The sequence below is a fragment of the Gemmatimonas sp. genome (assembly GCF_046594945.1).
In the GTDB taxonomy this organism is placed as follows: Bacteria; Gemmatimonadota; Gemmatimonadetes; order Gemmatimonadales; family Gemmatimonadaceae; genus Gemmatimonas.
Map to the genome: position 1 here is coordinate 1 of NZ_JBKJRB010000015.1, position 57,671 is coordinate 57,671.

A 57,671-nucleotide genomic window follows, 5' to 3' on the forward strand; every position below is an offset into this window, starting at 1 on the left:
CGTCGTTGCCGTCGTTGCCGTCGTTGCCGTCGTTGCCGTCGTTGCCGTCGTTGCCGTCGTTGCCGTCGTTGCCGTCGTTGCCGTCGTTGCCGTTGCAGCAGCCCGCTCTAGTTCGCGCCGTCGGTCGCGAGGGTGTCGTACTGTCGTCCGCGCCAACGGGTTGGCGTGCGGGCGGTGCTCAGCGTGAGACGCCACGCGGCGGCGATGTCCGAAAGCCACGACAGCCAGTACGGCCAGCCACGCTCGGCATAGCTGTTCCGGAGCGCAATGAGCATCATCAATCGAACTAAGAGGGCGGAGGCGTTCACAAGCAACAATGCCTCCAGCAGCATCGACTGCGCATCCTCGGCGGCAAGCGTGCCCCTTGAGCCAATAATCGCCGCGAGCACGATCAGCATGGGCAGCGGCAAGGCCTGCGCGCTCCACACCAGTGCCACGTCGATCCATCGACGCCATATAGGGGTCGCGTCTTTCAAATCGAAGCTGCGTCCCCACTCGCGCCACATTTCGGCGAGCGACACGTAGGCGCTGACTTGAATGATGTGCGAACCATCGAGGAAACCGACGCGCGCGCCGTGCGAGGCGAGATGGCGCGCCAACGTAACGTCATCGCAGAACGACGCACGGGCCGGCGCATAGCCACCGAGTTGTTCCAGCAAAGCGCGACGAGCCACGAAACACTGCCCGTTCGCGAGCACTCGATCAGGCGGCGGCTGCGTGGCACCGGCCGCGCCGCAGCGATACACCAGCGTGACTAGCATGGCTGGCTGTACGAAGCGCTCGGCCGACGTCTGATCGCGAAACTGCGGCGAGAACGATGCCACGTCATAGTCGTCCTGCTCGATCGCATCGACCACGGCACCGACCAGACCCGGCGCCGGCACGGTGTCGGCGTCGATGCCAAGTACCCAGTCGCCCTTGGCCTGTCGAAGACCCGTTTCCAGTGCCCACACCTTGCCCACCCATCCGGCGGGGAGGGGCTCGTCGGTGACCAGTCGGATGCGTGGATCACGGGCCGCGGCCGCCTGGACCATCTCACGCGTGCCGTCGGTCGAGCGGCTGTCCACGATGAGCACTTCAAGCATCGGTGCGGTCTGCGCCATGAGGCCGTCGAGGCAGGGTCCGATCCGCTTCGCTTCGTTGAGCGTGGCCACGATCACCGTCACCGTGGTATCGGTGCGCGGCGTGAGCCGGGGCGCGATCGGCGGACGTCGTGTCCGTCCCGGCATGAGGCGCACGAGCAGCAACAGCAGCATCGGTACTTGGACAGCGAGCAGCGTTAGTCCGAGGCCACGCGCCACGTCAACGAGCAGGCTTGCGCTGTTCATAACGACGGTTCAGCCGACACACGGGTCCGAACGGCCGGCGCGATCACCGGCTCGGAGAGGGCGAGCTGCGCGACTGCCTTCGCCATGTCACCGAAAATGAAGAGATGAGCCGGATACATCGCGTACCAGTAGAGAAGACCGAAAAGACCACGCGGCGCGAACAGCGCCGTCTGAATGAGCCGTGTGCCCTCACCTTCCGGGATGGCCGAAAATTGCAGCCAGGCCTGGCCCGGAACCCGCATTTCCGCACGCAACCGTAACAGACGCGGGCGCTCAACCCTCTCGACCCGCCAGAAGTCGACCGCCTCTCCAAGATACAACGACACCGGGTCGCGCCGCCCCCGTCGGAGTCCGGGCCCACCCACGAATCGATCGAGAAATCCCCGAATCTTCCAGAGCCAGTTCCAGGCGAGCCACCCCTGGTCGCCCCCTAGCCGGCAAAAGGCGCGGAATACCTGATCGGGGGTGGCGTCCACATAAATCGTGCGCGTCTCCTCCAGCACGCCCTCACGGTCACGCAGTTCGTACGACGCGCCACCGCCCAAGGCATCGCTCCAGCGCGACTCCACGGCATGCGCGGAGAGTCGTGACAGCGCTCGCTGGACCGCGGTGCGATAGGCCATCGGGCGCACGTCGGGAAAGAGCGCGCGAGCCTTGGTCGTGTCGGCCAGCACCGGGTAGACAATGCCTTCCAGCAGCGGCGTCGCCAGTCGCGCGGGGATCGGCGTGACCTTGTCGATCCAGAGAGAGGCCAGCCGCGGCGACAGCACCGGCACCGCGATAATCGTGCGTCGCAGACCGCGCACCGCGGCGTACCCATGCAGCATGTCCCGAAACGAGAGCACGTCGGCGCCGCCGATCTCCACGATACCGGCCGGACCGTGCTCGCGCGCGCGGACGAGATAGGTGAGCACGTCGCGCACGGCGATCGGCTGCACCTGATTCGCAATCCACTTGGGCGCGATCATGAAGGGCAGCCGCTCGGCCAGGTAGCGCACCATCTCGAACGAGGCCGACCCGGAACCTACGATCGGGCCGGCGCGGAACTCGGTGGTGGGCAATCCCCCCCGAAGGATTGCCCCCGTCTCGCCACGACTCTGGAGATGCTCGCTGGCGTCGTGTGCATCGGGAACGAGTCCACCAAGATAGATGCAATGCTTCAGCGCTCGCCCGGCTTGCACAAAGTGACGAGCAGCGACGCGGTCGCGTTCGGCGAAGTCAGTGGCGTGCGTCATACTGTGCACCAGATAGTACGCCTGCTCGACGCCATCGAGGGCCCGCTCCAGCGACGCCGCGTCGAACAGATCGCCGGTCACCACCTCCACTTCGTGTTCCCACCATCGCCCGTGAATGCGGCGCGGATCCCGGACCAGTAGACGCACCGGAATGCCCCGCTCCACCAATCGCGAGGTGAGACGGCCGCCGATGTAGCCTGTGGCACCGGTGACGAGCACGGTCATACGGGGTACGGAGGTCGGCCGAACCGCCGCCCCACCACGGTGGCGGGTTCGGTGATCAGCACGTACGCTACCTAACGCTACGCCACTTCCCTCTCCGCCGTTCCCTTTCGCATGCCTCGCGCCAATCCGTCCCCGGGACGCCTTCTCTTGCGTAACTGGGAACGACTCTCGGGTCTCCCCTTCGGCAAGCGCCTCTTTAGCTGGGCCGTGGGGCGTACGGCGCCGTACACCGGCTCGGTGGGGGGCGTGTATACCGCCATTCGCCCTGGCTACGCACGCGTGGAGTTGCGCGACCGCAAAGCCGTGCGGAATCACTTGGCCTCGGTGCACGCGGTGGCATTGGTGAACTTGGCCGAGATGACAAGTGGCGTGGCCCTCCTGACGGCCCTTCCCACAGGCGTGCGCGGCATCGTGACCGGCCTTTCCATCGAGTATCTCAAAAAGGCACGTGGCACCTTGGTTTGTACCACCACCACGCAGGCCCCCACCGCCGTGCTCGATCCGATCACCCACGACGTGCAGGCCGACATCGTGAACGCCGATGGCGAGGTGGTGGCGCGCTGTGTGGTGCATTGGCGACTGTCGCCGCCCGATCCCTCACGCGAGAAAGCTCGATGACCGACGTGGCACCACCGCCGATCCGTGCCCCGGCGTTCGACACGCCGCTTACGCGGCATGCCCACATCCGGGTGCCGCTCATCTGCGGTCCCATGTATCCATGTAGTAATCCGGAACTGGTAGCCGCCGTGAGTGCTGCCGGTGCGCTCGGCATCGTGCAACCGATCTCGCTCACGTACGTGCACGGCTACGACTTTCGCGAAGGGCTGCGCACGATCAATCATTTGAGTGGCGGCGCCCCGATCGGCTTCAATGCGCTCATCGAAGCGTCGTCGAAGACGTACCACAACCGCATGAGCAAATGGGTCGACATCGCGCTCGACGAGGGCGTGCGATTCTTTCTCACGTCACTGGGCAATCCCCGATGGGTGTGCGATCGCGTCCACGCCGCAGGCGGCGTCGTGTATCACGACATCACCGAGTTGAAATGGGCCGAGAAAGGACGCGACGGTGGGGTCGATGGCCTCGTGGCTGTAAACAGAGAAGCGGGTGGCCACACCGGTTCACGTGATCCACGCGCCTTGCTCGACGAAGTCCGCTCGCTCGGTCTGCCGGTGGTTGCGGCGGGCGGTGTAGGCGACTCGGCACAGTTCAAGGCGCTGCTGGACATGGGCTACGCCGGCGTGCAACTCGGCACGCGGTTCATCGCGACGCCGGAGTGCAACTCCGACGACGCGTACAAGTACGCCATCGTGGAAGCGAGCTCTCGCGATATCGTACTCACCGAACGTTTGACCGGCGTGCCGGTCTCCGTGATTCGCACACCATACGTCGAGAGGCTCGGCACCACGGTGGGACCGATTTCGCGCTGGATGTTCAAGGGACGGAAAACCAAACACTGGATCCGCACGTTGTATGCGCTGCGGTCGCTCTATCAGCTCAAGCGCTCGAGTGTGGACGGTGCCACGCAGGACTACTGGCAAGCCGGGCGTAGTGTCGATGCCATTCATGAGATCAAACCAGCCGGAGACATTGTGCGTGAGTTCGCGAGTGTGTTGACGAGTGCTACGGTGAACACGGTGTTGCTGCTGGCACTGCTTTCCGCCGTCCCGCGCGAGGTGCTGGCGCAAACGCAAGCACCGGCACGACAGATCACCACCAAGGGGTTGCGCGCGCCCGTCACGCTCGCGCGCGACAGCGCGGGCATCGTGCATATCGACGCCGCGAACGAACACGACCTCTTCTTTGCACAGGGATACAGTGCGGCGCGCGATCGGCTTTTTCAGCTCGAGCTATGGCGACGCCAGGCCACTGGAACGATGGCCGAGGTCTTGGGCCCGCGCTGGGTATCGCGCGATCGCGCGTCGCGGCTGCTACGCTATCGTGGCTCGATGTCGACCGAGCTGGCGCACTATCATCCGCGCGGTGCGACGATCATCGGCGCGTTTGTGGACGGCGTGAACGCCTATGTGGATCAGGTCCGCGCCAATCCCGCCCTGATGCCGCAGGAACTCACTTGGCTGGGCATCACACCGCAGCACTGGACGCCGGCGGTGGTGATCTCCCGGCACAACGCGTTGGCCTCGAATGCGGCCGACGAACCGACCACCGCGCGCGCCGTGCGCGAGATCGGCGAAGCAGCCGTAGCTCGCCGGAAGCGTTACGAACTGTCGCCCGTACGGCTGGGGCTCGACTCGCTCGTGGCGCGCGCGCTCGACGCCGCGCCCGGTGCGAGCCTGCTTGCGGCGTACAATGACTTCAAGAACGTGCCGAATTTTCGCACGTCGGAGCTGCCCGAAGCGCTACGTCGTGTCGCACCGCCAGTTGATACGGCGACGCCAAGCGTTGATCGCTGGGAAAGCAACAACTGGGTGATTGCCGGATCACGCACGGCCAGCGGCAAGCCGATCGTGGCGAACGATCCGCACCGGACGATTGCGGCTCCCTCGCTGCGCTACATGGTGCACCTGAAGGCGCCCGGCTGGGATGTGATCGGCGGCGGCGAGCCGGCGATTCCCGGTGTCGCCATCGGGCATAACGCGCATGGGGCGTGGGGACTCACGATCTTCGGCATTGACGCCGAGGACTTGTACACGTACGAACTCGACGCGAAGGACGCGCGGGCGTATCGCTATCGCGGTGCGAGTGAGCGCATGCGCGAAGTACGAGACACAATTCGCGTGAAGGACGCGGCACCGGTGGTCGTCACGCTGCAGTACACGCGACATGGTCCGGTGCTCGTGACCGACCGCGCGAAGCGCGTGGCCGTAGCACTGCGTGCGGCCTGGCTCGAACCCGGTGGGGCGCCGTACCTCGCCAGCTTGCGACTCGATCAGGCGCGCACGTGGCGTGAAGCCCGTATGGCGCTCTCCTTTGCGCACATGCCGGCGCTGAATTGGGTTTGGGCCGACACCAGCGGAGCAATCGGCTGGCAAAGCGCGGGCATCGCGCCGATCCGCCAAAATTGGGATGGCCTCGTACCGGTACCCGGCGACGGTCGTTACGAATGGAGCGGCTTTCTGCCCATCCCGGAGTTGCCTCATGAGACGTCGCCGTCGCGCGGGTACGTGGGCACGGCCAACGCGCTCAATGTTCAGGCGTCGTACCCCCACGCCAATGCGCTGGCGCGTTCATGGGCGGAGCCGTTCCGTCGCGACCGACTCGCAGAAGTGCTCGACACGACGCGCAAGGCCACGCTGACCCAGATGATGGCCCTGCAGCACGACGAAACACCGCTGGCGGCGCGAGCGCTGGTTCCGCTCAGCAAGCAGATGGCGCTGACCAGTGCCGCATCGCTGGCGGCGCGTGACACGCTATCGCGCTGGGACGGCGTCCTGTCGGCCAACTCGCGTGGCGCGGCGATCTATGCGGCGTGGGAACGCAAGTTACTCACGCATACCGCCGACATGGTGCTGCCGCTGGAGGCGCGCGCTCTACTACGCACGGTGTCGTTGTCACAGACGATTGAGTGGCTCACGCATCCCGACTCGCTCCTGGGCGAGAACCCGACCGTGGCGCGTGATTTCATTTTGTTCCGGTCGTTCAACGAAGCGGTAGCAGATCTGTCGCGGCGTTTCGGCAAGGATATCGCAGACTGGCGCTACGGCGATGCCAGGATGCACCACGTGCGCATCGCGCATCCGCTCGATGTGGTGATCGCCGATTCGATACGCTCGCGCTTGTCACCCGGACCGCTCGCCCGCGGCGGCTACGGCAACACGCTCAACGCTACCGGGAACACCGACAACCAGACCGCCGGCGCCAGTTTTCGCGTGGTGATGGATCTCGCGAATTGGGACGACGCCATGGTGACGAACTCGCCGGGGCAAAGCGGCGATCCGCGCAGCCCGTACTACAGCAATCTCTTTGGCCCATGGGCCCGCGGAGAGTATGCACCGTTACCGTACTCGCCAGGCGCCGTGAAGGCGCGGACGGCGGAGATTGTGGTGCTGCGACCGTGAGTGAGGTAACGGCGCGACGGGTGAGCGTGGAGTCGTGAGTTGAAGTTCGGAGTCATGCGTCGTTCAGCTCATGACTCGAGACTCGAACTCGAAACTCCAAGCTCACCAGCAGTCTTCTAGATCCCGCAGGTCCCATCCCCCTCGACACGGAGCTTCCCGATGCTCGCCTTTCGACTACCGCTCACGCTCGCCACGGCCTTCCTCACCACCACGGCGCCGACAGCATCCGCGCCCCAACAAGACCTGTCGTTCTTCCTCACCAGTGCCGGCGCCGGCAACGGTGCCGCCCTCGGCGGTCTCGAGGGCGCCGACAAGCACTGCGCCACGCTGGCCGAAGCGGCCGGGGTACGTGGCAAGACATGGCATGCCTACCTGAGCCAGCAGGCGCTCGACGGCAAGTCGGCGGTGCATGCGCGCGACCGCATCGGGATGGGCCCGTGGAAGAACGCCAAGGGTGTTGTCGTCGCCACGAGCGTTGATGATCTGCACAGCGACAACAACAAACTGTCGAAGGAGAACAGTCTCACCGAGAAGGGCCTCCCGGTAAACGGTCGCGGTGATACGCCGAATACGCACGACATTCTGACCGGCTCCACGCTCGACGGCCGCGTGTCAGTCGATCCCGTCGACAGCACGTGCAAAAACTGGACGAGCAGTGGCGACGGCTCCGCACTCGTGGGTCATCACGATCGTCAGGGCGGCGGTGTCAATCCAACGTCGTGGAACTTCGCGCATCCATCGCGCGGCTGCAGTCAGGAGAATCTCAAGGCGTCGGGCGGCGCGGGGCTGTACTACTGTTTCGCGGTGTGACGGCGTTGCGGTCTTGAACGGCCGACAGCGTTGGGAGCAGGGAGGAGGGTTTCAGAGAGGAGGGAGCAGGTGAACGGCCAGTTCGTCCCTGCCTCCGCCGCCTTGAGACCCTCCCTCCCGCTCCCTAAGCTTTTGGCAGTTCACCAAGCGTTTGGCCGTTTACCCACTCGCCTTCACGCCCTGCAGCCAGAACGCAAACCACTGCCGGATCCGCCCCAGCCGGTCCACCAGCAACCACGGCTCGCCGGTACGCGACAAGTCGTGATTCGAGCGCGGGTAGCGCACCATTTCCACCGGCACGCCCTGCTTCTTGAGCGACATGAACCAGATCTCCGCACTGCCCATCGGCGTGCGGTGATCCTCTTCGCTCTGCACCAGCAGCATCGGCGTCGTCACCTTCTGCACGTAGCGGATTGGCGACAGCGTGTCGTACAGCGCCTGATTGTCCCACGGCTTGCCGTAGAACTCGAACTCCGTGAGTCCCTGCGCGTCGCTGCTGCCGTACCAGTATGTCCAGTCGGTAATCGTGCGGTCGGTCTCGATCGCTTTGAACCGATCGGTCTTGGTGGCCATCCACGTTGTCATGAAGCCGCCGTACGAGCCGCCGGTCGCGCCCATCTTCGTGCTATCGACATCAGGGCGCGCGGCCACGATGTCCACCGACTTCATGAGATCTTCGTAGTCCTCCATGCCCCAACGGCCGCGCGTGCTGTACGTGAAGTCGGCGCCGTAGCCGCTCGAGCCCCGCGGGTTCGTGAACAGCACGAACATGCCCTGCGCCGCGAGATTCTGGAACTCGTCAAACCAGCCTTCGCCGTACGACGAGTGCGGACCACCGTGGATGTAGATCACCATCGGATACTTCTTGCCTTGGCTGTAGCCGTACGGCTTCATCAGCCAGCCTTCGATCTCCCTGTTGCCGACGCTCGTGTACGTGAAGCGCTCGGCGTCGCTCCACACGACGTCCGTGTTCACCTCGTCGTTGAAGTGCGTGAGCTGACGCTCGCCCACGCCATCGGCCGTGGCCACGAACAATTCAGTCGGCTTCGTCATCGACGTGGACGTATACGCCAACACCTTGCCGGCCGCGTCGTAGCTCGCCCCGCGCAACTGACGGCGGCCACCCACCAATTCCTTGGGCGCCGTCTTACCCGAAAGATCGGCGCGCAGAATCGCGGAGCGTCCACCGATATCGGCCGCGAACTGCAGGTTGCCCGTGGTCAACCACGAGAGTGAGCCCGGCTCGAACTGCCAATCGCCGAGGAGATTGCGCGGCGTGCCGCCGGTGGCATCGACCACGTAAATGCGCGCCGACGTGGTGCGCGACGGACGCCCCACGAACGCCAACTGCTTGCTGTCAGGCGACCACGTGATGTCCGACTCGGCGCCCATCCACTCACTCACCTTGCGCGGCGTGCCGCCGGTGCTGGCCATGATGTAGAGATCCGTGTCGTTGCGATCGGCTTCGTCGCGAGCCTTGTTGTACGACAGCTTGGCCAGCGAGTCGCGCTCGAGATCGACCACGGAATCGGCGCGCAGTCGCGCGTCGGCGATGAACGCGACCCACTTGCCATTTGGTGAGACCTCGGGCGAACGGTGCGAGTACAGCGTGGTCGTGAGCTGCTGCTTCGCGGTATCGCCCAGCGTCTGCCGCCACAACTGCGCGGAACGCCAGCTGCGTGCTTCGGCGCGGCCGGGCACGAAGCCGACGCCGTTCACCTTGTACGACATGTCGGTGACATGACGGCCATCAAAGCGCGACGGCTCGGCCGGACGCGTGATCGCGTCGAACGTCGGCTTGGCCATCGGCTGCATGCGAGCAAACGGATTCGCACCGTTCCGCGGCGTCGTATCGCGACGGGCCGGGTCGGTGAATACCGCGAAAGCGCCGTCAAGCGGCATTGAACCGTTCGGATACGTACTGATCTGGGTCGCTTCGCCACTGGGCTGGTCGAGGCGAATGGCCCACGTGCTGCCCTGCCCGCCCGCACGCGGCGAGGTGAAGAACAGATACTTGCCATCGGGCGACCAACGCGGGTTGCTGCTTTCCGTACTCGGCGACGTCCACCGCTGCGGTTCACCACCGGCCGTGTTCACCACCCAGATCTCGTTGTGCCGCTTGTTCTCGGCTTCGACGGCCTTCGTGACGGTCATCGCCACCCGCTTCCCGTCGGGCGAGACCGCCGGACTGCTCACGTTCACCACGCGGTACCAGTCGGCCAGCATCATCGCGCGCGGGCCCTTGGGAAGCTTGGTCGCCGCCTGTGCGGCGGGCGCCTGTTGCGCCACGATCGCGGTTGGCGCGACCACGAGGAGGGCCGCCAATGCAGCAAACCGGCGGGACCGGTGGCGGGAGAAGGTCAGTCTGACCATAGCAGTGCTCGAGGTGGGAAACCTAGGGGAATCCAGAGCGGGACTCTGTTTCTGAAAAGTACCGGACTGTGATAGACGGCGCATTTTTCGCTTGCTCCGGAGCGCGATGTGCCATAGCATGGTGGCTGTGCGGAGGAGCGACCGCGCAACAACCGCGCTTTCCCAGTCTCCAAGCGGCCAGGGAAGCATCTGTAGGATCTCGGTATCAGTACGCCCGAAGTCCCCCCTATTTCGAGGAGGTGATCATTTGACTAGTCATTGTTCCTTTGCCGGTTCGTTCTGGGCAACCGATCTCCTGATCGACGCCCGGTAACGGGTTTTACCGGTTCGGGATCGTCACGAACCGGCAAGGAGTCTGAAGGGCCGCCACGGATTACTCCGGAGCGGCCCTTCTTCCGTTATCGCGCCTTTCGTGTCACGGTGCTCAGCTTGGCGTCCGCCGCCCGCACCAGTGCGTACGCAAATTCAATCGCGCCACGATAGAACGCCGGGTCCACCTTATCGGCATCGTCACCCGACTGGTGGTAGTCGTCGTGATCCTCGACGCCCAGATACAGGAACGGGATTCCCTTGCTGTGAAACGCCGAATGGTCCGATGACCCGGTCCAGTCGTCACCAGGCTTCAGGTTTTTTGTGTCATGCCCGAAGCGAATGGTCACCAGCGAATTCTTTGCGGCCAACTCAGCGATAGGCTTGAGCGACGGCGAGTGCGACGTACCCGATACCCAGAGCGCCTTGCCGTCGTGACGCGCCACCATGTCGAGGTTGATGTTCATCGCGATGCGCTCAAGCGGGACCGGCGGCGCGTTCACGAATGCCTTCGACCCCACCATTCCCGACTCCTCGGCGTCGAAAAACGCCAGAATCACGTCGTGCTGGGGCGGCTCACGCAGCAGCCGTTCGGCGATGGTGAGCAGTGCCACGCAGCCACTGGCGTCGTCGTCGGCACCATTGAACACCACGCCGTTGCGCACACCGAGGTGATCGTAATGCGCACTGAGCACCAACACGGGACCGCTGGGATTCTGGCCGGGAATGCGCGCCACGATGTTGGCGCCCGATGTATCGCTGCCTGCCCGCGCACGCAGCGAAATCGGCACGGCGTAGTTCGAACCGACTGGCTTCGCACCCATGGCCGAAAGCTCCGCCACGATCCACGCCCGCGCGCGCGCCGATCCGGCGGTGCCGGCACGACGCCCTTCCATGCTGTCCGCGGCCAGCGCATCCAGTCGTTGCATGATGCGCGCCGTCGTGGCGTCAGAGGCGGCAGCGCTCTGCGCCTGCATTGACGTCACACCAATCGCCGACGCGACAGCCACCGCGGCTGCCGCTACGCCTCGTCGAACCCACCCGTTGGAGAACTCGCTCATTGAAACCACACCCCTGACTGTCCGGTTAGTCGCGCTCTCACCACGAAGGCGGTTGCCGTCGCGGTCACGTCGATAATTTGCAGCTCGCGCACACTGCTGCCCATTACTACACCGGGCGCCATCGGGCCGTTCAGCTTGCGCATCAGTTCCGCGCGCACCGAGTCGAGCTGCGCGCCGAGGGCCACCCGTCCACCGTTGGTGGCGCGTCGCACCGCGCGTCCCACCAACGGCGCGCCCAGCGTGGCTTTTACCCGCGAGAGCTTCCCGCGGCTCTCCAGCGACCAATCGAGATCGTCGAGGCGGATTTCGCGCGTCGGGGCGTCCCATCGCATCCGTGACGTCAGCGACAGGCGTCCGCGCAGCGATCCCGACACAGTGAGGTCAATGCGTACGCTATCGCGCATGCCTCGCACATGCACGCTGTCCACGCGCACACTGCCGGCAGACGTTTCCTGCGCCAGCAGCAGCGCGGCACGACGTTCGAGTTCCGCGAACGGCAGCTCCACACTCAAAGGCACCGTGTACTCCGAAGGCGCGGTACCCAGCGACAGCACGGGCAGCGGTTTCATGCGCACCGCCGGCTTCGCACCGGCGATCACGCGCGGTCGCGCGTACAGCACCATGGTCGTGATGATGCTTGGTCCGTTGCCGGCGAAGGGCGTGACGCGCACGGCTTGCGGATCAAGCACGAGCCAGAGCGAGTTCGTGGAGTCGAGCGCCGTGGGCTCGAGAAAACTCTTCCAGAGCGAATCGGCGAGCGGCTTGAAATCGCCGACGGTGGGGATGGTGGTATCCGCTTCAGCGGCGAAGAGCGCCAGTTGCTTATCGATCACACCTTGTAGCGTCGTGGTGGCATCGACGCCGAGGGCCGTGACCGTGCACGGGCCCACGAGGGCGGCAGCGAGCCTGGTGTTGCGCGCACCGATCTTCCAGTCACGCCGCCAGTACAGCGACGTCTGCATGGACGTCGTGGCGCGTCGCATGGCTTCAGGCGCGTAGCCGCAGCTGGCCACGCGGGCACTGCCGCCGATCGTGCCGAGTCGCGCACGATACGCGAGTTTGGTATCGATGAAGAGCTGCGGCCCCTCCGCGCGCACGCGCAACGGCTCGCGACGATACACATACTGGTGGCACACCAAGCCGATCGCCGCGCAGCGGGCGGCACTGAGCGAGTCGTTCACGGGAAAGAGCGAATCGAGTGACGGCGCAAGTGCGCTCAACACAAACGTCACGCGCACCGGCACCACCGCCATCTCGGCCGCGCCGACTGGCGACGTCGATAACACCGGCGACGCCGACCTCGGCGCCACCGGAATCGGCGCACTCGGAGTCGGCGTATTCGCGACTCCATTCGAGCGCCCTGCGCAGCCGGCCAGCACCACGCACGACACCACCACCACCCACAACCCTGCCATCCGGCGCCCTCGCGTTACGACCGCCCGTCCGCACCGTTAGTGGTGCGATTCAGGCGCTGGCGAAGGTTAGCGACGCGGGCGGCGAACAACCGAGCCGAGGCGTAGGGTGGGGTGCGCTGCAGAGCCGGTGTTACACTACGAGACTCTCATACGTGACCTGAACATGACCACTCCCCGCGCTCGCTTCGGCCTTCAACTCGCTCTCGCCTCGGCCCTCACTGTATCACTGGCCGCGCGCACGCCGACGCCGCTCTCCGCGCAGATGGGCGGTATGGGCGGCGGCATGGGGGGGCGGTATGAAGTCACCGGCCGCGATGGCGCGCGAGCGGTTGGAGAAGGCCGACCCCATTGAGTTCCTGCTCGATCGCAAGAAGCCGTTGGAGTTGTGCAAGCAGCAGTAGGACACGTTCAAGACCCTGCGAAAGGAGCTGCAACAGGCGCAGGAACCGCTGTTCAAGGATCTCGAGAGACTGTTCGACGACATGCCGCAACGCGGCGGCCGCGGCCGCGGCGACGCGCCGGGTGGTGGTGGGGCGGTCGGGGTGGCGGTGCGAGGGGCCCTGAGCGCGGCGGTGGACGCCCCGGTGACGGTCAGTCGGGTGTGGTGCCCCAGGTGGCGGTCTGCCCGACACCGTGCGCGTGGTGATCGGCAAGATCTCCGATATACAGGACAGCGTCCGCGACCGCGCGCGCCGCTCAATCCGGTGCAACAAGCGCGCACCGACTCGCTACAGCAGCTGATGCTGGCCGAGGAGCGCACGAAGTTCAACAAGCAGCGGGAGCGGCGCGAGCAGCGGCGGTAGGCGGCATACGCCGCTGTCGCCGGCGTCGTCCAACGGGAATCGCGAGCGGCAATACGCCCCGTCAGTTCCGGCGGCGGTTAGCTGGCACGTCGCCCATCGCGGAGCTTGTTTACGGAGCCCGATCCCTCCCCTCCAACGCACCCTCCATGAAAGAAGGCACCCGCGTCCTCGTCGCGCTCGGTCTGGCGATCCTGCTTGGCGCGGTGATCGCGTCATCAGGAAATGCCCGGGCGCTGCAGGTGGCCGATGCGCTCGCCCCGGTTGGCATTTTGTGGGTGACGGCCATTCGCATGACGGTCGTTCCACTCCTCGTCGCGCTGATCGTGACCGGAGTAGCGTCGGCCTCCGATGTCCGCGACATCGGGCGCCTCGGCGCCAGCGCGCTGGCGGTGTTTCTGGCGCTCCTCATTGGTGCCGCGGTGATCGTGATTCCCACCGCGCCACTGCTCTTCTCTCTCATGCCGAGTGGCGCGCGCCCTGCTCTGCCGGCCGGCGCGGTCGAGGCCGCGAGCGATGTAGTGGGTAGCGGACAGACGCCCACGTTCGCGTCGTGGTTCACGTCACTGCTGCCGGATAACCCGATCAGCGCAGCGGCGAACGGCGCGATGGTGCCGCTCATTCTGTTCGTGCTGCTGTTCGCCATTGCCGTGGCCCGCAGCTCCGCCGAAACGCGTACCACATTGGTCGCCTTCTTTCGTGCCCTGGGCGACGCGATGATGACGTTGGTGCGCGGCGTGATCTGGCTGGCGCCGATCGGCGTGTTTGCCATGGTGTTGCCGCTGACCGCCCACGCCGGCGCGTCGATGGCTGGCGCCATAGGGTTCTACATCGCGGCGTACGCGCTGCTCACGTTGCTTGTGATCGCGCTGCTGTATCCCGCCGTCGCCATCTTCGGCGGAATCGCAATGCGGCGTTTTGCCAAGGCGGCGCTTCCGGCGCAGCTGATCGCCTTCAGCTCAAGCTCCTCGCTGGCCGCGCTCCCCGCCCTCGTGGAAGCCGCCGAGGACTCACTCGCGCTGCCCACCAACGTGACCCGATTCATGCTGCCGCTTGGCGCGGCGATGTTCAAGTTGGCGGCACCGGCGACCTGGACCGCCGGCGCACTGTTCATCGCGTGGTTCTACAACGTGCCGATGCACGCGCCTGAGTTGCTCACCATTGCCCTCGCCTCGGTGTTTCTCGGCTTCGCCTCCCCGGGGATTCCGCGCGGTGGATTCATCATGCTCACTCCACTGCTGCTGGCCGTGGGGCTGCCGGTGGAAGGCGTGGGTATCCTGATCGCGGTGGATGCAATTCCCGACACGATCGCCACCGTGCTGAACGTGACGGGCAATCTCGCGGCCACCGTGGTGGTGGCGCATCGCACGCGGAAGTGGAGCGGCGTGGGGCCGTGACCGACGGAGCAGCCCCGGCCGCGAGTCGGGATAGGGTCGAGACGATTCCACCAACAGCCGGCTGCTGGTGGAACAGCGCGCGGGAGAGCAATCTTTCAGTCTCCTGCCACGTCCCACCATCGCACCGCCCGCCAGCCATGACCCGTCGCCTGCTGTCATTTGCCGCGCTCGTGATGTTCTCGAGCTCCGTCGCCCTCGCGCAGTCCACACCGCCAAACACGCTGACCAAAGCCGAGAAGAAGGCCGGCTGGACGCTGCTGTTCGACGGGACGTCGCTGGCGGCGTGGCGCGGCTATCAGCAGAAGGTCCTGCCCCCTGAGTGGATGGCCGTCGATGGCGTAATGACGAAGGTCAAGACCACCAACGACATCGTCACACGCAAAGAATACGGCGACTTCGAACTCATGCTCGATTGGAAGCTCCCACTACGCGGTAACTCCGGGATCTTCTATCGCGCCACCGAGAACGAAACGAAAGTGTACTGGAGCGCGCCGGAGTATCAACTCGCCGAAGACTCGCTCACGCCCGACAGCCGCAACATCATGACGTCGGTGGCGGCGGTCTACGGGTTCTATCCCTCCAAACGCGGCGTCGTGCATCGCGCTGGTGAGTGGAATACGACCCGCCTGATCGCCAAGGGGCCGCACGTAGAGCATTGGCTGAACGGCGAGCTCATTGCGCAGTACGAAATGTGGTCGCCTGAGTGGCTTCTCAAGCTGCGTGGCGATCCGAACGACCCCACCAAGAAGCCGCTCAAGTTCGCGCCGTACGCGGAATTCGGCATGGCGAAGAAGGGATTCATCGCCATCCAGGGCGATCACAACGGCGAACTGTCCATGCGGAACATCAAGATCCGCGAGCTGAAGTAGGAGGAGTCTGGTGCCGCAGAGCCGCGACATTGCGATCACCCGGTTCGACGGGTCGACGTCGAGCGATACGCGCGATTACGTGGCGCTCGAGGAACCGCTCGAGATCCGCGTCGACGCGACGGATGGCACCGCGCGTGTCACGCGCAGTCTGTCGATCACCATGCGCACGCCGGGGCATGACCATGAACTTGCCGCCGGATTCCTGCTGACCGAAGGCCTGCTCCATCACGCGCACGAGATCGCCTCGATCACGCAGGAGAGCGACAACGTGGTCACCGTGCATCTGGCCGAGCACGCGCGCGTGGCATGGCCCACCATGGAGCGGCATTTCTACGCCACGTCCAGCTGCGGCGTGTGCGGAAAGTCGTCGCTCGACGCGCTGGAAGTGCCTGGCCTGCAGCGCATTTCGCGGGATGCGTTCTCGTTCAACGTGCAGATACTCTCGCCGCTGTCCGATCGGCTGCGCGCCCAGCAGTCGGTTTTCGACCAGACCGGCGGCCTGCACGCGGCCGCGCTGTTCGACGACAGTGGAGCGCTGGTCGACATCCGCGAAGACGTGGGGCGCCACAACGCCGTCGACAAGCTGCTCGGCGCGCAGTTTCTGCAGGGAGTCACGCCGCTTGCCACTCGTCTGCTGTTTCTGAGCGGACGCGCCAGCTTCGAACTCGTGCAGAAAGCACTCGCCGCAGGCATTCCTATGATCGCCGCCGTTGGTGCGCCGTCGAGTTTGGCCGTCGAGCTCGCGCAGCGATTCGACCTCACGCTGGTGGGGTTTGTGCGCGGCGAACGATTCAACGCCTACAGTGGCGCCTGGCGCCTGCATGGAGGCACGACATGAGCGTTCACGAGGACGATCACGGTAACCCATCTTTCTTGAGCCCCGAAGTGCTCGACGAGGCGATTCGCGTAGGCACGCCCTCGGCGTCCTCTGGTGGACTACCCGCCGTGACGGTGGCGCTCACCATGGCCATCAAACAGATGGGAGTGTCACGCACGATGTCATCCCTGCGCGACCTCAATCAGGAAGCGGGCTTCGACTGCCCCGGCTGCGCGTGGCCCGATCCCGACGGCGAGCGCTCCCGTTTCGAATTCTGCGAGAACGGCGCCAAAGCGGTAGCCGAAGAGGCCACGCGCGATCGCATCACGGCGGCGTTCTTTGCCGAACACTCGGTAGCGGCGCTGGCCGCGCACAGTGACTTCTGGCTTGGCAAACGCGGTCGGCTCACCGAGCCGATGTATCTGCCGAAGGGCGGCACCCACTATCAGCCTATCACGTGGGACGCCGCGTTCGACCTCGTCGGCCGCGAACTCAACGCGCTCGCGTCGCCGCATGAGGCCGTGTTCTATACGTCAGGACGCACCAGCAACGAAGCCGCGTTTCTCTATCAGCTGTTCGTGCGGCAGTTCGGCACCAATAATCTCCCCGACTGCTCGAACATGTGCCACGAGTCGAGCGGCGTCGGCATGCTCGAAACGCTCGGCACCGGCAAAGGCTCCGTCTCGCTGGCCGATTTCGATCTGGCCGACTGCATCCTGGTGATCGGCCAGAATCCCGGCACGAATCATCCGCGGATGCTCTCGACGCTGCAGCGGGCCGCGCGGCGCGGTTGCCGCATCGTGAGCCTCAATCCGCTCGAGGAATCCGGCCTCAAGCGCTTCAAGCATCCGCAGGAAGTATCGGGTGTGCTGGGCTTCAGTACGCCGCTCGCCACCGACTATCTGCCGGTGCGCATCAACGGCGACGTTGCGCTGCTGAAGGGCATTCAGAAGGCGATCGTGGAGTCACACGCCGAGTGCATCGACCGGGCCTTCATCGGCGAGTATACCGATGGCTTCGCGCGCTACTGCGATGACCTGGCCGCCGAGTCGTGGGATGCGATCACCGTCAGCTCAGGCATTGCCGAGTCACGCATTCGCGAACTCGCGGCGGTGATCGCGTCATCGAACGCGATGATCTGTTGCTGGGCGATGGGCATCACACAGCACGAGAATGCGGTGGCGAACGTAAAGGAGATCGTGAACCTGCTGCTGCTGGGCGGACACGTTGGAAAGCCGGGCGCTGGTGCGTGCCCCGTGCGCGGCCACAGCAATGTGCAGGGCGACCGTACCATGGGCATCTGGGAGCGTCCCACGCCGAGTTTTCTGGACCGCCTTGGCGCCGAGTTCGACTTTGCGCCGCCGTCCGAGCACGGCTTCGACGTCGTGCATGCCATCGAAGCCATGCACCAGCGGCGCGCGCACGTGTTCATCGCACTCGGCGGCAACTTCCTGTCGGCCACGCCCGACACCGCTTACACGGCGCAGGCGCTGCGACACTGCCGACTCACCGTGCAGGTGTCCACCAAACTGAATCGATCCCATCTGATCACCGGCGAACACGCACTGATCCTTCCCTGCCTCGGTCGCACCGAACGCGATATTCAGGCCGGAGGCGCGCAAGTCGTCACCGTGGAAAACTCAATGGGAATCGTGCACGGATCGCATGGACATCTCGCACCGGCATCGGAACAGCTGCGCAGTGAACCGGCCATCGTAGCCGGCATGGCGCACGCCACCCTTGGCGTTGACTGGAGCGGTTTCATTGCCGACTACGACACGATTCGCGACCGCATTGCGCGCGTGATTCCGGGCTTCGACAACATGAATGCGCGCGTGCGCGAACGGGGAGGGTTCGCGCTGCCGCACGGCGTGCGCGATCGTCGTGAGTTTGCCACCACGAACGGCCGGGCGCAGTTCACGGTGCATCCCATTCCCCAGTTGGAGCTGGAGCCAGATCAGCTGGTGATGATGACGATCCGTTCCCACGATCAGTTCAACACGACGATCTATGGCCTCGACGACCGGTATCGCGGCATTGCCAACGGCCGTCGTGTGGTGTTGCTCCATGCCGACGACATCGACGCACAGGGATTCGCGGAGGGCGATGCCGTCGACCTGGTGAGTCACTTTCGCGGCGTGCAACGTCGTGCGCAGAACTTCCGCATCGTGACGTACGCGATCCCGCGCGGATGCGCGGCCACGTACTTCCCCGAAACGAACGTGCTCGTGCCGATTGACAGCCTGGCCGCCGGCAGTCGGACGCCCGCGTCGAAGTCCGTGATCATTTCTCTTGCGCGTGCTTCTGGACGTGCCTGAAGAGCCGCCCCCGTTGCTGCACGGGCTGGTCCTTACCGGTGGGGCGAGTACGCGGATGGGTCGCGACAAGGCCAGCATCGTGTATCATGGCGTGCCGCAGTGGCAAGCCGCTGCTGGGCTGCTGCGCGCGTGCGGCGCCGAGCCGTTCTGGTCGTGCAGCGCGCGGCAAGCAGCCGAATGGAAGCTTGGTGATCGCGCCGTACTGGACCTGGTACCGGGACATGGTCCGGCCAGCGGATTGCACGCCGCCTTCTCACGCGGTGACGCTACAACGTGGCTGGTAATTGGCTGTGACTATCCGTGGCTCGAGGTGGAGGACCTGCAGCATCTCGTACGTGCGCGCGAAGCAGGTATCGACGCAGTGGCGTATATCAACCGCGAGACGGATGGAATCGAACCGATGATTGCGCTGTGGGAGCCGGCGGCGCAACGGCAGTTCTTGCGCGCGTTCGCCAGCGGCGAATACAGCGCACGGCGAGTATTGCAATCATGCGTCCTCCGCGCGATCGCGCCGCGCGCGCCACAGGCGCTGCAGAACCGAAACACGGCGCATCCCGACTGACACCGGCGAGTGCGCTAGCTGTTGACGGCCACGGGAAAGTACAACTCGAACCGAGAGCCGGTGCCAAGCGTGGAATCACAGTGAATGAGTCCGCCATGCTGCTCTACCACCCGTGATACCACCGCCAGTCCGAGTCCGGTGCCGATCGGCTTGGTCGAGAACAGTGGATCGAAGATGTGCGGCAGCACGTCCGGGGCAATGCCGCTACCGGTGTCGCTCACGTGCACGCAGCTGAATCGTCCTGCGCGCGCCCATGGATTCGTCAGTACAAAGTCGTCGCTCAATACACGCTCCCGCACGCCAATCACGATGCGACCGGCCTTCCCGACGGCCTCGCGGGCATTGATCAACAGGTTGGCCAGCGCCTGTTCGATCTGCACGGCGTCACCGCGCACGGGCGGCGCGTAGCCATCGTCCGGGGTCAACGTCACGCTGGCCGGTATCGACGAGCGGTCAAGTCGCACGGTGCTGGCGACGCGCGCATGCAAGTCCACCACCGTGCGGATCGGCGACTGCGCTCGACCCAGGGCGAGCAATTGCTGCACGACATCTGTGGCGCGTCGTGTGGCGTGAACCGCCGCCTCGACCAATCCGCCATCGGCGTGGTCGGCCGACCGCTCCAGCAATTCGAGGTTGGCCTGCGCCACGGTGAGATAGTTGTTCAGGTCGTGGGCCACACCGGCGGCCAGCACGCCCATCAGCTCCACGCGTTGGAGTGACTCGAGGTGCCGTTCCAGTTGCTGACGACGTTCAGCGTCCACGCGTTGCGCCTCAATCAGCGACAGGCGCGTGATCGCCCCCGCAAGCTGCGTTGCCAGCACCACGAGCGCCTCGACCTCGTCATCGGTGGGGACCATAACGCCTTCATTACCGAAGGTTCCCACTCCCAGGGCGCCCACCACGACCGGCCCAAGCACCATCGGCACGTTGAGGATCGTGCGGCTTCCGAGGGCCGCCACCATTGCCTTGTTCGTGCGCGGATCGTCGGCCGCCTCAAGCACCAGCACCGGGGCTTTGCCCTCGACGAGTTCAGCGAGCATCGCATCGCCGGCAATGGCCGCTTTCGGACATCGCGCCAGCACCAGCTCCTGCATCGAGCCCTCCACCTGCACCACACGGAAGTACCCCGGATCCTCCGGCTCAACGAGCCCCAGCCACGCGGTGCGAAAGCGCGTCTCGCTGCGCACGGCCTGCCACGTCAGTTCAACCAGCTCGCTGAGCGTCGTGGCCCTCTGAAGGGTGCTCGCGTGGCGCAAGACCGCATTGAGTTTAATCGCCATGCGTGAATCACTCCGGTTGAGGATCGCTGCCTAGCAGTCGACCTCACCACGTCGGCCCGGTCAAGCCTTTCGCGTCGTGGTCACACTTTTGTGAGCTGTCGGTCGATGATTCCGCGCACGTGTGTCGGATCGCCGGTCAACTCGCCGAGATCCCAGAGGCCAAAGAGATCGAGCGGCTCACCACGGCTCACCGCACCAGCCAAGTATTCCGCCACAAACAACGTCTCGGCCAGCGGATGTCGTTCGCCGTGGCTCGCGCGACGGTGATGCGTGCCGATCGCGTCGGCAGCATCGATGCCGAGTCCCCATCGGTGGGCGGCCACGGCCCCGAGCGGTTCGTGGAGTTCACGAACCAGGAGTTCGAGCCAACCTTCCGGCAGTGCGACGGCACGACGATTGGCAGTGCGAAGGGTCGAGATCATGTCGAAAATGATCAGGAGACCGACATCGTGTAGGAGCGCAATCGCGAACGCCTCCTCGCCGTCGGCACCGAATGCCGGTGCGAGTGCGCGTGCCATCGGCCCGGTGGTCACCATACGCTGCCACGCGGTGGCGAGCAACGTGTCATACGCGCCGCCCGGCTTGCTCAGGAGCCCGTCTATCGACGCGGCCACGACGACGGCGCGCGTTCCCGCGACGCCGATCCGGTCGATGGCCGCGTCCACACGCAGAATCGGCGCGAGGCCGGCGCCGGTTGATGCGCTATTGGCCTGACGCAGCAGTCCCTGCACCAGTGACGGATCGTTGCTAAGCCGATCCACCAGCTGGCCGCGCGGGACGTTCTCCTGCTCGCACAATGCCATTGCATCGCGCGCCGCCGATGGCAACTGGCGAATGAGTTGGACCGTCGGCGCCGAAAGTTGCGTGAGGAGACCAGCCATATCGGGCCACTGCGCAGCATCGGGCTCATGAGCCCACTCGCTTTTGAGTCGCGCCAACACATGCTCTGTGCGCTCTGACCAGTAGTACGAGTCCCTGGCAAGCCACACCAAACCACCGCCCCCGGTTTCCTCGATGGCCGATTCGTGCGCCTGAAGAATCTCCTCCGGCCGGCGGGGCGCGCGGGCGGCTTTCGTGGGACGCTTTTTAGACGCCGCTCCGCCGAAGAGCTTGGAAAAGAACGATCGCATGCGACGAGAAGAGAGGAATCCGAGGGCAGACAGTTGCTCCCGACTTTCCAAATATCGTCAAGTCGGGCGAGAAACTATAGCGCTTCGCCAGGATCTGTCACACGCAGCGCGCGCGCCTTCTTGTGCAACGTGGACAACGCTTCGTCCTCACAATTGAGGCTGTTGGCACGATGGTGCCCATGATCGCGACGACGACACCAGGTTGAGACCACTGAACACGTGAAGCACGACCAACGACGCTAATCCGCCGAGACCACACGCGTGTTCGCGACCATATCGCCGAGGCGTTGACGGCGTTCCCCGGAGCGGAAGCGCGCTTGCCGCGGTTCTGGCCGCGTGCCATCCCATCGAGGACCTGACCGGTCAAACGGTCGAATCGAGAAGCAAGTGCCACTGAATGTCAGCTGTGGTCAGTGCGTGCGACGCAGAAATCCAAACGTGACAGCGTTCATGAGCGCCGCCGCAAAAATGAGCCAACGCGTCGTCGATTGTCCGCTGACGAGCATCAGGGCGAGCGCAATGACCGCGACCAGTACGCTGATCACGAACACGAGCTGCTCGCGCCGCTTTGATCTATTGGACTTACTCATGATTGCTCCGTAGTGAACACACAGCGAGAGAGTGACTCCATGGCGCCCGGTGGCGTGCAGGTTCGGATGCTCGCGGATCGGCCGCTTGCCACCTGAGGGAGCCGATTCAAATCTGGACGTCCCTCGATGCTTTGGCTATGTGAGCCCAGCCGTGGCCAGTCGCGCCAGTCCGCCGACCGGCGCTCGCGTTGGGACATGGCGGCGGCGGCCCGTTGCGCTGGTTAGGTTGCACGGTGTTGCCGCGGCCAGCGGTTTCCGGACGCTGAGTATCACTTCGAGGTAGAGCGCATGGTTTCGCCGCACGTGTTGGTGGCAGGACAGGGGCTGACGACCACTAAAGCGCCATACATCGAGAACGCCGTCGCCAATGGCGAGATGTACATCACGCAGCCGTACGAACTGTACTCGGCCGACAACCATGACGCCTGGCGCCGACTGTATGCGCGCATGCAGGAACGATGGGCACGGTACGCCAATGCGCGCTTTCTCGACGGCTTGGACACGCTCTGTTTCGACGCCACGCGAGTGCCCCGCCTGGAAGACGTGAACAAGTTCATGGCGCCGCGCACCGGGTTCCGTGCCAAAGCGGTGAGTGGTTTCGTGCCGGCATTCGATTTCTTCGACTGCCTGAGTCGCCGCGAGTTTCCGACCACGATCACCATCCGTGACGGAGCGTCGCTCGACTACTTGCCTGAGCCCGACATCTTTCACGACATTGCCGGGCATGTGCCGATGCACACGGATCCGGCATTCGCCGAAACGCTTGTACGATTCGGGGCCTGCGCACACCTCGCCGCCGAATTGGTGAGTACGGTGCCCGACCGTTCGGAGAAGTTACGCCGACTCACCAGCATTCAGAATGCGTTGCAGCGCTTCTTCTGGTTCACGGTGGAGTTTGGGTTGATGCGCGGACAGCGCGCCGATGAGCTCAAGGTGTACGGTTCCGGGTTGCTGTCGTCATACGGCGAGATCGTGCACTGCGTGGACAGCGACAGCACGCAGCGGCACCCGCTTCAGCTGGAATGGGTGATCAACCAGCACTTCGAAATCGATCACTATCAGCCGTTGCTGTTCATCGTGAACGACTTCGACCATCTGTACGAGTTGGTCGGACAGCTTGAAGCGTGGATGAAGGCGGGCAAGCTGGACAACGTGACGCCGGGGTACCGTCAGATGAGTGAGGCGGATGCGCAGAGCTTTCTCGAGGCGAGTCTGGCGCGGTAGAGGCCGTAGCACCACCTCACCACGCCCGCTCCGCCCCCGTCCAGTCCAGAAAGCTCCCCGTCCTCTCGCGCGGCAATCGCTCCATCTGACTCAGTAGTCCGATTGCCGCTTCATCGATCGGCACCCGGAACGCCGGACCATCCGGTGTGGTGGCGAAGTGTCCGGGGTTGCCCAGCATCAGCACGACGCGCTCGTCACTCAGGTCATGCGCCAGCGCGCGCATATGCATGTGCAACGCCGCACCGCTGGCGCAGGTGGCGTAGTCGCCCCCCTGCGTCTTGCCGGCGAGTGAGCCGAGCCAGCTACTCACCACCAGCACCCGCGCGCCCTCGCGATTGGCCAGGAACGGCAACAGCGTGCGCACCAGCAACAGCGGCGCCACCGCATGCCGTCGGTAGTGCTCAGTGAGCCCGGTGCCCGACAGCGTCGAAAGTTTTTCGTCACGCTCGCTATCGGCCAGCTTCTCGTGTTGCCCGGGCTCGGCCGGCGCAATGATCAATTGATCGAGCGTATCGGTAAGGCGTTCCAACACCGGCACGGCATCGGCCACCAACGACGGATCGGCGGGGTCGAGCGCGATCAGCTCCAGTCCCCCGTACTCGGCGCGCAAGTCCGCCAAGACCGGCACCCGCGCCGGATTGCGCGCGGCCGCATACACTTTGTCGCCGCGCATGAGACACTGGCGCACCAGCTCCACACCGAGTGGACGCGCGGCACTGGTGATCAGCGTGCGACGCGGCGACGCCATCGCGTGCATCCCGACAGCCGTCACGACGCACTCCCGCGCGTGTCACGCAGTACCGCTTCCACGGCGCTCACGGTGGCCTCGATTTCGATGGGGCGATTGGCGCGCGCGTTGTCTGCACGTTGATGGAGTTCCACCAGCATCCCAGGATCCTTGAGCACATGTCCGGTGAGTACGGCAACGACGGTGTCATTCGCGCCGATGATACCGTCACGCACGAGGTGACGCACGCCGGCGACGCTGGCTGCGCTGGCCGGCTCACACCCTACGCCCGCGCCATCGATCGTCACTTTCGCATCGATGATCTCGTCGTCGGTGGCTGAGATGACCAAACCATCCGTCTCGCGAATTGCCCGCACGGCGCGATCCCACGACGCCGGATCGCCAATGCGAATGGCCGTCGCAATCGTTTCCGCCTGCACCGTATAGCGCGTCGCGAAATCCTCGCGGAAACCACGCGCGAACGGCGCCGCACCGGCCGCCTGCACGCTCACGAGGCGTGGCATGTTCGTGATCAGCCCCAGTTCCTTCACCTCACGCAGCGCCTTTCCAAACGCCGCCGTGTTCCCCAAGTTGCCGGCCGGCAGCACGATGAAGTCGGGTGCGTTCCATCCCAGCTGCTGCAACAGTTCGAACACGATCGTCTTCTGTCCTTCGACACGCCACGGGTTGATCGAGTTGAGCAGATAGATCCCCAGCTCGCGCGAGGCCTGTTGCACCAGTCGCAGGCAGTCATCGAAATCGCCTTGCACCAAGAGCGTACGCGCGCCGTACGACAACGTCTGCGCCAGCTTGCCCAGCGCGATCTTCCCGGCCGGCACGAACACGAGTCCGGGAATACCCGCCTGCGCCGCGTACGACGCCAACGCCGCCGACGTGTTGCCCGTACTGGCGCACGCGACCGCACTCGCTCCAATACGCACCGCCTGCGTGGTCCCCACCGTCATGCCGCGATCTTTGAACGAACCCGTGGGATTGTGTCCTTCATGCTTGATCAGCAATCCGTCGCAGCCCGTATAGCGCGAGATCGCGGGGCGCGACAACAGCGGCGTGTTCCCCTCGGGATGACTCACAATCGCATCACCGGCACCGGGCATCACGATCGACTCGAAGCGCCATACCCCCGAGGCGTGGCCCAGCGGCATCGCGCAGCAATGCTGCGAGAAGCTGTGCTTGATGGCGTTGGTCGAGAGGGGCACATCGAATGCATCGACCGGCGCACGATGGATGATCTCGAGCAGTCCGCCGCAGCTCGGACAATCTGGCGCCGCATCCAGCGGGGACAACAAATGACCGCACGCGGCGCATCGCTGTACGCTGTGCACGGCGCCCACCGGCAAGCCCGTAACACCCGCGGGCAAGAACACTGCGCTGGCAGGCAACGGGTAAGACATCGGCGTGGTCATGACGGCGTGAGCTGAAGGATATCGTTGAGCACACCGGCAGCCGTTACAGCCGGACCGGCGCCGGGCCCGGTGATCACCAACGGATGCTCGCGATAGCGCCGAGTGGTGAACACGATCTGATTGTCCGTACCGCGCAATCCCGCCAGCGGATGCGTAAGCGGCACAGCGCGCAGCCCCACTTCCACTTTCTTGGGCGACGCGTTCAACACATAGCGCAAAACACGTCCCTGCTTGGTGGCCGCCGCGAAACGATCAGCCCACGCCGCGTCCTGTTGTGACAACGACATCAGGAATGTTGGCAGCGGCATGCGGCGATACGCTGCCGGCACCAGCGACTCCACGGTCACGTCTTTCATGTCGCCACCAAAGCCCATCAGGCGAGCCAGAATCAGCGCCTTGCGCGCCACGTCCATTCCCGACAAGTCATCGCGCGGATCGGGCTCGGTAAAGCCGCGCGACATCGCGTCACGCAACGACTCGCTGAACGGGCGCCCCTTCCCGATCTCGGTGAGCAGAAAGCCCAGTGTGCCCGACGTGCACCCCTCGATGCGCAGCACCTTGTCACCCGTTTCCACGAGCTTCGCGTAGCTGTCCATGACCGGAAGTCCCGCGCCCACGGTAGTCTCGTGCAATAGCCGCGAACCATGGGTGGCCGCCAACGCGCGCAACGATTCCACCTCGACACGCGGTGCCGACAACGGCCGCTTGTTGGCCATCACGATGTCCATGTTAGCCACGATCGCCGCACGGATCGCGGGCAGCGTTTCGTGTGCAGTCACGTCCACCAACACCGGACGCGCCAACGCGTGCGCCCCGATGTAGGCGACCGCCTCGGCCGCCGTTCCCTTATGCCCACCGCGCATCGCGGCCAACGCGCCGCCCGACTCCTTGGCCTTCGCGTACGCGGCCAACTGACGCGCGGTAAGTCCATCGGGTTCGAACACGAAGCCACTGCGGTCGACCAGACCCACGATGGTGGGCTTCACACGACGCCGCACGCGGGGCAGCATGCGCAGCAGTTCGCGACCAATCAACCCTACACCCAACAGCACGACGTCGAGACGATCGTCTTCGCGCAACCCGCCACCGCCGATCTTGTCGAGCTGGAATTCGTCATGCACCGCACGCGCCGCCACTTCGGCATCGGGCTCGGCAATCACCACCGAGATGTTCAGCTCACTCGAACCCTGCGCGATCGCCACAATATTGACGCCCGCCTTCGACAACGACGTGAACATGCGTGACGCAATCCCGGGCGAACCGGCCATGCCGAGTCCGACTACGGCGAGTGTAGCCATACCGCGCTGCACGTCCATCCCTTCCAGTTCACGACGCGAGAGCTCGAGCGCGAAGGCCGTCTCCAGTGCCGCCCGCGCATCGGCGCCACGTTCGGCCGGCACGCACAGGCAGATGGAGTGCTCCGACGACGCCTGCGAGATGAGTGTCACCGAAATACCCGCCTGCTGCAGCGCGGAGAACGTGCGGGCGGCGATGCCGGGGACGCCCAGCATGCCGTTGCCGGTGACGGTTACCAGGGCCTGACTGCGCACGATGGAGAGCGCCTTGACGGGATACCGCGTGAGCGTGTGGCGCACCGAGATCTCGGTGCCCGGCGCGGTGGGATCGGCGAACGGTCGGACGAATACCGGCACACGCACGCGCGCCAGCGGGATGAGCGCGCGCGGATGCAGCACCTTCGCGCCGTAGTACGCGAGCTCGGCCGCTTCGCGCACATTGAGCTGCGGCACGATGCGCGCCGTCGGCACGAGACGCGGATCGGTCGTCATCAGCCCCGGCACGTCCTTCCAGAGCGTGATGCGCTGAGCGCGCAGCGAACGGCCCAACACGGTGGCGGTGAGATCGCTCCCGCCGCGACCCAACGTGACAAGGGCACCGTCGGGTGTGCCTCCAACAAAGCCGGGGATAACGGGCAGCACACGCTTCTTCAACAAGGGGCGCAACTGCGCCCGCACTTCACGATCGGTTGCGGCGAGGTCGGGGAAGGCCCCGCCGAAGACGCCATCCGTGCGAATGAGCGTCGCCGCTTCGACGTATTCGGCCTTCGCACTGCGAGCGAGGAGACCGGCCACGACGAGTCGCGCCGACAGCTGCTCGCCCCGCACCAACAGGAAGTCCTTCGTGCGCGGCGTCAGTTCGCGCAGGCTAGCCACGCCGTGGCCAAGCGTGCGCAGCTCCTCGAACGCCTCGTCCAGTTCGCGGAGCAGACGCGCGCGCACCCGGGCATTGCCGATGATGCCGGCGGCGACCTGCGCGTGTCGCCTGTGCAGCCGCGTCACCTGCTCGTCAACCGCGTCGACGTCCCCGGCGCGCGCCGACTCGGCGACGGCCAGCAGGGCATCGGTCACGCCGGCCAACGCCGAGACCACCGTGACCACGCGGGAGGGACGCGGATCGAGGATCAGCTCGATCGCGTGGCGGACTGCCGCCGCATCGGCCAACGAGGCCCCGCCGAACTTGAAAACGTCGATCGCGACAGATCGCGAGGCGGAGCGGGGACGCAGTGGCGGCATGTCGGAATGTGGGCTGATGAGACCAATCGGACGCCCCGGTCGTACGTTCGAGCGGCCATTTCGGGGCACATCCGCACACTACTCCGGGCCGGTTCACCTGTCCACACCGGCACGCGCCTGCATACCTTTCCAAGGCTTATCCGGCGCGACCATTCCTGATCGCGCTCACGTCCCGTGTTCCTGTGGATATGACCGCACCTGTCGAAGCGTCACCCGCCCCACTGGTCGCCGAGCCTGCCCCGTTGCCGGCGCGGCTCTCCGGTCTCGTACACCTCGCGCACAATCTGGCGTGGAGCTGGAATCGCGACGCGCGGATGATCTTCAAGGAGATCGACGAGAGCCTATGGCATCGGCTACGCCACAATCCGATCCGGCTGCTACAGCTGGTCGATCCGGCCCGACTCCGGCAACTCGCCGACGACATCGCCTTCTGCGCACGGTACGATCGCGCGATGCAGTGGCTGGCCGCTGAGCGGTCGGACGAACACACGTGGTACGCCCGCACTTTCCCCGAGCTGCGCGGTCAGCCGGTCGCCTATTTCTGCGCGGAGTTCGGTGTGCACAACTCGGTGCCGATCTACTCCGGCGGCCTCGGCGTGTTGGCCGGTGACCATCTCAAGACGGCGTCCGATCTCGGCATCCCGCTGGTGGCCGTCGGCATTCTGTATCGCCAAGGGTACTTCGATCAGCACATCCGCGTGGATGGCTGGCAGGAAGACTCGAACGATGCCATCGACTTCAATGCGGTACCGATCGTGCCCCTGCCAGGCAAGGATGGCGAGCGGCATCTCGTCACCGTGAACACGTTCGGCCGCGATATCAACATCCGCGTCTGGAAGATGCAGGTCGGTCGCGTACCCGTGTACCTGCTCGATTCCGATCTCCCCGAGAACCATCCCGACGACCGGCCGTTGCTTTCGAAGCTGTACTCCGGTGGCCCGGCGATGCGCCTCCGTCAGGAATGGCTGCTGGGCGTCGGTGGTGTGCGCGCGCTGCGCGCGCTCGGGATCGCCCCGGCTGCCTGGCATGCCAACGAAGGACACGCCGCGTTCATGATGGTCGAGCGCGTGCGCGAGCTGTGCCAGCAGGGCGTGCCGTATGCAGACGCCGTGAAGCGGGTGCGAAACCGCAGCGTGTTCACCACGCACACGCCCGTACCGGCCGGTCACGACCACTTCGGCGTGAACGAAGTGCGGCAATGCGCCGCTGGGTATTGGGACGACATGGGGATCGACGCCGAGACGTTCCTGCGCATCGGGTACATGCCGGAGTCGGGTGCCGGTGTCTTTCACATGACGGCCGCCTCGGTGCGTCTCTCGCGTCGCGTGAATGGGGTGTCGCGTCGTCACGGCATCGTAACGCGCGACATGAGCCGCTCGCTGTGGAACGGGCGCGAAGCCGATCACATCCCCGTGGGTCACGTCACGAACGGCGTGCATCTCGCAACGTGGATGGCCAATCCCATCATGAAGCTGCTGGACGATCACCTTGGGCCCGCGTGGGGTCACAGTAATGATCCGGCCCTTTGGGAACAGGTACTCACGCTCGATGACGAAGCGCTGTGGTTTACGCATACCCGTCTCAAGCACACGCTGATGCGGCTCGTGCGCGAGGAAGCCCGCAATGCGTTTGCGCGGCGGCAGATCGAGGCCACGCAGCTCGTGGGCGCCGGGACACTGCTCGACCCGAAAACGCTCACCATCGGCTTCGCCCGTCGCTTCGCCACCTACAAGCGGGCGGACCTCATCTTCCGCGATGTCGAGCGCCTGCGGAAGCTCGTCACCAATGTGCAACGTCCGGTGCAGATCGTGTTCGCCGGCAAGGCGCATCCCGCCGACAATCCGGGCAAGCAGGTGCTGCAAAACGTATATCACTTCACGCGCGATCCGCGATTCGAAGGGCGCGTGGCGTTCGTGGAAGACTACGGCATGCACCTCGCGCATCTGCTCGTGCAGGGCGTCGACCTGTGGATGAATCTTCCCCGCGTGCCGCTCGAGGCGTCGGGCACGAGCGGCATGAAGGCGGCACTCAACGGGGTGCCGCAGATCTCCACGATCGACGGCTGGTGGGAAGAGGGCTACGAAGGGAACAACGGCTGGGCGATCACGCCGGAAGAAGACGACGAGGCGGGCGTGAGCACGTCGAATCGTCTCTACGAGCTGCTCGAACAGGAAGTCGTGCCGCGCTACTACGATGTAGACAAGAACGAGTTGCCGCGTCAGTGGCTGACCACGATGAAGCACTCCATTCGTGTCGCGGGCCAGCAGTTCACCGCGCGTCGGATGGTCGAGCAGTACGCGCGTGCCTACTATGCACCCTCTATCCTCGGCGACGCATTGCCCGACGATCCACCAATCGCGTAACGCCTTGCCAATGACTTCCCCAGCCGTGCCCACACCCAGCTTCGGGTCGCCCGTGATCCGGGCACCCGAGGGTGGGGCGCCGACGATCGTGCATCTCACGTCGGAGTACACTCCGTTCGCCCGTACGGGTGGGCTGGCCGAAGCCGTGATGGGGCTGGCGAACTATCAGGTGAAGGGTGGTGCGAACGTGGTCGTGTTCGTGCCGCTGTACCGATCGGTGCGCGACCACGCCCCCGACCTCGCGCCACTCGGTCGTCCCATTCAGGTCGAGCTGGGGTTCCGCCGCGAGGAAGTGCGCTTCTTTCGTGAAGTGCAGCCGCCGGCTGGCCCAAAGGTGGTATTCGTGGACATCCCATCGGCGTTCAGCCGCGCTGGCTTGTACGGCGAAGGTGGCCGCGACTATGTCGACAACGCCCGGCGCTTCGCGCTGTTCTCGCGCGCGGTGCTCGATGGCATTCCGCGGTTGATTGCCGGTCCGGTGCTCGTGCACGGACACGATTGGCATACGTCGTTGGCGTTGATGTACATGCGCACGTATGGCGAGCTCAAGGAGCGCTTCGCCACCACGCCGACCGTGCTGTCGGTACACAACGCCGGTTACCAGGGGCACTTTCCGGCCGAGATGCTGAACGACTGCGGTATCCCGCCTGAGGTGTACAACTTTCGACATCTCGAGTGGTACGACCGCATCAACTTCCTGAAGGGCGGACTCACGTTTGCCGACATGGTGGTCACTGTGAGTCCCACCCACGCGGAGGAGTTGCGGACTCCTGGTGGTGGCTTCGGCCTGCAGGAGGTGTTTCAATGGCTTGGCAGCCGCTTTACCGGGATCACGAACGGCATCGATCAGGTGCTCTGGAATCCGACCACCGACGATCAGATTACGGCGAACTACTCGCGAACCGATCGGTCGAACAAGGCCAGGTGTAAGTCGGCGCTGCAGCGTTCCTTCGGCCTGCCGCAACGTAAGCGTATCCCGCTGTTCGGGCTCACCGGACGCATGGTGATTCAGAAGGGGCTCGACCTCGTGCTGAATTCCCAACTGATCTGGAATCTCGACGCCCAGTTCGTGTTTCTCGGTGCCGGCGAAGCCAGGTACGAGCGCGCGCTGCTAGCGCTCGCGAAGGCGCGACCGCAGCACGTCGGCGTCCAGCTGGACTTCACCGACCGGCTCGAGCATCGCCTGATGGCGGGTGCCGATATGTTCCTCATGCCTTCGCAGTACGAGCCATGCGGCCTCACGCAGATGCGTGCGCAGCGCTATGGTTCGCTCCCGATCGGGCGCCGGGTGGGTGGCATTGCCGATACAGTGCAGGACGATATCACCGGTTTCCTGTTCGACGCATTCCAGCCGGCGGCGCTCGACCGGGCGATTTCACGTGCCCTCGCCCGCTTCGCTGACCAGCGTGCGTGGGCGCGGCGCATGAACGCCGCCATGAAGCAGGATTTTGGATGGGAGCGCTCAGCCGAGCGCTACGCGCAGGTGTATCAGCGTGCGATCGAGATCGCCACGAGCCGCCGCTGATGCATTCGATCATCATTCACCATCACTTGTACCAGCCCCCGCGGGAAGACCCGTGGCTCGAGGTGGTGCCGACCGAACCGTCGGCAGCACCCGACCACGATTGGAACACTCGGATCAATCGCGAGTGCTACGCGCGACTCGCGGTGGCCGAGGCCCATTTGCGCGACCGACGCGCGGCTACACGAGATCCCGATGCACGGGCCGGTATTGCGCGCGTAGTGAACCTCTACGCGTGGTGTTCGTTCGACGTCGGGGCGACGCTCTGCGAATGGCTCGACGCCGAAGCGCCCGACACCATGCGGGCCATGCAGGAGGGAGATGCGGCCAGTGTGCGTCGGTGGGGACACGGCAATGCGATCGCCGCCCCGTACCATCACGTGATCCTCCCGCTCGCGTCGCCGCGCGAGCGCACTACCGAAATCCGCTGGGGCATTCGCGATTTCCGACGGCGCTTCCATCGCGAACCGGAAGGAATGTGGCTTCCCGAATGTGCCGCCGATGAAGACACGCTCGACGCCGTCGCCAAGGAGGGCATCGCCTTTACGATTCTGGCGCCGTACCAGGTGCGCGGACACGACGGCAGCGGCATGCCTGTCCGGTGGCGCGGCGCGTCGGGTCGCACCCTTGCCATTGTGCCCTACGATGGCTCGCTTGCCGGTGACGTCGCTTTCGGCGGATTGTTGCGCGACGCGCCGGCGCTGGCGCAGCGACTCATGCCCCATCGCAACGCGAGCGACCAGCCGGCCGACCGTTGCACCACGTTGGCTACCGACGGCGAGACGTTCGGTCATCACCACAAGAGCGGCGACTCCACGCTCACCGAAGCGTTGTCGATGGTGGTTCAGCAATCGAGCTCGCGCGTGACGAATAGCGCGTCACTGGTGGTCATGTATCCGCCCACGTCCGACGTGCAACTGGTCTCGCCGAGCGCGTGGAGCTGTGCGCACGGGGTGGAGCGGTGGCGCGGCAACTGCGGTTGCCGTCTCGATGGCAGTAAGCCGCCGGCGCAGCAATGGCGCGGACCGCTGCGCGCGGCCCTCGAGCGTCTCTCGCATCACTCGCACGAGGTCTTCGAACGCGAAGGGCGCGAGCTCTTCCAGGACGATCCGTGGGAGGTACGCGATCGCTACGGCGACGTGATTGCCCTCGATGGGGAGGCACTCGAGCAGTTTGCAAAACGGGCGTTGCGCGACGATGCGTCGGCCCGCCAGGTACAACGGGCCCGTGAACTGCTGGAGCTCGAGCGGGCCACGATGCGCACCTTCACGTCCTGTGCCTGGTTCTTCGACGAAGTCGAGCGAATCGAAGTGCGGCAAGTCTTGCGCTACGCCGCACGGTCGATCGAGCTATCAGGTCACGCGTCGCGGCTCATGCCCGAGTTCGTACAGTGGCTGACGCCCGCAACCAGCGGCGCGCCCAACGCGGGGAGCGCCAGCGAACTGTTCGTGCGCGAGGCCATGCCGCACCGCGACGCGACCGTCGGGGCGGCCGCGGGCGCTATCGCCTGCGCCGCCGTCGGTATCGCCACCGCGCGCATCGCCACGTTCGATGTCACGGTGAGGCCTCACACAGCGTTACCGAATGCGCCGTGGCATGTCGCCCTCGTCCATCGCCGCACTGGTGCCGCGCGCTCGTTTGTCGGGCACGTCCACGGCACGGGCCCCGGCCTCACGGTCGACCTCGCCGAAACGGAAGCCGAGCTCGGCGAAACGCACTGCATCAACGTGCACGAATTTCCGGAAGAAATCGCACGTCGGCTGCTTCGGCCCATGGCGCTCTCCGACGGAGCGCTGCTCGACGTCGTCGGTCCGAAGCGCTGAGCCCGGCGCAGCGGCACTGTCCCCTTGCCGTTCCGTACTCGAGGAGGCATCTCCCATCATGCTCTGCCTGCGCCACCTGGTCCGCTCGGTCGGTTCGTGGGCCGCCTGCGCACTGTGCGTGGGCGGCCCACCCGCTGCGCTGAACGCCCAGCTGGTGCGCGGTGCGGTGATGGCAAGCGACGGCGCAACGCCAGCATCCGCCGTCATCGTCATCCTCGAGAGCACGACCGGACAGGTCCTCGCACGGACGCTCTCCGACACACGCGGCGCCTTTCGTTTCCACCTGCCCACGCCCGCCGCTCGCTATCGGTTGCGGGCCCTGCGCGTCGGCTACGCGCCCACCATTGGCCCGGCCATCGGCCCGTTCAAGACGGCAACCACCGAGATTCCGCCGCTGCAATTCACGCTCAGCGGAGCTGCCGTTACACTGCCAGCCGTATCGGTCCGCGGCCGTGACGACTGTCGCACCAGCAGTGCGGATGGCCAGCTGGTGGCCCGCGTGTGGGAGGAAGGACGCAAGGCCCTGATGACATCGCAGCTGGCGTCATCTGACAGTCCGCTCATCGCCGAGTGGATCGAATACGACCGTACGCTCGATAGTGCCGGTACGCACGTGCGCCAGCAATCGGTGCGGACCACACGCAGCGCCACCACGCGGGCCTTTCGCAGTGCGCCCGCGGAATCACTTGCCACGCACGGCTATGTCGTGGATCGCGACGACGGCACGGTATACCACGCGCCCGATGCGGAGGTACTGCTCTCCGACGCGTTCACCAACGGGCATTGCTTCCGTCTCGAGCCACCGACCGACTCGGCACCGGAGCAGGTCGGCGTGGCGTTTCGCCCGCTCAGCGATGCGAACGAACGTCGCGATATCACGGGCGTTCTCTGGCTCGATCGCGCGAGCGGTGAGCTCCGACGCATCGAGTACCGCTACACGGGACTCCCCGCATTCGTCGAGCGTGCACGCCCCGGCGGCCTCGTGGAATTTCTTCGACTCGGCGCCGGCCAATGGATGGTGCAACGTTGGCACATTCGGATGCCGGTACTGGCTCGCCGCGATAATCAGACGGCCGTCGGTCGAACGCGCGTACTCATCACAACGTCAGGGCTGGCCGTGCGCGGAATGCAGGTCAGTGGCGGTGAGGTCATTCGCGTCTCGCAGGGGGACCGCGCGCTGTTCCGCGGCGAAGGGGCGCAGCTCGCCGTGCAGCTCCGGCTCGCCCCCGGACCGGCCGTGCCCGGACATGCGATCAGCGATGCCATCGGTACCCTGATCGGCACCGACTACGCCCTGCGCACTGACAGTACCGGCACGGGACGCGTCGAGCCAATCCTGCCGGGTCTATACGGACTGCGGGTTCGCACGGCACTGATGGACTCCCTCGGCATCGCCGCCCGTGAACACGAGGTCGATGTGGGCGTCGACGGTCGCCTGGTGCAGCTGACGCTGCCCAGCTCCACCGAACTGTTGCGCGCCGTCTGCGGCGCCGAGGTCGTCCGGCGCGAGCAGAGCTTCCTGCGAGGCACCGTGCACGACTCGAGCGGACGCGTCGTCGCCGGTGCCACGGTGCGACTGCGCACGATGCGCAACAGAAACGCCGCCGGCGATCGCGGGAGCGTCGGTGAAGATGTCGTCCGCACCATGAGCGACTCACTCGGTCACTGGCGCATGTGCGGTGTGTCGCGAGGAGTGCCGCTGCAGCTGCGAGTGGGCGCCTCGGCTGGCACCGTCGATACATTGTTCCGAATCGCCAGTACCTCACCGATCGCCGCCACCGACGTGCGACTGCGGCTGTCGCGAATCGCCTCGCTCATGCTTCGCACATTTGACGCGGACGAACGGCCACTCGGTGATGTGTTGGTACGCGTGCGAACGCTCGCTGGCCGCGAGATCGACCTGCGGACGAACAATGCCGGTGAAACCACAGTGCGTGATGTCGAAATCGGTGTGGCCACGGTGCACCTGCGTCGCGTGGGCTATGTCGAAGGCACCGTGGCCACCGAGCTCGTCGCGGGAAGCAACACGGTGCAGCTTTCGCTCGATCCCACCGCGCCACCGGCGCTCGACACGTTTACCGTACGCGCCACTCGCACCAATCATCGTTTTACCGATTTCGAGACACGTCGCGCGTATGGGCTGACCACGGAATCGATCACGCGCGAACAAATCGAAAAGCGCAATCCGGTCAGCCTTTGGCAAATGCTGACCAGGGTGCCGTCGGTGCTCATAGTCGACAGCCTCGGCTTCGTGTACGCGCGATCAATGCGCAATCGCAACGAAGAGTGCTGGTTGCGCGTGGCAATCAACGGCGTCGTGCAAAGCGACGGACGACCGGATCTCCGTACCCTACCGGCTCCGGGCGAGATCTATGGCATCGAGGTGTTCGCCGGCTCGGCCACGATTCCCGCCACGATGGCATCGTCAGGCGGCAACGAACTTGGACCGCGCGCCCGGACCGGTTGCGGACTGATTTCAATTTGGACGCGTTAGTCAAGCTACTGCGACGCGCTATTGCGACGCGCTCCAGCGCCACCGTAGACCAGCGTAGAATTGCCGCGCAAACGCGGGCGTCCACAGGTTCGGCTGCTGATCGAGCAGGTTGTTCACGCCGCCCGAGATCTCGAGTTCGCGCGTGACCGCCATCCGCAGTTGTGCATCGACCGACAAGAATGCGCCTTGGCGTCCGATCACACCGCTCTCGGTGGAGAACGGCCCCGTGATCGGGGCACCGCTCGGAATGCCCAACAATGGCGCGTTGCCGGTGTAACGCACCGATGCGTCGGTCGAGAAACCCGCGCGTACCATCCACTCGCGGGCCACCCGAAGACGCGCGGTGTGCGCCGCGCGCCGACTGAGGGGCAGTCCCGAGTTGAGATCGCGAGCGCGCAGGAAGTCGTACCCCAGTGTGACCTCCATCGCGCCGGCGTTGACGCGCGCGTTGGTTTCCACACCCTGCGTGCGGGCGCGCGCCACATTCACGTAGCGGTAGGTCTGAAATCCCGCGGCGTTGTCGCCTTCGTAGCGCCAGTCCACAAGTCCGGACACGTCGTTACGGTAGCCCTCTACATCGAACGAGAGCGTTGTACTTGGCGCCCACGTGCCACCGACGCTGCTGCTCCACGAGGACTCCGGAAGCAGATCGGGATTTCCCTCGAGCGTGTATCCGCCCGCGGGATTCGTGAAGGTGTACCGGATTTCCTTGAAACCCGGCGCGCGGAATCCACGTGCCACATTGCTGCGCAGTCGCACGCTCGACGACGTCTGCCACGCGAGGCCCAACGATGGATTGGTACTGCTGCCCCACAGCGTGCTGCTGGTGTGACGCGCACCGGCCGTCATCAGTACGCTGCCGAGCGTCCACGAATCGCGCGCAAACACTTCGGTGACCTGCTCGTCGGCACTATCACCGCTCACCTTCTTCGGCGCCACCAGGGTACGATGCGAACGCTGTGCACCCACGTCGATCGCATGCGCGCCGACCACGTGCGTGTATGACAGTAGGTAGCGGCCCTGACGCTCGCGTTGTTCAAGAGAATCGGCCGAGCCCTTGATCGGCAGCATTCCGCGCGACTGCCGATACTGATACACAAAGCGTTGCTCGAAGGCGCGCGCGCGGATGTTGCCGCCCAGCAGCGGACCACGTACTTCAACGAACCCTTGCCCGCCGCGATTGTCGATGAAGCCGTTAAACGCCGCATCTACCGGAAAGCGTTGACGCTCCTGCGAGCCCTGCAAGTCGAGACGCAGCGCCCATTTGTCGGTCAGCGCATAACGGACGTCGGTGCGTACATCATAAATGCGATTGAACGTTGAACCGATCGCGTTATATCCGGTGACGCGGTCGGACTGGCGCCACCCACCGTTCACCCGAAAGCCGAGCTTTCCCACCGTCTGACTCACGCCAAGAGACGACTCTTGGCGTCCGAGGCCGCCTTCGCGGGCGAGCACATCAATCGTGAGGGGAGCGGTGGGCGCCGCCTGCACGATGTTGATCACGCCACCCAGCGCGTCGCTGCCGAACTCCACACTCGACGGCCCCTTCGTGACCTCGATCCGCTCAGTGGCGATGGTGCTCAGGCGTCCGATATCCCGGCTTTCGATGAGTGTACCCGCCACTGGTTCACCATCCACCAGGACCAGGACGCGTGCATCGTCGAAGCCGCGAATGGAGATGGATGTTTTCGATGGGGGCGCGGGAAGCTCCTGCAATCCCGGCAGTTGACGCAGCAGCTGGTTCGCCGACACCGCCGCGACGGCGTCGAGTTCCTCACGGCTGATCACGGTGACACTGCGCGGTGATTCGCTGGCGCGGATCACGCGTTGTCCCATGGTGGTCGTGAACACCGGCAGCACCGTAGCGAGCGCCACCAGTCGCACAACCGGGGTCTCGCTTTGCACGACGGTGCGCAGTTCAGCGAAACCCAACGCGCGGATCAACAGCGTGTCCCCGACCGCGGCGGCAACGCGAAAGCGGCCGCGTTCATCGGTGCGAACACGGACACCGGTCCGCAACAGGCGCACCTCTGCCGACAACACGGGCGCGCCATCCGTCTTTCCGATGACAATACCCGTCACGATGCCCTGCACCGCCACGGGATTCTGCGCGCGAGCCGGTCCGCCAGACACGACGGCCAGCATCAACGCGCACAACAGTGGCCTCACTCGACGCGACACGCTCGGGCGCCGCCCGTCCCTCATCGAATACGCGCGTAGCGAATCGTCGGAAAGCCCGCGACACCGGTGTTGCTGTAGTAGTCGGTGATCTGAAGCTTGTACACGCGCGTGCCCGTTTTTACGAGGTACGTATTGAACGCGGCGTGCAGTCGATCATTGCCCTGCAAGTTGTAGCGAAACGGCGCGCTCTTATCGAGCACCGAATTCAGGATCGGGCCCACGAGCGTGGACAGAAACGTGGCGAACTGCGGCGCGTCGCTGGCAATCGTGGCGTTGGCGAACGTCGGTGACGTGGGGCCAGGAGAGGTCCCCGCGTTACACGCAATGTTTGGCACGAGCGACAGCTGATTCGAGGCCGGATTGAATTCGAGATCCCAGTTGCAAGCGGCGCCCGTTACGACGGCGTTCGTGGCGAGGCTGATCTGACGCACGCCGTTGGCCGGAGCGATCGCCAGCGTCTGCACCGCGCCGAGCGTGCTCCCGGTCTGCAGTCGCGACTCGAGATACAGCGTATCGACGGCAAACGTCTGCGTGAACTTGATGCGAGTCGCGCGGAACACCGCGAAGCCACCGTTCGCCAGACGGAGCTTCCAATAATTCGCCGGGTTGGCCGACGGGATGCCGCTCAGGTTCAGATAGCCTTGCCTATTCTCGGTCAGCCGATCGGTCTGGAACTGATCGTCGGCGGGAATCTGCGCCGCGCGAACCGCGTCGAAGGCCGCAAGCGTGGCAGACGGCGTCAACGCCAATACCTGCGCGTCGCTGGCCGTCTTGTTGTTGTCGAGCGCGAAGCCGAGCACATTCTTACTGGTCGCGCCACCCACGGCCGGCGAGTTCAGGCGCACTTCGTAACGACGGAAGGCCAGATCCCAGTCGCCGGTACGCGGTACGAGCGCGCCCGACGCAAAGCTGAAGTACACGAGCGTGTCCGTGCTGCTCGCATTGAGCGGGCCGAACGAGACCACGGCATTGACTGCCGGCTCCGGGGTGCCGGTGCCAGGACCCGTGGCGGCCGATTCGCCTTCGCACGCGACCAGCACGGCGAGGGCCGCAACGGACAACAACGACCGCATCATCATCGACTTCATAAGAGAAAGAGTGCCGCAGAGATTCGATGGAGTAGGCAGCACCGGCAGCTTTCGCCCGCCCGTGCGCGAGTGTGGACACTACCCATCTGCACTTCGCCGCTGCATTCGTATTTCTAACAAGGCCCGCGTAGGGGAATCCCTGTATGCGGCCGCTACGGGACCGACTGCCCTCGCACGGCGGACAACGGCGCCGTCGGTGTAGGCATCGACCCGGGTACCGCTGCTTCACGCGAGTGCACCGAGTCGAGCGGCGGACCAAGAAATGGTTCGCACACCCCTTCGGCGGTTTCGCGGATGAGCTGATCGACCACGGCGCGGAGATCTCCGGTTTTGGCGTACGTCGCGAGCTGACGCTGTGCACTCGATCCTTCATCGAGGATACGGAACGCGTACTCGACTTCCTTCCGGGTACCGAGTTCGTCGAGTACGTCGTCGAGGAACCACTCTACCAGCTCGCGAATGAGTACCGGCGCCGGGAGCTCTTCCTTCTTACCGAAGTCGATCAGCTTGCCGCCGAGGCCCCAGCGTACCGCGCGCCACTTGTTCTCTTCAATGAGATCCTGGGCATACACCCGGAACGTCATGTTGTCGCGTCGCAGCTTCCACATCTTGGCCACCACCGCCTGCAGGATCGCCGCAATGCACACCGCCTCGTCCACCTTCGTGTTCACATCGCAGGCGCGGAACTCGAGCGTCGGGTAGATGTGGTGCGGACGCACATCCCACCAGATCTTCGATCCGTCAGGAATACTTCTTGTCTTCACGAGGGTGTCCACGAGATCGGCGTAGTCCCCCCATCCGTTCAGGATCCGCGGGACACCGGTGCGCGGGAAATTCTTGAACACGATGCTGCGATAGGAATGCAGACCCGTGTTGCGCCCAAACCAGAAGGGCGACGATGTGGACAGACATAAAATGTGAGGTAAAATGTAGCGCGCGGCATTGAGGCAGTCGATGCGAAATTCCGGATCTTCAATGCCGACATGCACATGCGTGCCGAAGATGAGCAGGCGGTGCGCCAAGTCCTGCAACTCCGCCTTCACGCCAAGGTATCGCTCCTTGGGCGTCATCTCCTGGTTCATCCAGTTCGAAAAGGGGTGCGTTCCGGCCGAGGCGATGGTGAGGCCATGCTGGCCCGCCGCCTTGATAACCAGTCCACGCAGCTTCACGAGCTCCGAGCGCAGTTCGGCAATCGAGGAGCACACCTTGGTGCCGATCTCCACCTGACACTGGTGGAGTTCTGCTTTGACGTCCGCCAACTGCGCGTCATTACTCGACACCAGCGCATCGAACCCCGGCGTGAGGTCACGCGTGACAGGGTCGATGATCTGATACTCTTCCTCGATTCCAACGGTCAGGCTCGGTGCGCGCACTTAACCCCCCACGCCCACACGGGACGTGCTGTTCGCGGTGGACCAATCCATAGCAGCCCGAATGAAGCCGCCAAACAGATGCCGGGTATGAGGATCCGCCATCTCAAAAACTTCCGGGTGCCACTGCACCCCAACGAGAAAGGCATCGCTGTCGCCCTCGACCGCCTCAATCAATCCATCGTCGGCGGTCGCCGATGCCACCAGCCGCTGCCCGAGTTGCTTGATGCCCTGATGATGCATGCTGTTTACGGGCGACCGTGTGGATTCAAGCAAGCGTGACAACTTTGTGTCCGAAACGATATCCACCGCGTGCGCTAAATGGTCGCGTTCGAAGCCAGCCGTCGGAAAAAAATCGTGCTTGTTGAATGCAGGATTTTGTGAGGCGAGGTCCTGCCAGAGGGTACCGCCCGAGGCCACGTTGATGACCTGAAGACCGCGACAAAGCCCAAGGACCGGCTTGCCGTCTTCGATCGCCCAGCGCACCAACTGCAGCTCCACGCGGTCACGCGCCGGGTCGAGATTGCCGCATTCCTTGCGGATCGATTCGCCGTACTCGGCGGGACTGATGTCGACGCCACCGGGAATAAGCAGGCCGTCGAGCCGTTCATAGATCTCGCGCAAGGTGAGCAGATCGTCGTCGAGCAGCGGAATCATCCAAGGCACTGCACCGACCATGGTGGCGGCCAGGAAGTAGCGCTGATTCATCACCCATGACGATGGCAAGCCAGGCGGGATGCCATCGATCGAGTGCAGCGTTTGCGTAGTAAGCCCAATCACCGGGCGCTTGAAAGACGACATCAGCGTTGTTCGACGAGAAAAGTAGGAACGTTCGAGCCACCGCCGGCGGTGACATTCAGCAGCGGATCGGTTGCAATGCGGGTGAGACAGCCGGACATCGTAACACCGTCGGCGAGGAAGGGAGCGGTGTCGAGCATGCGTTCGCCCAGATGAAGCGCGCCGTCGGTCCACTCCGGCCACAGTTCGCTGGGCACCTCCACCCGCTCCTGCACGATATACGGCTCGGCAAGGGCCGTCCGAATGGCCGATTCCCATTCGGCATCGTTCACCGTCCACCCCAGCACGATGCCCTTTCCACCGTATTCGTCGTTTGGCTTGAGCACGAGGGTGGCGCGGTTGGCGGCAGTGAATTCCAAGAGATCGACCTGACTGGCGCCATACTGCGTGTGTCGCGCCTCCACCACACGTGTCCACGGGACATGCGCGGCGACGGCCGCCTGCTCGTCGTGGGTGAGCAACGCCGCCTGCCGTTCGTCACTTAACACGGCAAGTGAGGCCTTCTTATGTAACATCTTACAACGGAACGGGTTGACCATACACACTGCACCCTCTCTGACAGCTTGAATCACCGGCGAGCCGAGCCCTTCTCGAGTGACCAGTTCGTCGATCAGCACGCGTTTGTAGATCATCGTAACGTGCTTTCCGCCGATCATCAGCTTTCCGTTTGCGTACTCCGCATCGCGCGGATCGCCGATGAACGCATCGATCCCCAGCGCTGTGAACTCCCGCTCGAAGAGCACGAACTCGCTATAGGTGGGCACTTCTTTCCAATCGAGAATGACGATCGTGGGCGCCTCACGCACGCCGCGCCAACTGTAGAACGCGTTGAGCAGCGAGTGCACGACCGACGGTGTGGCCGGCAGCGGCATCGCGATATGCGTCCGACCGAACTCGTGCATGACGGGCAACGACAGGAAGGCACGCGATAGCGCGTCGTTGTACGCCGCGCCGGCGGGGGTCTCCGCGTTGTACTCGGTAAACTTGAGCCCCCCGCCCCCCTCCGCAAAAAAGGCATCGAGTCGCGAGGTCGGACTGGCGACATCGAAGCCAGGGTCGGCGTGGATCAACTGCTCCTCCCACGCCGTCAGGCCGAACTGGGAGCGTAAGGCCGCGTTCGCCATCGCCGCCACCCGAACTTTTTCAAACGCGGCGCCCACCAACGCGCAGGCGCGGGCCAGTTGCCGGTACTGGGCAAGACTGAGGAAACGCGGACGCAACACGCTGCACAGTGGTCGCTCCCCAAAGAAGAGCCCGTCGTGGCGCAGTTGTCGGTCCAGCACTTCCGCACTCGCCTCGGCAAGGCCGCGATCCTGCAACGTGTCGTGGTATCGCGCGATGGCGGATGTGGACATAAGTCGTCGGTAAAATTTGTGACCAGCGAAGAAGCCAGCGTGTACACCCTTCTCCCTACTCCCGACTGCTTACCCCCTTACTCTGCTCCCCAATCACCACCCCAGTCGGCAACACACGCGGCGCCGTCGCCAACGTGATCGCGAGGTCTGCCATGTGCTCAACCACCCACTCGAAGTAGGTCGGCGTGAGCGAATAGATGTCCATGTCGGGAGCGGGGTTCATGAAGTCGATGGCGTACGGAATCCCATCCTTCACAGCAAACTCGACGGTGTTCATGTCGTATCCCAGTGCATTGCAGAGCGTGAGCGAATCCTTGATACAGCGCGCCTCGAGCTCTTTGCCCAAGTAGCCCGGGTCGGGGATATAACGGCGCTCCCCTGGGTCGTAGGGCATCGGCAGAACCTCCGCGCGGCCCAGCGCCATGCAGCGCACGTAGGCGTCCCACTTGATGAACTCCTGCACCACCATCGTGAGCAGTCCACTGTTGTTGTAGTGGTGGACCAGCTCTTCCATGGACGCGCAGATGTACACGTCGCGCCAGCCGCCGCCGTGCGCATCCTTGAGCACACATGGAAACCCGATGTATTCGGCCACGCCCTTCCAGTCGAGCGGATAGGCCAGATTGCGCAGCGACTCGGTGTGCGAGATGCCCGGGATGTAGTCTTTATTGGGCAGGATCATCGTTTTCGGGTGTGCGACGCCATTCTGGATCGCCACCGTAGCGTCATAAAACTTGTCGTCGGCCGACCACATGAATGGGTTGTTGACCACGGTCGTCCCCATGCGCGTCGCGTGCTTGAGGAAGGTGCGGTAGAACCCGACCTCATGCGAAATGCGGTCGATGATCAGCGAATACGGGACGTCCTGTCCCATGCGGGTCGCATCGAGCGTGATGTAGTCTGCGGTGACACCAGACTTCCGGCGCGACACTGCCTCCAGAAAGGCAGGGGGAAACGACCATTCCCGGCCGACCAGCAATCCAATCCGTGGTTCCATCGACACGTCTGTACTCCTCATAAGGGGCGCGTGATCACGGGAGAATGCGCCAAAACGCGCGGCTTCGCCATGGTCCCGTGTGGTTTGTCCGCGGTACGGCCGGGTTCGCCGATGCCGCACGCAAACCGCTTGCGGAGATGTGTTAGCAAACAACAGAAAAGCACTTTTGTGACAACACGTTATGTGGACAAACCACCCCACGCAGCCGCAAAGCGGCAGGGTATCACGGAACCACTTTTCCACAACCACGGAGGGGCGATCTCCCCGTGCGATGCGGAGTTACCGACTTATCCACACACGTTTCAACGTATATCCACAACGAGATCAACAACTTAGCTACTTCCGGTCGTATTGCGCTGACGCCTAGATCGTCATAACATCACCGCCCACCGCTGATCCAACGCAAGTCCAAAAGACGGTGCTCACGTTTCTGCCCTTCCTGGATAACGCTCATGCATGTCGTCTCCTGCAGCGCCCCACTCGGCACCATCGACCCGGCTCCCCTCACATCCCTGCCTCTCCACATGGGCCTGGACAGTGACCGGATGACCGCGTTCTGGAGCAACGACGACCAGTATTTGGTCTGCGTCGAGGGCACGAGCGGGACCACGTGGTACCGCATTGAGACGGAATCCGCCGAGCCGGCCGCAGACGAAGCGACGCGCCTCGCCATCGGGGCCATGATGGCCGACATCCTTCCCCTCGGCGCGGGGCGGATCGCCTTCCCAGTGGGCAGCAGCGGACGCCGCGTGTATCGCGTCTGGCGTGCCTCAACACGCGCGTCCGGAGGCGCGTCGAAAGGTGGACGGACTAGAATCCTGGGAGTTCTAGCTGGGCGGTCACGCCGCCTGCCAGCGTAACGCCGGCAGCTTGAAGCCACGCCAGCAATACGTCCTGTCCATGATCGCCAGCCATGGCGGAGCGCGCCGCGCTCAAGTGCAGCTTGAACTCTCCCGAAACATCGGGCAGTGTGCGTCGGAGCACGGCCACCGTAAGGAGCTCGGTTGCGTCGGCCAGATGACGGATCGCGAACTCCGTCATGCGGGCGCGCAAGGCGGCCGTATTGAGGAGCGGGCCTTCGCCCGGCACTTCATGGTCAGCCCGACGCTCACGGAACGCCGCCAGTCGATTCCGCGTGGCGGACAGCATCGGCAACTCCTCGGCGGCGCTATCGGCGTGCGCTGCGATTGGGGCGCCCATCAGCCCCAGCCAGGCCATCCACAGCGTCCCGCGGGCGTACGCCTCCCACGGCTCGTGCTCGAGACGCAGCGCCGCCTGGTGCACGGTCTCGGTGACGTGATTGCGGACTGCCCACCAGCGAATGTAGGCCTCGGTCTGTCGCGACACGAGCGCGAGGGCGCCAAGCTTGAGCGCCCACTTCACGGCCGATTCGCCGTCGTCGGTGGGCGATCGGAGCGCCGCCGAGCAGCGGAAGGCGCGCGCCGCCCCGAGGGCCAACACGGCTTGGGCGAGATCGCGTCCGGCACTGGGGGCCGGCTGCAGCGCGGCATCGAGCTGGCTGAGGGCCGCCAACTCGTATGCGGTGCCGAGCAGTGCCAGTCCGTCGGCAATCGGTTCGCCAAGTCCGTCTCCGGGGCGAAGGGCAGCCGCGTCAGCCCGCTCCAGCAGCAGCGCACGCCGCTCGCTCGGAATCGCGGCCACGGCCCAGTGATCGTCGAGGGTGGTTCTGGCGAGCTCCGCCAGATCCCTCGCCGCAAGATCACGTTCAGCTACCGGGGTGAGGACGTGCATCCAGCCTCCTCCAGGGGAGAGCTCGAACCGTACCCTGTCCGACACCCGACGTGGTGTTGGAGCAGGCCTCAAACCTCTGATCGAAGCACACGCCGGCGACGACCGAGTGACCGATCGAGTCCGTTCTGCTCCGCGCCGCCGACATGCTAGGCGCCCGTTCGGCATCAGGAAAACGCCGAACCACGAATCATCTGCAGTAAGCAACGCCATAGCATGCGGTTATCCCCGCCTGTACCGCATCGTCATCACTGTCGCATTTATGTAACAGGACCGTTCCTGTCAAGAGCAAACTCGGGTGAACCCCGTGTAAACCCCTGACAGACGGCACTTTCCGGAGATTTCACGTGGGATTTGAGTCATCACAGGTCGCGCGGCGCCGTTTGGCCGCCATGGCGTCGAGCAATGGTCGAGTACAGGAAGCCTTGGCGACGTCGGCGTTTCCCGGGTTCTGGCAGTCCTCGTCGCACCAGGAATCGAGCCACGACCGTGACGTAGCGCAGGGCGCGAGCGCGGCGCACACCGCTTGCCAAGGTGGCGCGTTGGTTCGTCATCTGGATGATCTGGCTCAGGACATCGTGGCGATCCCAGGGGCCGGTGGTGCCCTTCTTGCGGCATATGCGGCGCAGGCCCGCGCACTCTCGATGGTCGTCGAAGCCGCCAAGCGGGCCGGCACTTCACCCCTTCCCGCCTCCGTCCTTATGGCCGCGCAAGACGCGCTCTCTGCTCCCTCGCCCCTGCCGGGGCTGGTGCTCGGTTGACCAGTCTCTTACTGCGCGTGATCGCCGCGGCAGCGGTGCTCGTGTCCGCCGTCGATTCACGTGACCTCGGCGCACAGTCCGGCCAGGCCGCCGAGCTCTGGCGCGCGGGCCGTGCGCTCGCGCTGCGTGGACAACTCGACTCAGCGCTTCGCACCTTAGAACAAGCGGGCTCTGCCGCACGCACTTCCGGCGACCTCGCGACCGAACAAGCCACCAGGCGCGGCCGAGCTGATCTGTGGATGCTGCGCAGCTGCGCCGACAGCTCCACCGTGATTCTTCGTGAGGCAGTCACCGCCGCCCCCCCGGGCGATCGGTCAAGCGCCGACGGCTTGGTGCGCCTGCTGGCGTCCCGAAAAGCGGTGACGGAAGCGCGCAGCGTGCTGGTCAAGGCCTACGGCGACGTTCCGTCGGTCGGCAGCAACATCACCCGCGAGAGTATCACCTTTCTGCAGGGCATGGCCGCCGTGGAACTCGCTGGCGGTCAGGAATCGGCCGCGCTCTCTACGCTGAACTCCGCCCTCGCCATCGCGGTCCGACTGCACGAAGGCGACGTGAAGGATCGCAGCGAACATGCCGTCGGCGAGATCACCGACGAAAATGCGTGGTTGATGTTCGACCTCGCCCAGCTGCGACGCACCGCGAAAAGCCCGGCGATTCGTTCGCCGCGGGAGCACGCCCGCATCATGGCCAATCTCGTGAAGGCTTGGCCCACACTCGACGTGCTTCCCGACGACGGCTTTCCGATCACCCGCTTTGTCGATCGCCTGGTCATGCGAGCCGCGTCGTGTGCCGGCGACGGCAGTGCGTGTCCCGCTCCGATTGTCGCCAAGGGGTGTCCATAGTCGGCCGGCATCGTAGGAACTGATCGCACAGAGAAAAAGAGCAAAAGAGAAAAGGAGAAATTCCTTCACTTTTGCTCTTTTTCTCTGTGTCTCTATTTCTCTGTGTGATCTGTTCTTCTGCCTACCACCCGCCGCCGATCAGTTGTTGCCCTTCACCTCGACCTTCTTCTCGGCCTTCGGATCCTCGAGCGTTTCCAGCACCTCACGCCACGAGAACTTCTTGCCGTTGCCGAGCACCCAGTAGTTCATCCACGCCATCTCGGCCGTGCTCTTCACAAGCCGGTTCCGCGCGTCGGGAATACCGTGTGAGGCGCCGGGGTACATGAACAGTTCCGTCGGCACGCCAACGCGCTTGAGCCCCATATGCAGCTCGACGCTCTGCGGGCTCGGCACGCGCGGATCGCCTTCCACCACGTGAATCATCGTCGGTGTTTTGGCGTTGCGGATGTACCTGATCGGTGACTGCTTCCAGTACGCATCGAAATCGTCGTACGGGAGCTTGTCGCCGAGGTAGTACTGACGGTTCCGCTGCACGTCGCTCTGCGCGTACATCGAAATCCAGTTCGAGGTGCCGGCGCCGCTCGAGATGCCCTTGAAGCGGTCGGTGTGCGTGAGGATCCAGTTGCTCCAGTGGCCGCCGGCGCTCCAGCCCAACACGCCCATTTTAGTCTCGTCCACCAAGCCCTGCGCGATGAGGGCGTCGACGCCGGTCATGATGTCGTTGTAGCCCGGCTCGAAGTAATTGCCCACGATGCCGTTCTTGTGCACCTCGCCGTAGTTCGTGGAGCCGCGGTAGTTGGGCATCAGCACCGCCCAGCCCTGCCCCGCGTACACCTGCGCGCCGTAACCACCATTGAACGACAGCTGGTCGGCCGCCGCCGGGCCGCCGTGAATGGCGACGATGAGCGGGTACTTCTTGCCGGGCTGATAGCCGACCGGTTTGAGCAACACACCGCCCACCTTCTTGCCATCCTTCGACGTCCAGGTGACTTCGGCCTCCTCACCGAGCGCGAGCTGCTCACGCACCCAAGGATTGGGATCGGTGAGCTGGGTCCACGAACTCCGCGACACCAACGCCGCGAGCGACGACACGGTGAAGAGCGACGGCGTCGTCGTCGGATCCTGATACGAGATTATCAGGCGTTTCGTGGCCTCATCCTGCGTCACCGAGATCACGCCCTTCACGTCGGTGACCGCCTTCACCTTACCCGACACCACATCGAGTGCGAACAGTTGTTGCGTGGCCTTGAAGCCTTCGTTGAAATAGATCGTCCGGCCGTCGGCCGACCACCAGTCCGCACTCACGTCGCCGTCGAGATCACCGATCTTCCGCAGTGCAGCGCCCTTCGCGTCGGTCGCGCGCACGTACACGCGACGGTTCTTCATGTTGTACGTCGTCATGTCATCGGACGCCGAGAACGCGATCGTGCGCGAGTCGGGTGCGAAGGAGAATCCCGACTCCGCCGACTCGTCGTTCTTCGTGAGGCGCTCGATGCTGCCATCGCGCGTGTCGAGCAGGAACTGATCGGCGTAGATCCCTTGCTCGGTGATATTGCGCTTGTAGCGATCGTTGGGCACGGCAGTGAAGCCCACCCACTTGCTATCGGGCGCGATCACAAAGGCGGTAACCGCCAGCGACGTGTCGCGCGTGACGCGCGTAGTCGGCCGCGAGGCCGACGCCAGGTCGACCATCCACAGCGAGTTGATCGACGTCACGGCGTTCCGTACGGCCACCGTGAACTTCTTCTCCACACGCGCCTTCTCGTCGGCGTCAACAGTGTCGGCGGTGATGAAGTACAGACGACGGGAGTCGGGGGCGAGCTCCCAGCTACCCACGCCGGTCGGGTGCGTGGTGAGCGGCGTGGGCGTGAGGGAGTCGAGCGGCGTTCCGCCATCGAGCGACGCCATCGCGAGTGCATAGAGCTGTTCCTCGCTGGACTTGCCGCTGCGATACACCAACCACTGTCCGTCCTTGCTGAAGGCGAATGTGCTCACGCCTTCCTTCGCATTTGTGATGCGACGCGCTTCTCCACCATCAGCGCGCATCAGGAAGAGCTGCGGCTTTGCATCGCTCGCGGCTCCGTCGCGGTTCGACGAGAACACGAACCATCCGCCGGCGGGCGCCCAGCGCGGCGAGGATTCGTTCTTGTCGGCGGTGAAGGTGAGCTGGCGGGTGGTCTCCAGACCGCGGTCGGTGCGAACCAGATAGAGGTCGCTCTGGGTCGTCGCTTCTTGCCAGTTCGGCGTCGTGAGCGCGTAGAGCATCTGGTTGCCATCGGGCGAGATGGCCGTGCCGGACACGGAGCGGAGCCGCTGCGCATCCACCCAGGCCATCGGCCGTTTTGCCTGTGCCCAAAGCGGGGAGGCCATCGAAACCAGCAGGGTACCGCAGGCTGCCAGCCGTGTGGCAGAGGGAAAGAACGATCGAACGGGCACGTTTCGCATGGACAGCCTCTGAACGGAAGGGGAACGCCGAAAGTCGGCTGATCTTGCACCCGGCGCCGAACACTGGCAACGTCCCCAGATGCGTTCACCCTCTCTAATACGTCGCAGCGGTGCCACCGCTGCGCTCCTGCTGCTCAGCGCGATGCCAGCCGCCGCGCAAAACGCCCCGGCCCAGCGCCCCGCGTACGACCCCACCCTGTACAGCGACGGCACGAAGACGAATCGCGCCTTCAAGGCGCTTCGCTGGCGCAACGTGGGCCCGTCACGGGGAGGCCGCGCGACGGCCGTGACCGGCGATCCCACGAAGCCGTTGGTCTTCTATTTCGGTGCCGTCAATGGCGGTGTCTGGAAAACGACCAACGCCGGTCAGTCGTGGGATAACATCACCGATGGCAAAACCGACATCTCATCGGTCGGCGCGATCACGGTGGCCGCGAGCGACCCCAATGTGATTTGGGTCGGCACCGGCGAAGGCAAGCCGCGGGAAGACCTCACCTACGGCACCGGCGTGTACCGCTCCACCGACGGCGGGCAAACCTGGACGCCGCGCGGCCTCGCCAATGCCCAGCAGATCACGTCGCTGCGCGTCCACCCTGCCAATCCCGATGTCGCGTTCGTGACGTCGCTCGGTCACGCCTTTGGCCCGTCGCCGGATCGCGGCGTCTTTCGCACCACTGACGGTGGCGCGACGTGGAAGAAGGTGCTGTTCCTCAACGACAGCACCGGCGCCGCCGATCTGTCGATCGACGTGAACAACCCGCGCATTGTATATGCCTCGATGTGGAAGTTCCAGCGCACGCCCTGGGGCATGAATGCCGGTGCCGGTCGCAGCGGCCTGTGGAAGAGCACCGACGGCGGAGACAGCTGGACCGAACTCACCTTTAACCCGGGCATGCCGAAGGGCTTGATCGGGAAAATCGGCGTGGCGGTCTCTCCCGCAAATTCGCAGCGCGTGTACGCCAATATCGAAGCGCAAGATTCCTTGGGCGGTGTGTTCCGCTCCGACGACGCCGGCGCCACGTGGTCACGCACCAGTAGCGATCAGAAATTCGTGGTGCGGCCGTTCTACTACATGAGCCTGACGGCCGATCCGATGAACGAGAACACCGTGTATGTCATGAATCTCACGGTGCATCGCTCCATCGATGGTGGACGCACGTTCACGCCGATACGTGTTCCGCATGGCGACACGCACATCATGTGGGTCGATCCGAAGGATCCGAACCGCCTCATCAACGGCAACGATGGCGGCGCGACGATCTCGATGGACGGCGGCCGCACCTGGAGCACGCAGGGCAATCAGCCCACGTCGCAGTTCTATCACGTGACTACCGATACGCAGCAGCCGTATCGCATATACGGGGCGCAGCAGGACAACAGCACGGTATCGATCGCGAGTCGCTCCGACAACGGCTTCATCGGTGAGCGCGACTGGTTCCCGGTGGCCGGCTGCGAAAACGCCTACATCGCGATCGATCCGAAGAATACGGACGTCACGTTCGGCGGGTGTTACATGGGGCAGCTCACGCGCCACGACAAGAAGACCAATACGCGGCGCGACGTGTCGGTGTGGCTTGGCAACTACGACGGCATCGCCGTGAAAGATGTGCCGCAGCGCTTCCAATGGACCTTCCCGATCCATTTCTCACCGCACGATCCGACCACGCTCTACACCACCTCGCAGTACGTGTGGCGCTCGAAGAATCAGGGGGCGTCATGGGACAAGATCTCCGGCGACCTCACGCTCGCCGACACCAATACCATGGGACGCAGCGGCGGCCCCGTGAGTGGTGACATGACCGGCACCGAGTGGTATGCCACGATTTTCGCCTTTGCTGAATCGCCGATAAAAGCGGGCGTACTCTGGACGGGCAGCGACGATGGACTCGTGCACGTCTCCACCGACAATGGCACCACGTGGAAGAACGTGTCACCGAAGGCATTCGGGAAGTTCACGCGCGTGTCGATCATCGAAGCCTCACCGTTTGACGCCGGCACGGCGTACCTCGCCGCGAACCGCTATCAGCAGGACGACTTCACGCCATACCTGTTCAAGACCGCCGACTACGGCGCAACGTGGACGCGCATCGACGCCGGCATTCCCGTGGGGGCGTACACGCGCGCCATCCGTAGCGACGGCAAGCGCAAGGGGTTGCTCTTCGCCGGCACAGAAACCGGCATCTACACGTCGTTCAACGACGGCGTGAATTGGGAGCCGCTGCAACTCAACCTGCCGCGCGTAAGCATCCGCGACGTGCGCGTGCACGACAACGATCTCATTGTTGCCACGCATGGTCGCGCGTTCTGGTCGCTTGATGATATCTCGACGCTGCGCGCGCTGGGCGACTCGATCACCACGAACGCCACGCATCTGTTCGTGCCGGCTCCGGCAGTTCGCTGGGCAAGCGGTGGCGGTCGCAGCGGCAGCGCGGGCGCCAATCCGTCGTTCGGCGTCACCGTAGACTACTGGCTCAAGTCCAAGCCGGCGTCACCGATCACCCTGCAATTCCTCGAGTCGAACGGTACGGTGATTCGCACCTTTGCCAGCGATGCCCCCGACAAGAAGGACAGCACCGGCAACGCGCAAGCCGACTCGGCGGCCAACGCGGCGCGCGCATTGCAGAACGTGGTGCAGCTCTCCTACGCCCCAGCCGACTCCGTGGTCCACGCGCGGGCCGGCGCAAACCGCTTCGTGTGGAATCTCATGTACACGGGCCCGAAGCGGATTCCCGGCTCGATCAACGACGATGGCTCCTACGAAGGCGCGATGGCGGTGCCGGGTAACTACACGGTTCGACTCATCGTGGGCACGGATACCCTGTCGCGTGGCGTTACGGTGCGCGCCGATCCGCGCGTACAACTCGCGGCAGCCGAATACAAAGCGCAGTTCGATGCCGCCGCGGCGGTCGGGGCCCGCATTACCAGCATTACCGACGCGGTGGCGCGCATGCAGGATCTGCAACAACAGCTCGATCAGCGCGCACGTCAGGCCAGTTCCCAGGCGTATGCGGACTCGGTGAAGACCATGGCGACCGCGCTGCGCAAGAAGCTGGAAGCGGTGCGCGCCGAGGTGTACGAGGTGTACACCAAGGCCGATCAGGCCACGCTCAACTATCCGATCAAGCTGTATCAGATGTTCGTCACACTGAACGGTCAAGTGAACGAAGGCACCAATCCACCTACACGACAGCATGGGGAGATTCTCACCGATCTCTCCACGAAGCTGAACGTGCAGCTGAATACGCTGCAGCAGCTGGAAGACAATGATCTCCAGCAGTTCAATGCGTTGCTCACGCGACTTGGCGTACCCAACGTGTTCGTAGCTCCCAAGAAACCGATCGGATAATCGCTTCAGCCGCCTGAGCGGAGCCGCAGTTTGTGCGCCCGCTCGAGCGCTTGGAGGTATCGCTTCTCGCTGTGCTTGTCGCGGCCTTTGTGTTTGACGTCGACGCCGGCCATTACCGCGAGCCCACTGATTCGCAACACCGGCGCGTTGGGATTTTCGGTGGCCTCCGCACCGCGCACCGAAAAGCCGCCCATCACCGCCATGCCCGTCACCTCGACGCGCACGCCGATGGGCACAAAGATCTCGACACCGCCCCAGAAGGTAAAGATCTCGATTTCCGTGACGCCGGCGCCGAGCTTCGCCTCACGAAGGTCGAGCTGACCGCCGCCCATTACGGCGACCACACGCAAATGGCGCGGTACGATCCAGCTGCCGCTACGGTCGAATCCTCCCATCAGTGCCAGCGCCGCGCCACGCGCCGGCACCACAGGATCGGCGGCCACGCGATTCACCGATGCCTCGTCGGCCAACGAGCGAGTGGGCTCGGCCGGATCCCCCAGCAAGACTTCCAGCTCCCCAAGTGCCCGCGCACGGTACACCGCCGACAGGCGCACGTCGAGCTGCTCCATCGACAGGCGGTCGGTCGCGAACGCGGCCGACAACACCTGTACCACGTAGTCCCGCTGCACATCGGAGAGCACAGCGGGCGCGTACGGAAGTCCCGTCATCGCCGCATCACAGCGCGGGACGCTTCATGTGAATGTCCGTCGCCTTCTGGAACTGATGGGCGACCGAGAGAATCAGATCGTCGTTGTACAAGTTGCCCGTGATCACCCCGCAAATGGGTTGCGCCTTGTACACCGGGGCCGGAGTGGCGGCATTCGCGCCACCGGCCCCACCGCCGCCACCGAACTGCGGCACATCGAACTTGTATGGCAACACCGCGCACGGGTGACCGGTTTGCGCGTTGGGTCCCACATCAGCATTGGGGCCGGCGATGAACAGGTCGAGATCCTTCATGAACTCGCCCCACTTCGCCACCAGGAGCATACGACGACGCTGACCCTGCACGAACTCGAAGCCGCGCGTGGCACGGCCGCTCAACATGCGCGGATTCCAGTCGGCGGCTGCCATCGGATTGGTGGCGCCCTGCTCCACACCCTTCGGCAACGCCGCCACATTGTTGCCGAACGGCGCATTGCCGGTACGCGGCGCGGCGAACATCGTGTCGAGATCGAGACCAATCTCCTTGGCTTTGCGCTGCACGTAGAAGTCGAACGCCGCCGCCGACTCCACGTTCAAGGCGCCTTGCGTGCCCGCCACCGTGGGTCGGGCGCCGATGGCTTTCGGATTCATGCCGAGGGCGCGCAGTGTGTCCACCAGCTCCTTCGGTGCGGCCGGGTCTATACCAATGCGTAGTGACGCCAGCTTGAGATTTCGATCGAACTGGAACGGCATGGTCACCGTGCTCGCATCCTTTTCATCCACGCCATGCAGCACGCTAAACACCATCGCACAGTCCTCCACGCTGCGGCACATCGGCCCAACGCGATCCATCGACCACGACAGCACCATGCCGCCGTATCGACTCACACGCCCGAACGTGGGACGCAATGCGCTGATGCCATTGCGAATAGCTGGCGACACGATTGAACCCTGTGTTTCGGTACCGATCGAGAACGCTACGCAGCCGGCGGCAGTGGCCGATCCCGGACCCGTGGAGCTGCCACTCGATCCGATGTTCGTGTTCCACGGATTATTGGTGCGTCCGCCATACCACCAATCGTTCTGTGCGAATAAGCCCGTGGCCAGTTTCGCCAACAACACCGCACCGGCGTTTCGCAATCGCACCACGACCTCGGCATCGTAGTCGGGAATCTGATCCCTGAAGTCGGCCGAGCCCCACGTGGTGGGCACGCCCTTCACGGCAAACAGATCTTTGATGCCGTACGGGACGCCATGCAGTGGTCCGCGATACTTGCCGGCGGCGATCTCGGCGTCGGCCTTGTCCGCTTCAGCACGTGCCTGCGTGGCCAGCAGCGTGACCACGAAGTTGAGCGTCGGGTTGAGCGTTTCGATACGTGCGAGGTAGATGTCGGTGATCTGCCGCGACGTGATCTTGCGCGCTTTGATCAGCGCGGAAATTCGGTGCGCCGGTAGGAACGCGAGATCGTCGGCGTTCGTGGGCACCGCACCGCTCCACCTCTCGACCGCGTGCGCCGTGCGCGCGAACGCCGCGGCGCCCTTCTCGCGCACCACCCGTTCCATGAGCGCGCCCGTACCACCGGGATACGGCATGAACTGCAAGGCGGGCGCTTCGCCGTTACCGAGGGCCACCGGTGGCAGCTGCGGCGGCTGCGGCGGCTGCGCCGCGCCACTCGCCAGTCGGCCCATTCCGCCAGCTCTTGCCGAGGCACCCTGCGCACCCGCACCCTGCGCACCGAACGTGCTCGCCGCCGCCGCGACCAGTGAGTAGAACACAAACTGACGACGGTCAACACCGACCGCCGATTCATCGTGATCGGCGGCCGCCAGCTCGGCCTCGGCTTGCTCCAGAAAATCCAGGGGGGTATCCACGCAGGGGCTCCAACAGAAAGAGACAACGGATCGGGACCTTGAATGCTCAGTCCGAATATCTCTCCCGGTACGCGCGGGGGCGAGCTTCGTTGAGCGTGCCCGGCGATACGGATTCTCCAACGAATTTCGCTACGGGTCCTGAATGCGGAACACGAAGGGTTGTTCCACCAGCTGCGATACGGCGCGCCCGTGCAGGATGGCGGGTCGGTACTTCATTTTCGCCAGCGCCGTTCGCACGGCCGCCACAAACTCCGGGTCCGGCTTGTCGAGTACAACGAACGACGCGGTGTCCACCTGGCCGATCGTATCCACAATGAAGCGCGCGTACACTACTCCCTGAATGCCCGCCTTGAGGAGGGCCGGCGGATACTGTGGACCTTCGGCCGAGGGGTCGAGCGTGACCGTGGAGTCGACCTCGATTTCGCTGTACGCTTTCTCCGAATCGTTCGACGCCTCGGGGAGATCGAGCTCCTCACCCGCCACGTCACCGAGGCTACCGCGCGGGACCGGCGTCCGGCCGTACTCCGATGTTTCGATCACCGGAATCGACACGGCGTTCATTCCGCCGAGCCCGATGTACTGGAGCGTCTCCTGTACCGGAGGCGGCGCCGATTGGCGGAGCGGCGCGAGAAAACTGACCGCCTCGTCGACCAACGGCGTGGGCGCGATACGGTTCAACGCGCGGGCGCCAATCACGCACACCGCCACGAGCGCGGCGTAGGTGCCCACACCAAGGACCTCGGCGCCCACGGCGTGCAGCGTGGTCCGGCGAGTAGACTCGATCAACGTGAAACGAACTTTTGCTCTGGGCATGTCGCTACCCGGCGGGCGCGAGACGATGGCGGGGACAACGGGACCTGCTTGATCAATGCCGAACGTGGCGCGGGTTGGCAAGGGGGGATGGCTTGGCTGCTGGGATCGCTGGGCGACCGGGCCCGGCGGCGGACGCCCTTGGCTGGCGCGTTCGTGAATGCCGTGAAGCTAGCGCAGCATCGGCAACGGACTTGTTCTGCGTAGCCGAGTCGAGTCCACATACAGCGTCGCCACGATTGGCTGCAGCATGACTAGCCGGGAGATTTGTGGCATGCCAACGCACTCACGTGGGTTTGCAGTGCTGCGTTCACGTATCGAGTGTTGAGTTGCGCAACCTACGACTCGGAACTTCAACTCACGACTCGGGACTCATGTGCGTCTCTCCGCCGCCACCCTACTCGCCACCCTCCACCACCACGTTATCCGGAATGGTGAGCGGAATCCGCGCCCGTCTGCTTTCCCGTGCAGGATATTGGAGTTGACCAGAATACGCGGACACGAAGCGAACTCCATGATGGGCTGTCGGAACAAATCGGTGACGCTGCTGTGCATGGCGATCGCCCTCTTCTTCACCCTCATTAGCCATGTCCCCGCGTACCGCATCGAGGGGCCCGAGACGTTCTCCCAGTTTGCGGAATCCGTGTAGGCGACTGCTCCTCGCCACGTCGTTCTTCTTCTTGAAGGGCTACTTGCAGTTCCTCGTCGATCAAGCAGACCGCACCAAGTCCCTGACCGTGCTTGTCGCGTCAATCGGTCGAGT

40 protein-coding genes are annotated in these 57,671 nt (G+C 64.5%); 18 read left to right on the forward strand and 22 right to left on the reverse strand.

Going from position 1 to position 57,671, the window contains the following annotated elements:
- Positions 1-107: 107 nt before the first annotated feature.
- Together ACLL97_RS02060 and ACLL97_RS02065 are read right to left on the reverse strand one after the other, a co-directional pair.
- The gene (locus ACLL97_RS02060; RefSeq protein WP_411278810.1) at positions 108-1,328 is read right to left on the reverse strand and encodes a glycosyltransferase; all 1,221 of its coding nucleotides are present in this window, start codon (positions 1,326-1,328) and stop codon (positions 108-110) included.
- The gene (locus ACLL97_RS02065) at positions 1,325-2,788 is read right to left on the reverse strand and encodes an SDR family oxidoreductase (RefSeq protein ID WP_411278811.1); all 1,464 of its coding nucleotides are present in this window, start codon (positions 2,786-2,788) and stop codon (positions 1,325-1,327) included. The genes ACLL97_RS02060 and ACLL97_RS02065 overlap by 4 nt, the downstream gene beginning before the upstream one ends.
- Before the next feature lie 111 nt (positions 2,789-2,899).
- Here ACLL97_RS02065 and ACLL97_RS02070 point away from each other — a divergent pair, with 111 nt between their 5' ends.
- The 3 genes from ACLL97_RS02070 (at position 2,900) to ACLL97_RS02080 (ending at position 7,617) form a co-directional block, all read left to right on the forward strand.
- A complete protein-coding gene (locus ACLL97_RS02070) occupies positions 2,900-3,406 on the forward strand; it encodes a hotdog fold domain-containing protein (protein WP_411278812.1) in 507 nt (168 codons plus the stop codon).
- Positions 3,403-6,807: a penicillin acylase family protein gene (locus ACLL97_RS02075; protein ID WP_411278813.1), complete on the forward strand. Its 3,405-nt coding sequence runs from the start codon at positions 3,403-3,405 to the stop codon at positions 6,805-6,807. Before ACLL97_RS02070 ends, ACLL97_RS02075 begins: the two co-directional genes overlap by 4 nt.
- Before the next feature lie 159 nt (positions 6,808-6,966).
- Positions 6,967-7,617 (forward strand): hypothetical protein, encoded by a 651-nt coding sequence (locus ACLL97_RS02080; protein WP_411278814.1) that lies wholly within the window; start codon positions 6,967-6,969, stop codon positions 7,615-7,617.
- 159 nt (positions 7,618-7,776) lie between these two features.
- Here ACLL97_RS02080 and ACLL97_RS02085 read toward each other — a convergent pair whose 3' ends face one another.
- The 3 genes from ACLL97_RS02085 to ACLL97_RS02095 form a co-directional block, all read right to left on the reverse strand.
- Entirely contained in the window at positions 7,777-9,990 is a 2,214-nt protein-coding gene (locus ACLL97_RS02085; RefSeq protein WP_411278815.1) for a S9 family peptidase, read from the reverse strand.
- 398 nt (positions 9,991-10,388) lie between these two features.
- Positions 10,389-11,360: a M20/M25/M40 family metallo-hydrolase gene (locus tag ACLL97_RS02090; RefSeq protein ID WP_411278816.1), complete on the reverse strand. Its 972-nt coding sequence runs from the start codon at positions 11,358-11,360 to the stop codon at positions 10,389-10,391.
- Positions 11,357-12,775, reverse strand: coding sequence for a DUF4403 family protein (locus ACLL97_RS02095; RefSeq protein ID WP_411278817.1), 1,419 nt, complete (start codon positions 12,773-12,775; stop codon positions 11,357-11,359). Before ACLL97_RS02095 ends, ACLL97_RS02090 begins: the two co-directional genes overlap by 4 nt.
- A gap of 163 nt (positions 12,776-12,938) precedes the next feature.
- Here ACLL97_RS02095 and ACLL97_RS02100 point away from each other — a divergent pair, with 163 nt between their 5' ends.
- The 7 genes from ACLL97_RS02100 (at position 12,939) to ACLL97_RS02130 (ending at position 19,538) form a co-directional block, all read left to right on the forward strand.
- Positions 12,939-13,127, forward strand: coding sequence for a hypothetical protein (locus ACLL97_RS02100; RefSeq protein ID WP_411278818.1), 189 nt, complete (start codon positions 12,939-12,941; stop codon positions 13,125-13,127).
- A 130-nt stretch (positions 13,128-13,257) separates the two neighbouring features.
- Complete coding sequence (locus tag ACLL97_RS02105) at positions 13,258-13,578, forward strand: hypothetical protein (protein ID WP_411278819.1); 321 nt, start codon at positions 13,258-13,260, stop codon at positions 13,576-13,578.
- A gap of 146 nt (positions 13,579-13,724) precedes the next feature.
- The gene (locus tag ACLL97_RS02110) at positions 13,725-14,972 is read left to right on the forward strand and encodes a dicarboxylate/amino acid:cation symporter (RefSeq protein WP_411278820.1); all 1,248 of its coding nucleotides are present in this window, start codon (positions 13,725-13,727) and stop codon (positions 14,970-14,972) included.
- A gap of 137 nt (positions 14,973-15,109) precedes the next feature.
- Entirely contained in the window at positions 15,110-15,841 is a 732-nt protein-coding gene (locus tag ACLL97_RS02115; RefSeq protein ID WP_411278821.1) for a DUF1080 domain-containing protein, read from the forward strand.
- Positions 15,842-15,851: 10 nt separating this feature from the next.
- A complete protein-coding gene (gene fdhD, locus ACLL97_RS02120) occupies positions 15,852-16,679 on the forward strand; it encodes a formate dehydrogenase accessory sulfurtransferase FdhD (protein WP_411278822.1) in 828 nt (275 codons plus the stop codon).
- Positions 16,676-18,976, forward strand: coding sequence for an FdhF/YdeP family oxidoreductase (locus ACLL97_RS02125; protein WP_411278823.1), 2,301 nt, complete (start codon positions 16,676-16,678; stop codon positions 18,974-18,976). Before fdhD ends, ACLL97_RS02125 begins: the two co-directional genes overlap by 4 nt.
- The gene (locus ACLL97_RS02130) at positions 18,957-19,538 is read left to right on the forward strand and encodes a molybdenum cofactor guanylyltransferase (protein ID WP_411278865.1); all 582 of its coding nucleotides are present in this window, start codon (positions 18,957-18,959) and stop codon (positions 19,536-19,538) included. The genes ACLL97_RS02125 and ACLL97_RS02130 overlap by 20 nt, the downstream gene beginning before the upstream one ends.
- A gap of 14 nt (positions 19,539-19,552) precedes the next feature.
- On the opposite strand, the gene ACLL97_RS02135 is transcribed toward ACLL97_RS02130, so the two are convergent.
- From ACLL97_RS02135 to ACLL97_RS02145, 3 genes are all read right to left on the reverse strand, one after another.
- Positions 19,553-20,818, reverse strand: coding sequence for an ATP-binding protein (locus ACLL97_RS02135; RefSeq protein WP_411278824.1), 1,266 nt, complete (start codon positions 20,816-20,818; stop codon positions 19,553-19,555).
- Between the two features lie 80 nt (positions 20,819-20,898).
- Positions 20,899-21,948, reverse strand: a complete 1,050-nt coding sequence (locus tag ACLL97_RS02140; RefSeq protein WP_411278825.1) for an HDOD domain-containing protein — start codon at positions 21,946-21,948, stop codon at positions 20,899-20,901.
- A gap of 410 nt (positions 21,949-22,358) precedes the next feature.
- Positions 22,359-22,538, reverse strand: coding sequence for a hypothetical protein (locus ACLL97_RS02145; protein ID WP_411278826.1), 180 nt, complete (start codon positions 22,536-22,538; stop codon positions 22,359-22,361).
- 288 nt (positions 22,539-22,826) lie between these two features.
- On the opposite strand from ACLL97_RS02145, the gene ACLL97_RS02150 reads away from it, so the two are divergent.
- The gene (locus tag ACLL97_RS02150; RefSeq protein ID WP_411278827.1) at positions 22,827-23,762 is read left to right on the forward strand and encodes a phenylalanine 4-monooxygenase; all 936 of its coding nucleotides are present in this window, start codon (positions 22,827-22,829) and stop codon (positions 23,760-23,762) included.
- A gap of 16 nt (positions 23,763-23,778) precedes the next feature.
- On the opposite strand, the gene ACLL97_RS02155 is transcribed toward ACLL97_RS02150, so the two are convergent.
- Genes ACLL97_RS02155 through thrA form a run of 3 tightly spaced genes read right to left on the reverse strand, consistent with a single transcriptional unit; the run spans position 23,779 to position 28,444 of the window.
- Positions 23,779-24,534, reverse strand: coding sequence for an SDR family NAD(P)-dependent oxidoreductase (locus tag ACLL97_RS02155; protein ID WP_411278828.1), 756 nt, complete (start codon positions 24,532-24,534; stop codon positions 23,779-23,781).
- The gene (thrC, locus tag ACLL97_RS02160) at positions 24,531-25,913 is read right to left on the reverse strand and encodes a threonine synthase (RefSeq protein ID WP_411278829.1); all 1,383 of its coding nucleotides are present in this window, start codon (positions 25,911-25,913) and stop codon (positions 24,531-24,533) included. The genes ACLL97_RS02155 and thrC overlap by 4 nt, the downstream gene beginning before the upstream one ends.
- Complete coding sequence (gene thrA / locus ACLL97_RS02165) at positions 25,910-28,444, reverse strand: bifunctional aspartate kinase/homoserine dehydrogenase I (protein ID WP_411278830.1); 2,535 nt, start codon at positions 28,442-28,444, stop codon at positions 25,910-25,912. Before thrA ends, thrC begins: the two co-directional genes overlap by 4 nt.
- Before the next feature lie 188 nt (positions 28,445-28,632).
- Between thrA and glgP the strand changes: the two genes are divergently transcribed.
- The 4 genes from glgP to ACLL97_RS02185 are packed head-to-tail and all read left to right on the forward strand — an operon-like array spanning position 28,633 to position 36,646.
- Positions 28,633-30,807 carry an alpha-glucan family phosphorylase gene (gene glgP, locus ACLL97_RS02170; RefSeq protein ID WP_411278831.1) on the forward strand — a complete coding sequence of 725 codons (2,175 nt, stop codon included), beginning with the start codon at positions 28,633-28,635 and terminating at the stop codon, positions 30,805-30,807.
- Positions 30,808-30,832: 25 nt separating this feature from the next.
- Positions 30,833-32,332 carry a glycogen synthase gene (locus ACLL97_RS02175; protein WP_411278832.1) on the forward strand — a complete coding sequence of 500 codons (1,500 nt, stop codon included), beginning with the start codon at positions 30,833-30,835 and terminating at the stop codon, positions 32,330-32,332.
- Positions 32,332-34,152, forward strand: coding sequence for a DUF3536 domain-containing protein (locus ACLL97_RS02180; RefSeq protein WP_411278833.1), 1,821 nt, complete (start codon positions 32,332-32,334; stop codon positions 34,150-34,152). The genes ACLL97_RS02175 and ACLL97_RS02180 overlap by 1 nt, the downstream gene beginning before the upstream one ends.
- 58 nt (positions 34,153-34,210) lie before the next feature.
- Positions 34,211-36,646, forward strand: a complete 2,436-nt coding sequence (locus ACLL97_RS02185) for a TonB-dependent receptor plug domain-containing protein (RefSeq protein ID WP_411278834.1) — start codon at positions 34,211-34,213, stop codon at positions 36,644-36,646.
- A gap of 18 nt (positions 36,647-36,664) precedes the next feature.
- Here the strand turns inward: ACLL97_RS02185 and ACLL97_RS02190 are convergent, their stop codons facing one another.
- The 7 genes from ACLL97_RS02190 to ACLL97_RS02220 all read right to left on the reverse strand — a co-directional run bounded on the left by ACLL97_RS02190 (position 36,665) and on the right by ACLL97_RS02220 (position 46,190).
- A complete protein-coding gene (locus ACLL97_RS02190; RefSeq protein WP_411278835.1) occupies positions 36,665-38,818 on the reverse strand; it encodes a TonB-dependent receptor plug domain-containing protein in 2,154 nt (717 codons plus the stop codon).
- 32 nt (positions 38,819-38,850) lie between these two features.
- Positions 38,851-39,918: an HmuY family protein gene (locus ACLL97_RS02195; protein ID WP_411278836.1), complete on the reverse strand. Its 1,068-nt coding sequence runs from the start codon at positions 39,916-39,918 to the stop codon at positions 38,851-38,853.
- Positions 39,919-40,070: 152 nt separating this feature from the next.
- A complete protein-coding gene (locus tag ACLL97_RS02200) occupies positions 40,071-41,291 on the reverse strand; it encodes a carboxylate-amine ligase (protein WP_411278837.1) in 1,221 nt (406 codons plus the stop codon).
- On the reverse strand, positions 41,292-42,089 hold the full coding sequence (locus ACLL97_RS02205) for a gamma-glutamyl-gamma-aminobutyrate hydrolase family protein (RefSeq protein WP_411278838.1): 798 nt from the start codon (positions 42,087-42,089) through the stop codon (positions 41,292-41,294).
- The gene (locus ACLL97_RS02210) at positions 42,089-43,441 is read right to left on the reverse strand and encodes a circularly permuted type 2 ATP-grasp protein (RefSeq protein WP_411278839.1); all 1,353 of its coding nucleotides are present in this window, start codon (positions 43,439-43,441) and stop codon (positions 42,089-42,091) included. The genes ACLL97_RS02205 and ACLL97_RS02210 overlap by 1 nt, the downstream gene beginning before the upstream one ends.
- A gap of 55 nt (positions 43,442-43,496) precedes the next feature.
- On the reverse strand, positions 43,497-44,438 hold the full coding sequence (locus ACLL97_RS02215; RefSeq protein WP_411278866.1) for a RimK family alpha-L-glutamate ligase: 942 nt from the start codon (positions 44,436-44,438) through the stop codon (positions 43,497-43,499).
- Between the two features lie 810 nt (positions 44,439-45,248).
- Complete coding sequence (locus ACLL97_RS02220; RefSeq protein WP_411278840.1) at positions 45,249-46,190, reverse strand: hypothetical protein; 942 nt, start codon at positions 46,188-46,190, stop codon at positions 45,249-45,251.
- 344 nt (positions 46,191-46,534) lie between these two features.
- Here ACLL97_RS02220 and ACLL97_RS02225 point away from each other — a divergent pair, with 344 nt between their 5' ends.
- Both ACLL97_RS02225 and ACLL97_RS02230 read left to right on the forward strand, forming a co-directional pair.
- Positions 46,535-46,948, forward strand: coding sequence for a hypothetical protein (locus ACLL97_RS02225; protein ID WP_411278841.1), 414 nt, complete (start codon positions 46,535-46,537; stop codon positions 46,946-46,948).
- On the forward strand, positions 46,945-47,790 hold the full coding sequence (locus ACLL97_RS02230; protein ID WP_411278842.1) for a hypothetical protein: 846 nt from the start codon (positions 46,945-46,947) through the stop codon (positions 47,788-47,790). The genes ACLL97_RS02225 and ACLL97_RS02230 overlap by 4 nt, the downstream gene beginning before the upstream one ends.
- Before the next feature lie 138 nt (positions 47,791-47,928).
- On the opposite strand, the gene ACLL97_RS02235 is transcribed toward ACLL97_RS02230, so the two are convergent.
- Positions 47,929-50,160 carry a S9 family peptidase gene (locus ACLL97_RS02235; protein ID WP_411278843.1) on the reverse strand — a complete coding sequence of 744 codons (2,232 nt, stop codon included), beginning with the start codon at positions 50,158-50,160 and terminating at the stop codon, positions 47,929-47,931.
- A gap of 154 nt (positions 50,161-50,314) precedes the next feature.
- Here ACLL97_RS02235 and ACLL97_RS02240 point away from each other — a divergent pair, with 154 nt between their 5' ends.
- Positions 50,315-53,581, forward strand: a complete 3,267-nt coding sequence (locus ACLL97_RS02240; RefSeq protein WP_411278844.1) for a WD40/YVTN/BNR-like repeat-containing protein — start codon at positions 50,315-50,317, stop codon at positions 53,579-53,581.
- Between the two features lie 5 nt (positions 53,582-53,586).
- Here the strand turns inward: ACLL97_RS02240 and ACLL97_RS02245 are convergent, their stop codons facing one another.
- The 3 genes from ACLL97_RS02245 to ACLL97_RS02255 form a co-directional block, all read right to left on the reverse strand.
- Entirely contained in the window at positions 53,587-54,249 is a 663-nt protein-coding gene (locus ACLL97_RS02245; protein WP_411278845.1) for a DUF1707 domain-containing protein, read from the reverse strand.
- Between the two features lie 7 nt (positions 54,250-54,256).
- A complete protein-coding gene (locus ACLL97_RS02250) occupies positions 54,257-56,098 on the reverse strand; it encodes an amidase (RefSeq protein ID WP_411278846.1) in 1,842 nt (613 codons plus the stop codon).
- Between the two features lie 129 nt (positions 56,099-56,227).
- Positions 56,228-56,911, reverse strand: coding sequence for an energy transducer TonB (locus ACLL97_RS02255; protein WP_411278847.1), 684 nt, complete (start codon positions 56,909-56,911; stop codon positions 56,228-56,230).
- Between the last annotated feature and the right edge of the window lie 760 nt (positions 56,912-57,671).

Bases quoted from the DNA above. Each gene is read 5' to 3' on its own strand.
- ACLL97_RS02060 (WP_411278810.1), bottom strand. From the start codon at position 1,328: ATGAACAGCGCAAGCCTGCTCGTTGACGTGGCGCGTGGCCTCGGACTA.
- ACLL97_RS02065 (WP_411278811.1), bottom strand. From the start codon at position 2,788: ATGACCGTGCTCGTCACCGGTGCCACAGGCTACATCGGCGGCCGTCTC.
- ACLL97_RS02070 (WP_411278812.1), top strand. From the start codon at position 2,900: ATGCCTCGCGCCAATCCGTCCCCGGGACGCCTTCTCTTGCGTAACTGG.
- ACLL97_RS02075 (WP_411278813.1), top strand. From the start codon at position 3,403: ATGACCGACGTGGCACCACCGCCGATCCGTGCCCCGGCGTTCGACACG.
- ACLL97_RS02080 (WP_411278814.1), top strand. From the start codon at position 6,967: ATGCTCGCCTTTCGACTACCGCTCACGCTCGCCACGGCCTTCCTCACC.
- ACLL97_RS02085 (WP_411278815.1), bottom strand. From the start codon at position 9,990: ATGGTCAGACTGACCTTCTCCCGCCACCGGTCCCGCCGGTTTGCTGCA.
- ACLL97_RS02090 (WP_411278816.1), bottom strand. From the start codon at position 11,360: ATGAGCGAGTTCTCCAACGGGTGGGTTCGACGAGGCGTAGCGGCAGCC.
- ACLL97_RS02095 (WP_411278817.1), bottom strand. From the start codon at position 12,775: ATGGCAGGGTTGTGGGTGGTGGTGGTGTCGTGCGTGGTGCTGGCCGGC.
- ACLL97_RS02100 (WP_411278818.1), top strand. From the start codon at position 12,939: ATGACCACTCCCCGCGCTCGCTTCGGCCTTCAACTCGCTCTCGCCTCG.
- ACLL97_RS02105 (WP_411278819.1), top strand. From the start codon at position 13,258: ATGCCGCAACGCGGCGGCCGCGGCCGCGGCGACGCGCCGGGTGGTGGT.
- ACLL97_RS02110 (WP_411278820.1), top strand. From the start codon at position 13,725: ATGAAAGAAGGCACCCGCGTCCTCGTCGCGCTCGGTCTGGCGATCCTG.
- ACLL97_RS02115 (WP_411278821.1), top strand. From the start codon at position 15,110: ATGACCCGTCGCCTGCTGTCATTTGCCGCGCTCGTGATGTTCTCGAGC.
- ACLL97_RS02125 (WP_411278823.1), top strand. From the start codon at position 16,676: ATGAGCGTTCACGAGGACGATCACGGTAACCCATCTTTCTTGAGCCCC.
- ACLL97_RS02135 (WP_411278824.1), bottom strand. From the start codon at position 20,818: ATGGCGATTAAACTCAATGCGGTCTTGCGCCACGCGAGCACCCTTCAG.
- ACLL97_RS02140 (WP_411278825.1), bottom strand. From the start codon at position 21,948: ATGCGATCGTTCTTTTCCAAGCTCTTCGGCGGAGCGGCGTCTAAAAAG.
- ACLL97_RS02145 (WP_411278826.1), bottom strand. From the start codon at position 22,538: ATGAGTAAGTCCAATAGATCAAAGCGGCGCGAGCAGCTCGTGTTCGTG.
- ACLL97_RS02150 (WP_411278827.1), top strand. From the start codon at position 22,827: ATGGTTTCGCCGCACGTGTTGGTGGCAGGACAGGGGCTGACGACCACT.
- thrC (WP_411278829.1), bottom strand. From the start codon at position 25,913: ATGACCACGCCGATGTCTTACCCGTTGCCTGCCAGCGCAGTGTTCTTG.
- thrA (WP_411278830.1), bottom strand. From the start codon at position 28,444: ATGCCGCCACTGCGTCCCCGCTCCGCCTCGCGATCTGTCGCGATCGAC.
- glgP (WP_411278831.1), top strand. From the start codon at position 28,633: ATGACCGCACCTGTCGAAGCGTCACCCGCCCCACTGGTCGCCGAGCCT.
- ACLL97_RS02180 (WP_411278833.1), top strand. From the start codon at position 32,332: ATGCATTCGATCATCATTCACCATCACTTGTACCAGCCCCCGCGGGAA.
- ACLL97_RS02185 (WP_411278834.1), top strand. From the start codon at position 34,211: ATGCTCTGCCTGCGCCACCTGGTCCGCTCGGTCGGTTCGTGGGCCGCC.
- ACLL97_RS02195 (WP_411278836.1), bottom strand. From the start codon at position 39,918: ATGAAGTCGATGATGATGCGGTCGTTGTTGTCCGTTGCGGCCCTCGCC.
- ACLL97_RS02205 (WP_411278838.1), bottom strand. From the start codon at position 42,089: ATGTCGTCTTTCAAGCGCCCGGTGATTGGGCTTACTACGCAAACGCTG.
- ACLL97_RS02210 (WP_411278839.1), bottom strand. From the start codon at position 43,441: ATGTCCACATCCGCCATCGCGCGATACCACGACACGTTGCAGGATCGC.
- ACLL97_RS02215 (WP_411278866.1), bottom strand. From the start codon at position 44,438: ATGGAACCACGGATTGGATTGCTGGTCGGCCGGGAATGGTCGTTTCCC.
- ACLL97_RS02220 (WP_411278840.1), bottom strand. From the start codon at position 46,190: ATGCACGTCCTCACCCCGGTAGCTGAACGTGATCTTGCGGCGAGGGAT.
- ACLL97_RS02235 (WP_411278843.1), bottom strand. From the start codon at position 50,160: ATGGCCTCCCCGCTTTGGGCACAGGCAAAACGGCCGATGGCCTGGGTG.
- ACLL97_RS02240 (WP_411278844.1), top strand. From the start codon at position 50,315: ATGCGTTCACCCTCTCTAATACGTCGCAGCGGTGCCACCGCTGCGCTC.
- ACLL97_RS02245 (WP_411278845.1), bottom strand. From the start codon at position 54,249: ATGACGGGACTTCCGTACGCGCCCGCTGTGCTCTCCGATGTGCAGCGG.
- ACLL97_RS02255 (WP_411278847.1), bottom strand. From the start codon at position 56,911: ATGCCCAGAGCAAAAGTTCGTTTCACGTTGATCGAGTCTACTCGCCGG.